Annotated in this window: 53 protein-coding genes, 1 pseudogene and 1 other annotated feature (1 of these 55 running past the window's edge); of the genes and pseudogenes, 12 read left to right on the forward strand and 42 right to left on the reverse strand. The window is 42.0% G+C overall.

Annotation, left to right across the window (positions count from 1 at the left end):
• The first annotated feature begins 185 nt into the window (after positions 1-185).
• The gene (locus G6554_RS11910) at positions 186-512 is read left to right on the forward strand and encodes a DUF485 domain-containing protein (protein WP_166242071.1); all 327 of its coding nucleotides are present in this window, start codon (positions 186-188) and stop codon (positions 510-512) included.
• The gene (locus G6554_RS11915) at positions 512-2053 is read left to right on the forward strand and encodes a solute symporter family protein (RefSeq protein WP_166242073.1); all 1542 of its coding nucleotides are present in this window, start codon (positions 512-514) and stop codon (positions 2051-2053) included. The genes G6554_RS11910 and G6554_RS11915 overlap by 1 nt, the downstream gene beginning before the upstream one ends.
• A 231-nt stretch (positions 2054-2284) precedes the next feature.
• On the opposite strand, the gene G6554_RS11920 is transcribed toward G6554_RS11915, so the two are convergent.
• Positions 2285-3634 carry a DEAD/DEAH box helicase gene (locus tag G6554_RS11920; RefSeq protein ID WP_166242075.1) on the reverse strand — a complete coding sequence of 450 codons (1350 nt, stop codon included), beginning with the start codon at positions 3632-3634 and terminating at the stop codon, positions 2285-2287.
• 170 nt (positions 3635-3804) lie between these two features.
• On the opposite strand from G6554_RS11920, the gene G6554_RS11925 reads away from it, so the two are divergent.
• Positions 3805-4380, forward strand: coding sequence for an RBBP9/YdeN family alpha/beta hydrolase (locus G6554_RS11925; RefSeq protein ID WP_166242077.1), 576 nt, complete (start codon positions 3805-3807; stop codon positions 4378-4380).
• Between the two features lie 64 nt (positions 4381-4444).
• Here G6554_RS11925 and G6554_RS11930 read toward each other — a convergent pair whose 3' ends face one another.
• From G6554_RS11930 to G6554_RS11950, 5 genes are read right to left on the reverse strand one after another with little or no spacing between them, the layout of a single operon-like run.
• Positions 4445-4897: an OsmC family protein gene (locus G6554_RS11930; protein ID WP_166242079.1), complete on the reverse strand. Its 453-nt coding sequence runs from the start codon at positions 4895-4897 to the stop codon at positions 4445-4447.
• Positions 4898-4911: 14 nt separating this feature from the next.
• Entirely contained in the window at positions 4912-6081 is a 1170-nt protein-coding gene (locus G6554_RS11935; RefSeq protein WP_166242081.1) for a cobalamin-independent methionine synthase II family protein, read from the reverse strand.
• Positions 6082-6099: 18 nt separating this feature from the next.
• Positions 6100-6813 (reverse strand): sulfurtransferase TusA family protein, encoded by a 714-nt coding sequence (locus G6554_RS11940; RefSeq protein WP_166242083.1) that lies wholly within the window; start codon positions 6811-6813, stop codon positions 6100-6102.
• Positions 6814-6828: 15 nt separating this feature from the next.
• The gene (locus G6554_RS11945; protein ID WP_166242085.1) at positions 6829-7191 is read right to left on the reverse strand and encodes a DsrE family protein; all 363 of its coding nucleotides are present in this window, start codon (positions 7189-7191) and stop codon (positions 6829-6831) included.
• Positions 7192-7235: 44 nt separating this feature from the next.
• Positions 7236-7469 carry a sulfurtransferase TusA family protein gene (locus G6554_RS11950; RefSeq protein WP_166242087.1) on the reverse strand — a complete coding sequence of 78 codons (234 nt, stop codon included), beginning with the start codon at positions 7467-7469 and terminating at the stop codon, positions 7236-7238.
• A 151-nt stretch (positions 7470-7620) separates the two neighbouring features.
• Here G6554_RS11950 and G6554_RS11955 point away from each other — a divergent pair, with 151 nt between their 5' ends.
• Positions 7621-8505 carry a selenium metabolism-associated LysR family transcriptional regulator gene (locus G6554_RS11955; RefSeq protein ID WP_166242089.1) on the forward strand — a complete coding sequence of 295 codons (885 nt, stop codon included), beginning with the start codon at positions 7621-7623 and terminating at the stop codon, positions 8503-8505.
• A gap of 85 nt (positions 8506-8590) precedes the next feature.
• Here the strand turns inward: G6554_RS11955 and G6554_RS11960 are convergent, their stop codons facing one another.
• The 3 genes from G6554_RS11960 to G6554_RS11970 are packed head-to-tail and all read right to left on the reverse strand — an operon-like array spanning position 8591 to position 10328.
• On the reverse strand, positions 8591-9727 hold the full coding sequence (locus G6554_RS11960) for a zinc-dependent alcohol dehydrogenase (RefSeq protein WP_166242091.1): 1137 nt from the start codon (positions 9725-9727) through the stop codon (positions 8591-8593).
• 17 nt (positions 9728-9744) lie between these two features.
• A complete protein-coding gene (locus G6554_RS11965) occupies positions 9745-10104 on the reverse strand; it encodes a spore coat protein (protein ID WP_166242092.1) in 360 nt (119 codons plus the stop codon).
• A gap of 14 nt (positions 10105-10118) precedes the next feature.
• Positions 10119-10328 (reverse strand): spore coat protein, encoded by a 210-nt coding sequence (locus G6554_RS11970; RefSeq protein WP_166242094.1) that lies wholly within the window; start codon positions 10326-10328, stop codon positions 10119-10121.
• Between the two features lie 131 nt (positions 10329-10459).
• Between G6554_RS11970 and G6554_RS11975 the strand changes: the two genes are divergently transcribed.
• Positions 10460-10666: a hypothetical protein gene (locus tag G6554_RS11975; RefSeq protein ID WP_166242097.1), complete on the forward strand. Its 207-nt coding sequence runs from the start codon at positions 10460-10462 to the stop codon at positions 10664-10666.
• The gene (locus G6554_RS11980) at positions 10663-10965 is read left to right on the forward strand and encodes a spore coat protein (protein WP_166242099.1); all 303 of its coding nucleotides are present in this window, start codon (positions 10663-10665) and stop codon (positions 10963-10965) included. The genes G6554_RS11975 and G6554_RS11980 overlap by 4 nt, the downstream gene beginning before the upstream one ends.
• Before the next feature lie 27 nt (positions 10966-10992).
• On the opposite strand, the gene G6554_RS11985 is transcribed toward G6554_RS11980, so the two are convergent.
• The 10 genes from G6554_RS11985 to G6554_RS12030 all read right to left on the reverse strand — a co-directional run bounded on the left by G6554_RS11985 (position 10993) and on the right by G6554_RS12030 (position 22770).
• Entirely contained in the window at positions 10993-12477 is a 1485-nt protein-coding gene (locus G6554_RS11985) for an AMP-binding protein (RefSeq protein ID WP_166242101.1), read from the reverse strand.
• A gap of 154 nt (positions 12478-12631) precedes the next feature.
• On the reverse strand, positions 12632-13522 hold the full coding sequence (gene phaZ, locus G6554_RS11990; protein WP_166242103.1) for an intracellular short-chain-length polyhydroxyalkanoate depolymerase: 891 nt from the start codon (positions 13520-13522) through the stop codon (positions 12632-12634).
• Positions 13515-14537, reverse strand: coding sequence for a 3-oxoacyl-ACP synthase (locus G6554_RS11995; RefSeq protein ID WP_166242206.1), 1023 nt, complete (start codon positions 14535-14537; stop codon positions 13515-13517). The genes phaZ and G6554_RS11995 overlap by 8 nt, the downstream gene beginning before the upstream one ends.
• A gap of 17 nt (positions 14538-14554) precedes the next feature.
• Positions 14555-14734, reverse strand: a complete 180-nt coding sequence (locus G6554_RS12000) for a hypothetical protein (RefSeq protein WP_166242105.1) — start codon at positions 14732-14734, stop codon at positions 14555-14557.
• A gap of 13 nt (positions 14735-14747) precedes the next feature.
• Positions 14748-15746, reverse strand: coding sequence for a branched-chain amino acid ABC transporter permease (locus tag G6554_RS12005; RefSeq protein ID WP_166242107.1), 999 nt, complete (start codon positions 15744-15746; stop codon positions 14748-14750).
• Between the two features lie 4 nt (positions 15747-15750).
• Positions 15751-16611 carry a branched-chain amino acid ABC transporter permease gene (locus G6554_RS12010; protein WP_166242109.1) on the reverse strand — a complete coding sequence of 287 codons (861 nt, stop codon included), beginning with the start codon at positions 16609-16611 and terminating at the stop codon, positions 15751-15753.
• Positions 16612-16629: 18 nt separating this feature from the next.
• Entirely contained in the window at positions 16630-17337 is a 708-nt protein-coding gene (locus tag G6554_RS12015) for an ABC transporter ATP-binding protein (RefSeq protein WP_166242111.1), read from the reverse strand.
• Positions 17315-18088 carry an ABC transporter ATP-binding protein gene (locus tag G6554_RS12020; protein WP_166242113.1) on the reverse strand — a complete coding sequence of 258 codons (774 nt, stop codon included), beginning with the start codon at positions 18086-18088 and terminating at the stop codon, positions 17315-17317. The genes G6554_RS12015 and G6554_RS12020 overlap by 23 nt, the downstream gene beginning before the upstream one ends.
• A gap of 83 nt (positions 18089-18171) precedes the next feature.
• On the reverse strand, positions 18172-19368 hold the full coding sequence (locus G6554_RS12025; RefSeq protein ID WP_166242208.1) for a substrate-binding domain-containing protein: 1197 nt from the start codon (positions 19366-19368) through the stop codon (positions 18172-18174).
• A 168-nt stretch (positions 19369-19536) separates the two neighbouring features.
• On the reverse strand, positions 19537-22770 hold the full coding sequence (locus G6554_RS12030) for a winged helix-turn-helix domain-containing protein (protein ID WP_166242115.1): 3234 nt from the start codon (positions 22768-22770) through the stop codon (positions 19537-19539).
• 142 nt (positions 22771-22912) lie between these two features.
• On the opposite strand from G6554_RS12030, the gene G6554_RS12035 reads away from it, so the two are divergent.
• Entirely contained in the window at positions 22913-25438 is a 2526-nt protein-coding gene (locus tag G6554_RS12035; RefSeq protein WP_166242117.1) for an EAL domain-containing protein, read from the forward strand.
• A gap of 24 nt (positions 25439-25462) precedes the next feature.
• Here the strand turns inward: G6554_RS12035 and thrB are convergent, their stop codons facing one another.
• From thrB to G6554_RS12050, 3 genes are read right to left on the reverse strand one after another with little or no spacing between them, the layout of a single operon-like run.
• On the reverse strand, positions 25463-26380 hold the full coding sequence (thrB, locus tag G6554_RS12040; RefSeq protein ID WP_166242119.1) for a homoserine kinase: 918 nt from the start codon (positions 26378-26380) through the stop codon (positions 25463-25465).
• The gene (gene thrC, locus G6554_RS12045; protein ID WP_166242210.1) at positions 26377-27438 is read right to left on the reverse strand and encodes a threonine synthase; all 1062 of its coding nucleotides are present in this window, start codon (positions 27436-27438) and stop codon (positions 26377-26379) included. The genes thrB and thrC overlap by 4 nt, the downstream gene beginning before the upstream one ends.
• Positions 27438-28730, reverse strand: coding sequence for a homoserine dehydrogenase (locus tag G6554_RS12050; protein WP_166242121.1), 1293 nt, complete (start codon positions 28728-28730; stop codon positions 27438-27440). Before G6554_RS12050 ends, thrC begins: the two co-directional genes overlap by 1 nt.
• A 279-nt stretch (positions 28731-29009) precedes the next feature.
• Positions 29010-29222 (forward strand) — a binding site (T-box leader).
• Between the two features lie 169 nt (positions 29223-29391).
• On the opposite strand from G6554_RS12050, the gene serA reads away from it, so the two are divergent.
• Positions 29392-31035 (forward strand): phosphoglycerate dehydrogenase, encoded by a 1644-nt coding sequence (gene serA, locus G6554_RS12055; protein ID WP_166242123.1) that lies wholly within the window; start codon positions 29392-29394, stop codon positions 31033-31035.
• A gap of 108 nt (positions 31036-31143) precedes the next feature.
• Here the strand turns inward: serA and G6554_RS12060 are convergent, their stop codons facing one another.
• The 14 genes and pseudogenes from G6554_RS12060 to G6554_RS12125 all read right to left on the reverse strand — a co-directional run bounded on the left by G6554_RS12060 (position 31144) and on the right by G6554_RS12125 (position 48742).
• Positions 31144-32268 carry an HAD family hydrolase gene (locus G6554_RS12060; protein ID WP_166242125.1) on the reverse strand — a complete coding sequence of 375 codons (1125 nt, stop codon included), beginning with the start codon at positions 32266-32268 and terminating at the stop codon, positions 31144-31146.
• A 135-nt stretch (positions 32269-32403) separates the two neighbouring features.
• Positions 32404-32712 carry a DUF3870 domain-containing protein gene (locus G6554_RS12065; RefSeq protein WP_166242212.1) on the reverse strand — a complete coding sequence of 103 codons (309 nt, stop codon included), beginning with the start codon at positions 32710-32712 and terminating at the stop codon, positions 32404-32406.
• 19 nt (positions 32713-32731) lie between these two features.
• A complete protein-coding gene (locus G6554_RS12070; protein WP_166242127.1) occupies positions 32732-33940 on the reverse strand; it encodes an acyl-CoA dehydrogenase family protein in 1209 nt (402 codons plus the stop codon).
• Between the two features lie 13 nt (positions 33941-33953).
• Positions 33954-35135 carry a CoA transferase gene (locus tag G6554_RS12075; protein WP_166242129.1) on the reverse strand — a complete coding sequence of 394 codons (1182 nt, stop codon included), beginning with the start codon at positions 35133-35135 and terminating at the stop codon, positions 33954-33956.
• Between the two features lie 358 nt (positions 35136-35493).
• Entirely contained in the window at positions 35494-36915 is a 1422-nt protein-coding gene (locus G6554_RS12080) for an NAD-dependent succinate-semialdehyde dehydrogenase (protein WP_166242214.1), read from the reverse strand.
• Between the two features lie 38 nt (positions 36916-36953).
• A complete protein-coding gene (gabT, locus tag G6554_RS12085) occupies positions 36954-38324 on the reverse strand; it encodes a 4-aminobutyrate--2-oxoglutarate transaminase (RefSeq protein WP_166242131.1) in 1371 nt (456 codons plus the stop codon).
• A gap of 52 nt (positions 38325-38376) precedes the next feature.
• The gene (locus G6554_RS12090; protein WP_166242133.1) at positions 38377-39738 is read right to left on the reverse strand and encodes a putrescine aminotransferase; all 1362 of its coding nucleotides are present in this window, start codon (positions 39736-39738) and stop codon (positions 38377-38379) included.
• Positions 39739-39758: 20 nt separating this feature from the next.
• Positions 39759-41231 carry an aldehyde dehydrogenase family protein gene (locus G6554_RS12095; protein WP_166242217.1) on the reverse strand — a complete coding sequence of 491 codons (1473 nt, stop codon included), beginning with the start codon at positions 41229-41231 and terminating at the stop codon, positions 39759-39761.
• 184 nt (positions 41232-41415) lie between these two features.
• Positions 41416-43539, reverse strand: coding sequence for a sigma 54-interacting transcriptional regulator (locus G6554_RS12100; protein ID WP_166242135.1), 2124 nt, complete (start codon positions 43537-43539; stop codon positions 41416-41418).
• A 105-nt stretch (positions 43540-43644) separates the two neighbouring features.
• Positions 43645-43893, reverse strand: coding sequence for a biotin/lipoyl attachment domain-containing protein (locus tag G6554_RS12105; RefSeq protein ID WP_166242137.1), 249 nt, complete (start codon positions 43891-43893; stop codon positions 43645-43647).
• Positions 43894-43908: 15 nt separating this feature from the next.
• On the reverse strand, positions 43909-44199 hold the full coding sequence (locus G6554_RS12110; protein ID WP_166242139.1) for an SAV0927 family protein: 291 nt from the start codon (positions 44197-44199) through the stop codon (positions 43909-43911).
• A gap of 21 nt (positions 44200-44220) precedes the next feature.
• Positions 44221-45504 carry a Glu/Leu/Phe/Val family dehydrogenase gene (locus G6554_RS12115; protein ID WP_166242141.1) on the reverse strand — a complete coding sequence of 428 codons (1284 nt, stop codon included), beginning with the start codon at positions 45502-45504 and terminating at the stop codon, positions 44221-44223.
• A gap of 223 nt (positions 45505-45727) precedes the next feature.
• On the reverse strand, positions 45728-47080 hold the full coding sequence (locus G6554_RS12120) for an APC family permease (protein WP_166242144.1): 1353 nt from the start codon (positions 47078-47080) through the stop codon (positions 45728-45730).
• 315 nt (positions 47081-47395) lie between these two features.
• Positions 47396-48742 (reverse strand): annotated as a pseudogene (locus G6554_RS12125) (APC family permease).
• Between the two features lie 291 nt (positions 48743-49033).
• Here G6554_RS12125 and speB point away from each other — a divergent pair.
• Positions 49034-49993, forward strand: a complete 960-nt coding sequence (speB, locus tag G6554_RS12130; RefSeq protein ID WP_166242146.1) for an agmatinase — start codon at positions 49034-49036, stop codon at positions 49991-49993.
• Between the two features lie 88 nt (positions 49994-50081).
• Here the strand turns inward: speB and G6554_RS12135 are convergent, their stop codons facing one another.
• Positions 50082-50684, reverse strand: coding sequence for a cell wall hydrolase (locus G6554_RS12135; protein ID WP_166242147.1), 603 nt, complete (start codon positions 50682-50684; stop codon positions 50082-50084).
• Positions 50685-51038: 354 nt separating this feature from the next.
• On the opposite strand from G6554_RS12135, the gene G6554_RS12140 reads away from it, so the two are divergent.
• A complete protein-coding gene (locus G6554_RS12140) occupies positions 51039-51485 on the forward strand; it encodes a Dps family protein (RefSeq protein WP_166242148.1) in 447 nt (148 codons plus the stop codon).
• Between the two features lie 77 nt (positions 51486-51562).
• Here the strand turns inward: G6554_RS12140 and G6554_RS12145 are convergent, their stop codons facing one another.
• Both G6554_RS12145 and G6554_RS12150 read right to left on the reverse strand, forming a co-directional pair.
• Positions 51563-53248, reverse strand: a complete 1686-nt coding sequence (locus tag G6554_RS12145) for an ABC1 kinase family protein (protein ID WP_166242150.1) — start codon at positions 53246-53248, stop codon at positions 51563-51565.
• 79 nt (positions 53249-53327) lie between these two features.
• The gene (locus tag G6554_RS12150; protein ID WP_207627599.1) at positions 53328-53600 is read right to left on the reverse strand and encodes an AbrB/MazE/SpoVT family DNA-binding domain-containing protein; all 273 of its coding nucleotides are present in this window, start codon (positions 53598-53600) and stop codon (positions 53328-53330) included.
• A 199-nt stretch (positions 53601-53799) separates the two neighbouring features.
• Between G6554_RS12150 and G6554_RS12155 the strand changes: the two genes are divergently transcribed.
• Positions 53800-53892: a YjcZ family sporulation protein gene (locus tag G6554_RS12155; RefSeq protein WP_166242152.1), complete on the forward strand. Its 93-nt coding sequence runs from the start codon at positions 53800-53802 to the stop codon at positions 53890-53892.
• 84 nt (positions 53893-53976) lie between these two features.
• On the opposite strand, the gene G6554_RS12160 is transcribed toward G6554_RS12155, so the two are convergent.
• The 3 genes from G6554_RS12160 to G6554_RS12170 all read right to left on the reverse strand — a co-directional run bounded on the left by G6554_RS12160 (position 53977) and on the right by G6554_RS12170 (position 56774).
• The gene (locus G6554_RS12160; protein WP_166242154.1) at positions 53977-55554 is read right to left on the reverse strand and encodes an acetolactate synthase large subunit; all 1578 of its coding nucleotides are present in this window, start codon (positions 55552-55554) and stop codon (positions 53977-53979) included.
• Between the two features lie 85 nt (positions 55555-55639).
• Entirely contained in the window at positions 55640-56065 is a 426-nt protein-coding gene (locus G6554_RS12165; protein WP_166242156.1) for a disulfide oxidoreductase, read from the reverse strand.
• 1 nt (position 56066) lies between these two features.
• Positions 56067-56774 (reverse strand): DsbA family protein, encoded by a 708-nt coding sequence (locus G6554_RS12170; RefSeq protein ID WP_166242158.1) that lies wholly within the window; start codon positions 56772-56774, stop codon positions 56067-56069.
• A 198-nt stretch (positions 56775-56972) separates the two neighbouring features.
• Here G6554_RS12170 and G6554_RS12175 point away from each other — a divergent pair, with 198 nt between their 5' ends.
• Positions 56973-57671, forward strand: partial view of a lactonase family protein gene (locus G6554_RS12175; RefSeq protein WP_166242160.1) — the 5' portion only. The gene runs 363 nt beyond the window's last position; the window shows 699 of its 1062 coding nt (coding positions 1-699); it begins with the start codon at positions 56973-56975; its stop codon lies off the right edge, out of view.

A 57671-nucleotide genomic window follows, 5' to 3' on the forward strand; every position in this document is an offset into this window, starting at 1 on the left:
AATTAAAAACGTAATTAAAGATTAAAAATTTAGAAAAATCTGTATTTAGAAGGGAGGAGATAGAGTAATTTGTTTATCCTTTTAGCCGCAACCTAGTTTTTCCTCATCTTATGGCCAATCACTTTTATCTTTTCTTTTTGCCTCATGTTGAAACAATGTTTTTATTATGAGAGGGGGCGCTTCCGTTGGAGGCACAAAAATCCAAAGATTATTCTGAAAGCGATTACAGTTCTATTGCTCAATCATCATCGTTTCAAGCACTACTCTCCGAAAAGAAAAAATTTATTATCCCAATCACTATTTTCTTTTTTTGCTTTTATTTTGCACTACCTATTTTAACTTCTTATTCAACCGTCCTAAATCATAAGTTTATTGGCAGTATAACATGGGCATGGGTTTTTGCATTCTTACAATTCGTAATGACATGGGGCTTGTGCATGCTTTACTCAAAGAAAGCGGCAAAATTTGATGATTTAGCCAATAATGTTATCCAAAAAGGAGTGAGTAACTAATGAACACTCCAGCTTTTATTATGTTTCTTGGGATCGTGTTTGTAACGTTAATCATTACATATTACGCCTCTAAGAAAACGAAAAATGCTAGTGAATTTTATACGGCTGGCGGCGGACTGACAGGCTGGCAAAACGGAATGGCAATCGCCGGCGATTACATGTCTGCAGCTTCATTCCTAGGAATTGCTGGTGCAGTCGCCTTAACTGGTTTTGATGGTTTTTTCTATAGTATTGGTTTCCTTGTTGCATACCTTGTTGTTCTTTATTTAGTGGCCGAGCCACTCCGGAACTTAGGAAAATATACTTTTGCTGATATGATTGCAGCCCGTTTCGATTCCAAAAAGATCCGCGGGTTTGCAGCGATGAATACGGTAACCATCTCGATCTTCTATATGATTGCACAGCTAGTCGGGGCCGGTGCACTAATTAAATTATTATTAGGCTTATCCTACACTACTTCCGTATTAATCGTTGGCGTCTTAATGACTGTATACGTTATTTTTGGCGGTATGCATGCTACAAGCTGGGTGCAAATCATTAAAGCAATCCTTTTAATGGGGGGGACATTCATCATTTCGATGATTGTATTTGCTAAGTTTAATTGGAGCATAACCGATATGTTTGCCCAAATGAAAACGGCAACACCTTTGAAGGAATCGTTCTTAAATCCAGGTGTTAAATACAAAATCGGTCTTGATACGATTTCATTAAACATGGGATTAGTCCTTGGGACAGCGGGATTACCACACATCCTTGTGCGCTTCTTTACTGTAAAGGACGCGAAAACAGCTCGTTCTTCTGTTGTTTACGCGACATGGATTATCGGAATCTTTTATGTGATGACTATTTTCCTTGGTTTTGGTGCAGCGGCTTTTGTTGGCAATTCCGAAATTGTTGCGGCTAACCCTGCTGGAAATATGGCAGCTCCACTTCTAGCAAAAGCAATCGGCGGTAATATGCTATTCGCCTTTATCTCTGCTGTAGCTTTCGCGACCATTCTAGCAGTTGTAGCAGGCCTTGTTCTGACAGCGGCATCTGCCTTTGCCCATGATTTCTATAACGAGATCCTTCGAAAAGGAAAAGCAACGGAAAAGCAGCAAGTTAGCATGGCGCGCTGGGCCGCAATTGGGGTTTCCGTCATTTCTATTATTCTTGCATTAGGAGCGCAGACACTCAATGTCGCCTTCCTGGTATCACTTGCCTTTGCAGTTGCTGCAAGCGCTAACTTACCAGTTATCATTTACACCATCTATTGGAAACGATTCAATACGACCGGTGCTGTCTGGGCAATGGTAGTTGGACTAATCTCTGCAATCGGATTGGTTGTAATTAGCCCCAACGTTTTCAGCCCTGAAGTTGGAAAAGCTATTTTTGTCGGTAACCCAATCTTCCCTTATACAACACCAGGAATCTTATCTATCCCGCTTGGTTTCTTAGCAGGATACCTGGGAACCATTTTCTCTAGTCAAAAAGCTGATGTGAAAAAGTTTGAAGAAGTGTTAGTTAAATCAAATACGGGAATTGGTATAAATAATCATTAATCAGCAAAATGGGACTTAGGAAAGCGAAAGCGCCCTGGTCAGCGGCGTATGGCCTGGAGCGCCCCAACTGAGATAAAGGAAACACGGAGAGCGTAGCGATCCGATGTTGACTTATCGTAGGGCGGAGCGCGAAGGACACTAGCCGCTAGGGCGCTAGAGCTGGACAATTCTCAAAGTCAAAAATTTTATATTATTGTATCTTTTGAAAATAACTTCAGTCCCATTTTTAATCTATTTTTTTCTACCTGTAGCAGATCTTGATGTATTTCTACCTGACCTAGAAGTAGAGGTTTGATTGCCAGATTGTCTACCTTGCTGAAAGTTCCCTTTTCGATCATCCCTACGATCTGTATTGCTCCGGTTTCGATCATTTCTACCCTGCTTTTCTCTTCCTTGGCTACGTTTTTCATTTTGACCTTGTGGACGAACCCTCCTGTCATCTCTAGAGGTTTCTTTCTCCTTATTTGGATCCACCAGATTTTGCTTTTGAATCGTAAGCTTAAGGTCTTTTTCAATTACCTCGAGTGCTGACTTATCCTTCGCTGCGTATAATGTAATCGCTAAGCCAGTCATCCCTGCCCTGCCGGTACGTCCAATGCGATGGATATAACTTTCAGAATCCTCCGGAATGTCATAGTTAAACACATGTGTGACCCCTTCAACATCTAGTCCCCTTGCCGCCACATCGGTTGCAACCAGTAACTGGATCTCTGCATCCCTAAAACGCTTCATTACTTGTTCCCTTTTCGCCTGTGACAGATCACCATGCAATTCATCACTGGGAAATCCGTGGGCTTTCAGGGCATCATAGAGTTTACTCACTCTTCGTTTCGTTCGACAAAAGATGACTGCCAAAAAAGGCCGATGGGTCTCGATGAGGTCGATTAGCGTTCCTTGTTTTGCTCTGTCTGTTGTATAAATCGCTATCTGCTTTACATTATCGGCCGGTCCTTGCGTTTTTTCGATTTGAATATATTCTGGATCACGCATATGCTTTGCAGCTAATTTCCGAATTTCCGGCGGCATCGTGGCCGAGAACAGCATCGTTTGCCGTGTTACCGGCGTTTCCCGAATAATATCCTCGACTTCGCCTAGAAACCCAATGTGCAGCATTTGATCCGCTTCATCTAAGACAAGGAAAGAAATTTCTGATAATCGGACAGTTTCTCTTCTTATATGATCTAACAGCCTTCCTGGTGTCCCGACGACAATTTGCGGGTTTCGCTTTAATTTCTTCAACTGTTTATCAACATCTTGCCCGCCGTAAGCAGCTAGGACAGCTACTCCCGGTATATCCACAAGCAATTTTTCAATTTCAGCCGTTATTTGCAGGGCTAATTCTCTTGTCGGCGTGACAATGAGCGCCTGAATATATGCTGCTTCCTTATCAATTTTTTCAAGAATCGGCAGGATAAAAGCAAATGTTTTTCCTGTACCGGTTTGCGCTTGGGCTATAATATCGTTCCCATTCATCACAAATGGAATTGCCTGCTCCTGGATGGGTGTCGGTTTTGCGACACCGTAGCCGCGTAATTGATTAACCACGGTTTCCGAAATACCTAATGATAAAAAATCTGACAAAAAAACCCCTACTTTCTAAATTACCTATCCACTTATATTGATGGTTTATCGTTTTAAATGCAAATGTATATTTCACCCATTGGTTGCCTTGTTTGTAAAAAGAGGTTATAATCATTAATACCAAGTTATTCAATCGGAATAGTTAATTAAGAATCTAAAGGAGGGATTTTATGATAGAACAAAGTTTTCTTATCATTCATGGATTAGGCGGTAGCGGATCTGATCACTGGCAAACCTGGTTGGCAAAGGAACTAACGAAAAGAAACTATCATGTTTGTTACCCCACCTTCTCAAGATTCAATGCACCTAATAAAAAAGTTTGGTTAGAGGAATTGCATGAGGCGATTAAAACCCTTCCAGCAAAACATCAGCTTACGGTGATTACCCATAGTCTCGGCTGTTTTCTATGGCTTCATTATGCAGCAGGTCAACGTAATCGAATTGCTAATCAAGTAATCCTTGTTGCCCCGCCATCTCCAAATGTGATACTTTCGGAGGCGAAAACTTTTTATCCGGTTCCTTTGAAAAAAAGTAATCTATCAGGAGCTGCTAAGGAGACGCTGTTTATCCATTCAACTAATGATCCTTACTGCAGCATGGTGGATACAACAGGCTATTTAAACTTAGGCTTTCCTTCAATTGTATTACCTAATTCCGGGCATATTAATATAGATTCCGGTCATGGGAAATGGCCACGGATTTTGGATTTAAGTCTAGGTTCCGATAAGGTTGTTTATTCTATTTAGAGGAATGTCCAGTGGAAATTAAATAAAAAAGGAGTGATTATTTAACAATCACTCCTTTTCACTATTAAGCCATTACCGCTGCTTTCACCCATTGATTTTCAACAGGTATTCCCGCATCTTTTAATGTTCTAAAGACAGGGCATCTTAGGTCAACAGATTCTTGCAATTCATTAATTCGTTCTTGCGTCTCAGAGGTTTCAACTACCGCTTTCACTTTGACTTCCTGGAAATAAGGTTTTACGGTAAGGTCTCCCATGAGTCCTGCCAAATCTAAGCTGCCTTCAACATTAAAAGAGATTCCTTGAAGATCAAACTTCATTTCCTGCGCAATTAGTTGCGCCATCACGTTTTCACAAGCAATTAATGAGGATAGAAATGTTGAAAGCGGATCGATCGCCGAGTCCTTACCACCAAATGATACCGGTTCATCAATAGCAATGCCGTGCTTGCCGGCAACCGCATCGAGGCGCATTCCGTTTCCTTTGCCCTCTACTTTAAAGTCCATCAATTGTCCCATTATCTTTTCTCCTCCTATTCGAAAATCATTTCCCTAAGCTTCTTTCCTGCCTCTGCCATAACCTTTAATTTTTCAAAAGCAATCTTGTTACTATTCATCGGCCGTTGCGCAAATGTACCAAAGCCACAATCCGGGTTTAAAAAGATTTTTTCATCCGGCAGGTACTTTCTTACTTCTTGAACTCGCTCGATGATGGTTTCCACATTTTCAATTGTTTCCGTCCGAGGATTGACAATACCAAATCCCAGCTCTTTCCCGCCGAAATCACAGATAACGTCTAATTCTCCGGCACGCGGGGTCGCATATTCAAGAATCAGCTGATCGACATTTACATGGGCGAGATAGGGAATTAACGGATCATATGGTCCACGAAGAAGGACCTGTTCCTGGGTGCTCCAATTGCCGCGGCAAATATGAACACCCACTCTTGAGCCTCTGCCTAACATACCGGCGGTTACCTGATTCATTAGATCGAGAGCAAACGCAATTTCCTCTTCTGCATCGGCTTTAGCTGTCAAGGCGCCGCACATAAAGGTCCGGTTGGCATTTTTTTGTGTAAACACAAGCTCTGTCAACACAGGCTCATCGAATTGAATAAAATCAGCCCCGGCTGCAATTAACGCTTCCACCTCTTCGCGTAACACGTTAATAATATCGACAGATAGATCCTCTTTTGTCGGATATGCATCTTTCGAAAGCCCTTCTACCCACATCGCTCTTGTTAACAAGTAAGGACCGGGAAGCATGACCTTAATCGCTTTGTCTGTATGTTTTTTCAAAAATAAATAGTCATTTACGGCAAGCGGTTTTTTGCGGCTGATTTTTCCGGCCGCTGCTGGATTAGACATAGAAAAGGCCGGTACGTCTAATGTGCCAAGTATTTCCTCAAAGCTTGCTTTATCCTCGACATATTCAAGCAACTCCGACACCGTCAGCATCTGTACATTGTGTAAGTGTTCTGCTACAAATGAGATAAAATTATCACGCCGCTGCTCACCGTCTGAGACGATATCAATTCCCGCTTCTTCCTGCCATTTCAAGCATTGTAACACTGCCTGATCTGCAATGTTTTGAAACTCTTCTTCACTTATTCTTCCGGCCCGTTTATCGCGCATCGCCCTTTTTACTTCGTTCGACCTTGGCCAGCTGCCAATAACGGTGGTCGGAAATTTCGGTACATTCATATCGTTGATAACCCCCTGTTAAAATACAATCGAAAGCTTAATTTCAATAGCAACTGCTTGTTTAAGGGTTTGATAGATGGGTGAACGGGCAAGCGTATTTTTCCATAAATCCTCGAGCAGCGGTTCAGATTCCGGTGATGACACATAAAAGGTTCCGGTAATATGACTTAGTTTGGGGCAGCCCTCATCTTCTAGTTCCATATGATAAAGAACATTTTCCAGTCCACCCTTTAAGCTCAACTCTACATGATCAATCACCATATTACGCTTGGAGGCTTGAGCTTTGTATCCCACTGTCAAACAAGAAGCAAGCGAGCCCAGTAAATAGTCGATAGCGCTAGGTGCATTCACCTTTGGACTGAAATCTGCCGGCTGTCCTGCACTAAAAGTGTGGTTTCTAGAATGGATCTTTGCGGAGAGATCATTTTCCCCCCGAACCCGGACACTCCATTGATAGCCCTTCGCTGCCTCCAGATCCTGCGCTAACTCCGTTTGTTCAGCGCCTTTGCGAATAAAGTATCTTATTGTATTGTCACCAGGTTCCGAACCCAGAAATCCATGATCCACCATTCGGCACCATGCCGGAAGGTCCTCAGCTACTGTTCTTTCTCTGCTTCGAACTTCAAGGATCTGTCCATTTTCCAAGGGGTCCATTGCCTTTTTGATGATCAGCAATAACCCGGACCCGCAATCTAAATCTCCGCCATCACAGACTGCATGTGGTGTTTCCATGCTTCTCACCTATGTTTAATAGGTAATTGAAGCTGCACCTTGGCTCAGGAACTCTACTAATTTTGCTCCACCCACAATCGTTGCACCTTCAATTAAATTTTCTTCTTCTAATCCACGCTTTTTAAAGCATGGGCTGCATACCCAAAGGGTTCCGCCTGCTTCCACAAACTGATCCATTAACTGTTTTAACGGAGCAAACCCTTCTTCATGAATGTCATCAGCATACCCTTTCGAGGCAAGGTAAGCGCCTTCAACATTTAAAAATACAACGGTTTCCTGTCCTGATGCGACCGCAGCATTAGCAACCACAAACCCAACGGTTGCTTTATCAGAATCATTTTTTGCGCTTGTTAAACTTACTAAGAATTTTCCAGCCATTTTTTATTCCTCCGTTTTTTTTGTTTTTATGTAAAAGGTTTTGTTTAACCTTTTTCAATAAAGTAGTGGCTTGTCTTGCCGAAATCTTTCCGTTCAAGAAGAGTATGTTTTTGCATTCGGCACCATGCCGGGAGATCCTCTCTTGCACCGGGGTCATAGGAAATGACTTCAATGACTTGACCGCTTTCCATTTTCTTGAAAGATAGAAATAGGTTCATAATCAATTCTCCACAGCCAGTCGGTCCGGCATCATATAGTAAATCCGGTTCGTATGCCATTATCTCCTCTCCCTTCTGTACAAAGTCACAAACAATTCATACACATAAGTCAATTTCATTATAGAAAAGTGATAAGCTAAGAGAAATACAATTTATCTATTTCACCAATGGCTATTAATCGATTATATAAATACATAAGGAGAAGATTCCTATGGATTTGCACCAATTATATGTTTTTACAAAGGTGGTAGAGCATAAAAGCTTTTCTAAAGCGGCGGATGATATTTTTCTAAGTCAATCCACGGTTAGTTCCCATATACAGGGCTTGGAGAAAACGCTGGGGCTTAGACTATTTGACCGTGTCGGCAGGGAAAGCATTCTTACACAAAATGGAGAACGGTTATATGGCTGGTCACGTAAACTTTTACTCCTTAAGGACCAAGCATTGCTCGATATAAAACAGGGGACGATGGAGCTTCGGGGAATGATTCGAATTGCCGCCAGTTCGGTACCTGGCCAGTTTATGATTCCAAAGATGGTTAAACAATATAGAGAAAAATATCCTGAGGTTATCTTTCATATCAACCAGTCCTCTTCAAAAAATGTGGCCGAAAAGGTGCTCAATGGTTCTGTAGATTTTGGAATATTAGGTGAGAAATACGAAGATGATAAACTTCATTATATTCCCTTATTAAAAGAGAAATTAGTACTTATTACCTCAAATCAAGTGGAATTACCAGATACCGTCAACATCGAGGACATCGTACACTACCCGTTTGTAATGCGAAGTTCCGACTCAGGAACAAATGCAATTCTAGAAAAATTTTTGAAAAGGAGTAAAATTTCTAAGGAACAATTAAATATTGTTGCATATATAGAGGATGGTCAGAGCTTGATTCAGTTCGTTATACAGGATTTCGGTTTTTCGATTATTTCTGAAATAGCCGCTAGAGGTTATGCCGGCAAAAACATGCTTAAAATGTATGATATTAACGGATTCAGCGAGGAAAGGTATTTCTATCTAGTTTATAATAGGAATAAAACACAATCGCTTCTTTCAAAGTTATTTATTGATAGTGCTAGTGATTTAATTTAGCTGATGGCAGTACTTTTTACGCCTGCTTTTTTATAAGCGACCGTTTCTGCTTTTTTCCACAGGTTCGGTCGCTTATTATTGAGATTCATGGTTTTAGAATAACTTTAATGCAATCTTCCATTTTCGTATCAAATACCTCATATCCATGTTTCGCCTGATCCAGCGGTAATACATGGGTAATGATATCACCTGGGTCGATTTTCCCCTCATTAATCATGTTATAAAGAAATGGCATATAGGGGATAACCGGTGCCTGCCCTGTCTTAATATCGACATTGCGGTTGAAGATATCGCCTAATGGAAAGGCATTGTATCTGCCACCATACACCCCTGTTAGTTGAATGGTTCCGCCCTTCCTGACAGCTTGGCTGGCAATGACGATCGCGCCCATTGCTCCGCCATGTAGTTTCATTCCTGATGCCAGAAACTCAAGCGGTGTCATTTTCCCATCCATCCCCACCGCATCGATGACAATATCGGCACCGCCACTCGTGATTTCCAACAAATAATCGCCAACATTTTCGTGATCCTCAAAATTTACTATTTCCACTTTATTTGTTCGTTTTGCGTGCTGCAGGCGGTAATTGATATAATCTACGGCAATCACTCGTTTGGCACCCTTCAGCCAGGCAAACTTTTGAGCCATTAATCCCACCGGACCGCAGCCCAAGATGATAACCGTATCCCCGGGTTTAACCCCCGCATGATCCACACTCCAATAGGATGTTGGAACTACATCGGCAAGCAGTGCCAATTTTTCATCCACTACTTCACAGTTTTCCGGAATCTTAAACGGAGTAAAGTTCCCGAATGGCACCAGCATGTATTCGGCCTGTCCGCCGGCATAGCCGCCGGTTGTTTCCGAATAACCGAAAAAACCTGCGCCCTGCCCATGGGGATTGCCATTATCGCATTGACTTGTAAGATCGTGTGTACAATACCAACAGTGACCACAGGCTACGTTAAAGGGAATAATCACCCGGTCGCCTTTTTTTAAATTGGTTACTTCGGGGCCAACCTCCTCCACAATTCCCATCGGTTCGTGGCCAATGACATAATCGGTGGGCAGATTCGGAATCATGGCATGGATTAAATGGAGATCAGAACCGCATATGGCTGAAGTTGTGATTTTAACAATAATATCATCTGCATTTTTTATTTCAGGATCCTTCACTTCTTTGACTTGAACATTTTTTATCCCTTGGTATGTAACAGCCTTCATTTCTGCTTCTCCTCCTTTTATTTATATGGTGTTGCGAACATACCAAGGCGGTCAGTATCATTTGGAAACAGATTTAACTGGGCAATTTGGATTGCCGTTTCCGCTGCTTTCAAATCAACCGGAAATTGTTCCTTGATACTGTGGGGGTTGAGCCAGCCTTTTTTGATCATTAAGTCAGAGATTTCCGTATGTAAATCGATGGCAGCTTCCAATTGTCGATGCAATGCCCTTCTAAGATCAGGATGAGCGGTCTCGGTTATCGCAAAACCATAATTGCGAATGCCTGTTTTTACCGCCAACAAAAAGTCCATCGCAAAAGCTGAATCGGCTAAGTTCGGCATTCCTTCCGCATTCCTTGGATCTAAATAGTCCTCCATCTTTTTCACCTCACTTATTGTAGTAGTTGGCTTTGTTTGTAAAAACTAATCAACTCATTTATATCTTGAATAGATTGCTGCACATCTTTTTCCATCAATGCTTTTAATTCATTATCAAAACAAATGCCCTGCATTAATTTGGATTTAAGCAGGCAAACGGTTTTAAAATTTATCAGTTCATGTGTTTCCATTGTCTCATGTATGGCCAATCCTTCTTTTTCCATTAGTGCAACCCTCCCGGATTCGTACAACATGTATTTTCCCCAGATGGTCCATCCTTTTATGCAAATGAATAATCAGTATCCGTCTAAGAAATTATAAAGGTAGGAAGTACGCTTAAGCGGGGGTAAATGGAATGACGAAATATTTGGGGCTTCATGAAACGATAGATCTTCATGAATTGTTATCGTTTAAAAATCTATGTTTAACTAAAGCGACGATGATGAGCGGGTTAGCTCAGGATGAAGAGTTAAAAGCCATTCTATCGGCAGATGTCACCACTGGTATCCAACATATTCAGCAGTTGCAACAGTTTTTGACTGAACGGAGGGAAGCCGAATGAATCAACTCCTTCAAAACCTAATGGGCATGGGCGGGATGACCGATCAAGTGATTGCAACAGACTTTCTCATTTCTGCTAAAGCAGGGGTCCGAAATTATGCTGTCGCCATTACAGAAACGGCTACACCCGAATTGAAGGCGGCCTTAAGAGCGCAATTAAATGATGCGATTGCCACTCACGAGAAAATCACCGCCTATATGATGGCTAAGGGGTACTATCACCCTCATAATTTAGGTGAACAATTGAAGGTTGACCTTAAGGTGTCAGACACTGCATTGAATCTTGCTGAAAAAAGCTAAAAAGGAGGACGTCACCGTTCCTCCCTTCTAGCTTTGAATCTTCATTTCTTTTAATTTCTCTTTATCTATTTTACCAACATGGGTCTTTGGCAATTCCTCTAAGCGAATGAATTGTTTTGGAATTTTATAGCGGCCTAGTTTTGACTGACAATAGGTTCGTAATTCCTCATCTTGGATGCTGTAGGTATGCTTAAAGGTTATGAATGCGGCAACCACTTCACCCCATTTCTCATCTGGAAGCCCTAGAACAGCCGCTTCATCAATTGCAGGGTGGGTGGCAAGCCATTGCTCTATTTCAAGTGGATAGACATTCTCACCGCCCGTAATAATCATCTCTTTTTTTCGGCCGACAATGTAATAAAAGCCCTGTTCATCCCTTTTCGCTAAATCCCCTGTATGAATCCAGCCATCCTTAACCGTTTCCTTTGTTTCCTGTTCTTGATTCCAATAAAACGAAAAGGCATGCTTCCCTTTTATTAAAAGCTCCCCGACCTCATTGGGCTCCGTTTCACAGCCATCTGTTTTTACTAATTTAATTGTATTAAACAGCATCGGTTTGCCGACAGATCCACGGTTAATTTGTGCATCCACAGGACTAATATAAAAATTATTTGGCCCCGCTTCTGTCAGCCCATATCCCTCTTTAAAGGCTAGCCCCTTTTTTTGAAAAGCCTCATAAATTTGCATAGGGCATGGTGCTGCTCCTGATAAAAAAATTTTCATACAAGGAAAGTCGCTATTCTGAAATTCAGCTGTTTGAATCAGCGAATGATACATGGTGGGGACCAGGAGAATCGTGGTACAGTTAAACCGATTCAAGGTTTCCACTGCTTCTTTTCCTACAAATGACTTGCCTATGACGACTGTCCCGCCCATCATGAGAAGCGGAATGCTTAAGGCATTTAATCCGCCAGTATGAAACATAGGCATATAATTTACCGTCACATCGTCTTCTGCCAACCCCCAGCTTAGGATAGTGTTCATGGCATTCCAGAGAATGGATTGATGGCTTAATACCACACCCTTTGGTTTCCCTGTAGTCCCGCCAGTATAAATCATCGCCAGCGGGTCAGTTTCTAAGATTTCCTCGCTAATTACGTAAGAGACCTGCGCTTCGTAATTGCTGGCTTCCTCTATTAAAAACGTACTTAAGTTATTTAACTGTTGGCATATAGTTTCGAACTCCTGATGAATAACAATTACTATCGGTGTACAATCTGCCAATATCTCGTTTATTTCATGCAGTGATAACCGCCAATTAAGTGGAACGAAAATGGCGCCAATTTTTCCGCAGGCAAACATGAAGTCAAAATAGCTAATATCGTTTGGTGATAATAGGGCAACTCGATCACCTTTTTTTACCCCCCGGGTATAAAGCCAGCTTGCGGTCGAATTTGCCCGCTTATTCAATTGTTCAAATGTCCAAGCCTTACTTGTCTTTTCATCTATAACCGCATTCTTATGTGGCGATAATCGTGCCCGATTTTCCAGCCAATCCAGTTCCCACCTCACCGACCAATCGCTCCTTCTCTACTAGATGGAACTATCTTACTCATTTTTAGTTGCAGGGAAGTTACAGAGGACGATTTTGGTAAAACGGTTGCTTTTATCATAAATATTTTAGTTTTCCATCAAGTTTTAATCGAAAGATGCCCTATTTTTACACTTACTCCTCCAAAAATTGTGCCATCACCTTCAATAATTGCGGGAGATCATCCACTAACGGTGAATGTCCACAATCTTTTAATTCGATATAAACAGCTCTATCTCCTAAGTCCTCCACAAGTTCTTGCGTCATCGCTTTTGCAATCACCATATCGCGATCCCCTTGCAGTACAAGCACAGGAACATCTATTAAATCAACTTTCCCGTTGCCTTCAACGAGGCCGTTATGATGATGGCTAATATTGAAGATATTATTTGCGTGATGAACCTCAGCCAAATTTCTTTGTGTTCTCATGTCTTGAACATACTCATCATAAAGTTCAGCAGCCGGTTGATTATGGGTATAGATAACCGCATTCCAGATCAGTTTTAGTAATGCCGCATTATTCGTATCATAAGCAGTCTGTACAGGGATCGTCCGTATCAAATCCTGTTTAATCTCTTCATGCAGAGAAAATCGCCGCGGCACATCTGTTTCCTTTATTTTCCCATCGAATGGATAACCTCGCGTCGATTCTGATGCTAATAAAACCAATTTATTACAATAGCCCGGGTAATCAGCGACAAATTGCATGGCAACGGCACCGCCCGTTGACCAGCCTACTACCGCGAAATCCCTCAAGTCAATCTCGTCAACAAATTGCTTCACATCATCTGAAAAATCTTTAATCGACATGACTAGATTGTTATAGCTAGAACCGCCAAAACCGCGCAAATCTACCGCATAAAGCTTATACTTTGCATCCATGTTATCAAGGACGAGATCCCAATGTTTTGAAGATGTCATATTCCCATGGATGAATAATACTTTTACCTCGCCGCCTTCCCTCTCCCTGTAAGCCAATGTTTCTCCATTCGGCAGAAGCACCTCTTTCATAGAAATCTTACCCATTTCTATCACCCTTCCCCCATTTAATAGTGGTTGCACCCCACGCGTAGCCAATTCCGGCACTAACTAATACAACAATATCGCCATCCTTTATTTTCCCTGCCTGCAAGCCAAGTTCCAGGGATAAAATCTGATCGATTTGTCCGATATGCCCATAGTCTTCTAGATAGATAGATTGCTCATCGGTCAAGCCAAGTTTTTTTAAAACATATTCATGGGCCGATTTTTTCATGTGAAGAATCGCCAGATAGGAAAGATCTGCTTCTCGGTAGCCACTTTTTCGTAAAGAGTCACGAATAACCTTTAAAAAATGGTTCATCGATTTTTGTTCTAAACGTTGTTTCATCCCTTCTGGGTCAAGGACATCAAGTTTATTGAGGCGTAGATCAATCGCCTCTTTTGTTATTGGATTTTTCGTTCCACCGCTAACAACCACTACATCCTCAGAAAAAGAACCGTCGGTAATAAGGTCTGATTCTAATAGTAGATTTTCGTTATGCCCCTTTCGTAAAAGAATCGCTCCGCCCCCGGCCCCAAGATTGAACATGAACCGGGTTCTCGGATTCTCGTAATCAATGTAATCCACATTACGATACCCGCCTGCGAGCAAGACGGTGCCTATAGAAGGGTCCGCCATCATCAAACTTTTCGCCACTTTCAAAGCCATGATAGTCGTCCCGCATCTTAACGCCACATCAAATGCCCAAGCATTTAGCGCCCCCACTTCTTCCTGCAGCTTAATCCCAGCCGTCCAAAGTGGGTACTCCTTATGTTCCTCGCCAATATATATCACAAGGTCAATCTCCATTGGATCTAAGCCAGCCTTTGCAATGGCTTGTTTGGCGGCGATAATCCCCATTTCACACGTATGGTCGCCAGACCCTGGGATATATTTTTTCTTGATTCCCATTTTCTCTTCGACCACCTGGGCAGGGAGACCTGCTCGTTCCGCAATCTCTTTTCCGCTCATAAATTCCTCCGGAAGATATGTTCCGGTGCTTACTATTCCAATTTGCATCCCCATCACCTTTTCACCTATGCTTCCTCAGCCATTTCCTCCATATATACCATTGCTTCCGCCATCGACCCAAATAAGGTTTCCTGTTGCTTCTGTACATGGGTAACCTTTATTCGCCATTGTTTTCTGCCAGTTTCCTTCTCAACGGCCGCTAATTGAACCCGAACGACGAAGGACGCAATTTGATTAGGCTCCACGCATTTCCACCTTCTATCCCACCACTTTTTCTTCCTTTTTTACCGTCTGCTGTTTTTTCCGTTTCCAGGAAAGTGTGCTTAAAGTTCCGACAATACCTTTTGGGAAAAACATCACGACCAAAATATAAATAATGCCAAAGAAAATAATCCAGCGCTCAAAAATCCAATGCTCCTTCGCCAGTTCGGTCAACCAATGATGGGCAAACTCAATTAAACCTGCTCCAATCATGGCGCCGACCAATGTACCCACACCACCAATAATCGTCATTAATAAAGCATCCAAGGTGATATCCATTGCAAACACACTTGTATTCACAAATCGAAGCGAAATCGCATACAAAATTCCAGCGATACCTGCTAATACACCGGAAACCACACTTGCAGCAATTTTATAATGTAGGACATGGAACCCTAATGATTCTGTTCGTTGTTCATTTTCCCTAACCGCTTGAAGGACCCGGCCAAGCGGGGAATTGGTAAACCGTTTTAAGATGAGAAATACCACAAGCATAACGATTAAACTAAGCAAATAAAAATTAGTTCGGTCGATAAACTGTTCCGGGACGCGAAAGGTAAAGCCATCATTTCCATAGGTCATCGTCCGCCATTTCTCCGCCAGGACAAGAAAAAGTCCTGATAACGATAGGGTTAACATCGCATAGAAATGACTTTTTAAACGAAGGGTGAGCAGCCCAACAAGGAAGCTAACGAAGGCGGTTAGCACAATTGTCACCAGCACGGCTAGAAGGAAATACCCTAGCGTTGGTTCAAACCGTTTCATAAAAATCCCCATCGTATAGGCCCCAATGCCAAAAAACATGGCGTGACCAAAGGAAACGATTCCAGTAAATCCTAGCAATAAGTCATAACTCATCGCAAAGATCGAAAAAACAAACACCTGTGTTAATAAAATGAGTAAGTTTCTTGATTCATAGATAAACGGCAAAAGGAGCAGAAAAGCAGCAATGACTAAAATGATAGCCGTCATTCTATTTCCTTGAATCCATCGCATCTTCTCACCCCCTCGCTCCAAATAAGCCCTGCGGTCGAATAATTAACACGATCGCCATTAGGAGCATATTAACGGCCAATGATAAATCTGGAACATAATAAGCCATAAATGAGCCTGAAAGCCCAACCAGAATCGCCGCCAGTACCGAACCTTTGAAATTTCCCATTCCCCCAATGACAACGACAATAAAGGCTAAGATGGCGAATTCCATCCCCATACCGGCATGAATAACACCGGAATACGGTCCAAGCAGCACCCCGCCTAGCGCCGCCATCCCGGCACCAATCATAAAAACAAACATAAACACCCTTTGAATATTGATTCCAAGTGCTTGCACCATTTCTTTATTCATGACACCGGCTCGGACAACAAGGCCAATCTTTGTTTTTTTAAGCAAAAATTGCACCCCTGCAAAAATGAGAAACCCGACTACTATGATAAATACCCGGTACTTGATAATAATAACGCCGCCTAGCTCCCAACTTCCCTTTAAATAATCCGGAGGCGATGCCGTGATTTGATTGGGTCCCCAAATAACCTTCAGCATTTCGGATAAAACAAGCATCAGACCAAGTGTGATTAAGATTTGCTGCACATGATTTCCATATACCGGTTTAATAATCCATCTTTCAGTGATAATTCCGAGCAGAAATCCGGTCAAGATTGCGCCAATAATCCCGATGATAAAGCTATTTGTCTGCGAATAAACCCAAAGGCCGCTGTACGCTCCCCAGGCGAATAATCCACCGTGAGCAAAATTCAGTACATCCATCAAACCGAAAATAAGCGTTAAACCGGCCGCCAATAAAAAAATTAGCATCCCTGTCGCCAGACCATTTAAGGTTAAATTTATGATCAAATCCACTTAGCCGCCCCTCCTTCCTTACGCAATTCCTAAATATTTCCGTTTCATTTTTTCATCTTCTTTTAATTGCTTCATGGTTCCATGACTGACCGTTCTGCCATCATCAATGATGTAAAAACAATCACCAATCGTACTCGCCATCATGAAGTTTTGCTCCACTAACACGATGGTGGTTTGATCTTTCATTTGTATAATCGATTCCATTACCTTCTCGACGACGATTGGGGCCAAGCCTTTACTTGGCTCATCAATTAATAGCAATTCATTTTCGTTTACATAGGCCCTTGCGATGGAAAGCATTTGTTTTTGTCCGCCGCTTAACAGGCCGCCCGGTTTTTTCCAGAACGTTTTCAAGTCAGGGAACAAATGTAAGATTGAATCCATCCGTTTAGCGGTTTCCTCATCATCTTTTTGAATGGCTACTCTCATATTTTCCTCAACGGTTAGTCCGGCAAAAATCCCCTGATCTTCGGGAACATATCCAATGCCCTTTTTCGCAATCGCATAGGTTGGAAGAGACTGAATCGATTCCCCCTTAAATGTAACACTTCCTTTCGTGGCAGGATTTAGCCCCATTATCGTTCGTAATGTTGTTGTTTTTCCGGCTCCATTTCTTCCAAGAAGAACCGTTACTTCCCCTTTTTTCACCTCAATGGAAACACCTTGGAGAATGTGGTATTGACCGATATGGGTTTCTATATGATCAAGTTTCAACAGGTCGTTCATCCATTTGACCTCCTAAGTAGGCAGACTGCACGGTTTCATTGTTCATAATCTCTTCCGGGGTTCCATCAGCCAATAGCCTTCCATTAAAGAGGACCATCACCGAATCCGATAAATCGAGGATCATATCCATCTTGTGCTCAATCAGGATTATCGTCCGGTTCCCTTGTTCCTTTATTCGCTTAATCACTTCTAAAATGGCCGGAACTTCCTCTAATGACATTCCTGCTGTTGGTTCATCTAGTAAAAGAACTTCCGTCTCTAGCGCCAGCAGCATCGCAATTTCCAGCTTCCGTTTTTCGCCATGGGCAAGATTGCTTGCCAATGATTCCTTTTTATCGTTTAACAGGACAAGCTTGAGCCAGTCTAATGCCTTTTTTTCAAATGCACGATATTTTTTATAATGAAACAACATCTGGTAACGAATTCCCGCCTGCGATTGGACGGCTAATCTTACATTCTCCAACACGGTTAAATTAGGAAATACATTGGTAATTTGAAAGGAACGGCCAATCCCTTCTCTTGTGCGGATTGTCGGCGAATATTTCGTGATATCCTTGCCGCGATAAAAGATTTTCCCTTTAGTCGGCATTAATTGACCGCTTAGAAGATTGAAAAAGGTTGTTTTCCCGGCACCATTCGGTCCAATAATGGACTTAAAGTGTTTCTCAGGGACAGAAATGCTGACACCATCCACGGCAGTATGGCCGCCAAAGATAATGGATAAATCAGTTGTTTCAATAAGCACAGACATACGCTTCACCGCCTTAAATAATAAGGAAGAGGGTGACCGTGTTGCAGTTGGTCTAACCCCCGTCATTTTTCTTAATATGAATCTTACTTATTTCTGATTGGCGGAGCTGTCTCCTCAGGAGTCAGTTCCCTGATTAGTACTGGTACCGGGTATGAGACACCGTCTTTCTTCTCTAATTTAATTGCATACAAAGTTTGCAGGGCTTGGTGATCCTCCGCCCGGTAGGTCATTTTTCCTTTCGGTGTTTCAAAGCTCATGCCTTCCATCGTTTTGATTAATGTATCAGCATCCGCCTCACCATTTGTTTTCTTCAATGCTTCTACTATGGAAATGGCTGCACTCATCCCGCCTGGTGTAAACAAATCAGGAACATCACCGTTAAAGCGTTTCTTGTGTTCTGCTACTAGCCAGTCATTCATTTTATTTTTTGGCAGGTCATGATAATAAACGGTGAAGCCTTCCATGCCAATCAACGGCTCCATTGTCGATAATGCGGCAATATCCGGTGCCCCTGTAGAAATCTTGATTCCTTTATCCTGTACCTTCATGTCAGCAATTTGCTTCCATGGGGAGTTGGCCCCTGCCCAAACAACAAAGAGATAATCAGGTTTTGCATCGATGATTTTTTGAATATTAGAGGTAAAGTCTGTTGCAGCAGGATCTGCATATTCTTCCTTAACAATATCAGCGCCCAATTTTTCTGCTGCTTCTTTAAAGGCCGCCACACCGTCACGACCAAAGGAGTAGTCCGGTGCTAGGGTTGCAATCTTTACGCCCTTTTTGGCAATCGCTGCTGCACCAGCAACCGCATCCTGTGAGGAGTTACGCGCAGAATGGAACATATACTTATTAAACTCTGAACCTGTAATACTATCAGCAGCCGCTGGTTCAACAACCATAATCTTTTGATATTCCTCTGCCAGCGGCAACACCGCTAACGTGTCTGCCGAGCTGGACGATCCTACTAGGAAATCAACCTTATCCTCTTCTAATAACTTCGTGGCTTTTTGCACGGCGACCTCTGGCTTTGTTTCTGTATCTTCGACAATGAATTCAATCTTTCTTCCAGCCACCTCCATTTTTCCTTCTGTTGCATAATCAAGCCCGAGCTCAAATCCTCTTAATGTTTGTTTTCCATAAGACTCGAGTGCGCCCGTTTTAGAGGCAAGTACCCCGATTTTAATTGGAGCTTTATTTTCTGTTTTCCCACCACCATCGTCCTTCGGCTCTGATGTTGACTTGTCAGAACTGCAAGCACTGGCAAAAATCATTAAAAACATAAGTAACCCAACTAATGCCCATTTTCCGCGATACCCCTTCACAGCTTTTCCCCCTTAAAATGTTTACTTCAAAACTTGCAAGCATTGATTTAAGAATAGGCGCAGGAAGTTACAGAGGAGTTACAAAAAAGAAATGCACAAGGCTTGAATAAAAAAACAGCCCTACCGTTAAGGCTGTTCAATCGATTTAAAAATACTTTCTGATTCAATGATCATATTGTACATATGCCTTGTCGGCTCTAATGGGGTAACGCCCAATTCAACCTCCAAAACTTCAGTGCATTTTTGGTACCATTTCATCGCATGGGGGCGGTTATTTTTTCGATAATAGCAATACATTAATAAGCGATAGGCTTCTTCCCATGTGCGGTCACGTTCGAGGATTTTTTCACACCAATAGATTGCCGCGTCGTAATTTTCACGGCGAACCCTTAATTGCGCTATTTTTTCGGCACCGCGTAAAAAATAAACAAGCAGACTCTCTCTTTTACTTATACACCAATCATCATAGCGACGGTCTGGCAAATAGTCGCCTTGATATAGAGTCAGTCCGCTCTCAAGGGAATAAATAACCTTTTCTTCATCGGTTTCATTCAGACCCGCTTGAATTAAAGCCTGAAAATGAGATGTATCTACTTCAATCACGGCATTTGGATTTAACCCGTAAAACATCCCGTCGCGAATGATAAAGAAAGGATTCGCTCTTGCTTTCCGTGTTGGTTCTAAGACATGCTGTAGGCTATTTAAGGCAACCTTGAAATCACGATCAGCACTCTTTTTATCTTGATTTGGCCAAAGAATTTGCATGATTTCGTCCTTGGTCATCGGCTCACTTACAGTGATGAATAACTGAAATAATTCTTTTGCCTTTTCTCTCTGCCATTCCTTTTCCGCCGCCTCTTTCTCACCAAGCCATAGTCGGAATTGGCCAAGAGTCTGCACACGAATGGAATACCCGGGATGGGAGTCCAATGTGTTGATCCCTAAATCCTGTAAGACTTTTCTAACAAACGACTTCTGAATATTCATGCTTATGCACTCAAGTAACAACGGCACAAACACTTGGAGATCCCTTGGGCCGAATACAGATCTGTGATATAAAAAGAACTCATAGTCTTGATTTTGTAATAGGGTTAAACATTCACCCATTGTTTCTTTAAAATCTTCAGGTCTTTTCCTCCAATAATAAAGATAGGAAAACCAAAATTTACTAAGCATTTGTCCAAAGGAATCCCCACATTGCTGAAAGGAAGAATCTGCTTTTTCCAAGTAACGAAGTGCCATTGGCAGCTGTTCATTATATATGCAGGTAATCCCCATGCAAAGAGTAATGCAAGCTGACAGCCAAACATCTTGTACCTTTTCTGTTTCCTGCAATGCCTTTTTGCCAACATCCAAGGCCCGCTCCAGTTCTCCCCGTGTTCCGTATAAAATACAAAGTCCCATTAAGGGCTCGGCCTTCCCTCTGTTGACACCGAGCTGGCCCATGATTTCTAAGGCTGTTTGGTAGCAATTTTCGGCTAAATGGGATTCATATTTATTTAAAATTTGCACGGCATGACCCATGCGAATCCAGCCGCATGCTTCAACGAACGGAGCTTTAAGACTTATTCCTTGTTGAATTCCCTGTTGGGCGAGTTCCTTGGCTTTTTCTCCCTCGCCGGTAAAGGCTTCAATTAAGGAAAGCAATAGATCCGTTTCGCGATGGGCTTGCGGTAGTAAGTAACCAATTGTACCTTTCACCTTTTCTTTATAGAGGACTTTCTTTGCCTCCTCGAATCGGCCGGTTCTTAGATACAATCTTGCTTCTAAATTCCCATCGAAATTAGCTGCCTTTGTTTTTTCAATCCACCTCTCAGCCTCAGATGCTTTCCCTAAGTTTAAAAGATTCTCAGATAGTAATTGATAGAGTTTCCCCTTTTCTTCATCAAAACCACTAAGTTTTTCTCGATGATGAATCGCTTCGTATAAAAGACGTTCGGCATGGTGCGGCTGAATGGTGTCTAAAAAAATCTTCGCCTTTCCTTCAAGGGCCATACTCATCCCAAGATTATCGTGCTTTTGTTTCGCACCAAAAAGAGACCTTTCATAACACACTTCAGCCTCTTGGTATTGAGAACGGTAGCGGTGGATTTCCGCTTTTAAATACCAAAGAAGATAGTACGCTTCCAACTCCACTTGAGGAAGAATCGATAATTGATCGTATAGGCTTTCCAATTTGCCGCTCTCAAGCATTTGTAAGCCGTTCTCTTGTAAAATGGAGGCAATCGCTTTATGGTGATGAATCCTTTTATAATGATAAAGCGCTTCTTCCCATAGCCGTCTTTTTTCATAAAAACGGGCGCATCTCTCATTAAGTGCAGCATACTGACCAGGATTATTTTTTTGAAACATATTTTCGAGAAACTCTCTAAATAAGGCGTGATAACGATAATGGTTCAAACCAACCTTTTGGATGAATAAATTCCGGTCCTTCAATTGCTCAAGCATGACCGCAGCTCCTTGCAGCCCGATAACTTCATGACAGATTTCCTCCTCTATTTCTTCGAATATCGAAGTTTGCTCAAGGAACTGCTGGATAATTGGCGGCTGTTTCGAAAACACTTCCATCACTAAATACTGAAAAAAGTCGTGCAGCGAGTGTGAGGAATGTTCAAAAAGCTCGGAAATATCCCTTTTTAAAGGAATCTGCTGGGCAATCATGCATATCGCGATGACCCAGCCCTCTGTCATTTCAAAAATCGTATGCAATTGTTGGAACTCCATTTCTAAACCATATAGATCCGTTAAAAGGAGTTCCATTTCTTCAATCGTAAGCACTAAGTCTTCTCTTGTTATTTCTAATAATTGTCCGCAGGCTTTCATTTTCGTCAACTGTTTCCACCCTGGGCGGCTGCGGCTGGAAATGACCATATGTAAATTAGAGGGGATATGTTCTAGTAATTTTTCCATCCAGCTATTGATGGTATAGGAGTGTTCAATTTGATGAAAGTCATCCAAAATGAGTGTAATGGGCGAATCAGCTGCAAGGATTTCATTCATAAAAAGAGAAGAAAGAATGCTAAGTTCTTCTTCCTTAATGTAGCGGTCCATTGTATCGATAAAAGCAGCTAATTCCATCCCAAAATCCGGTATAACTCTACGAATAGATTGAACGATGTAGGTGAGAAAGGGCAGGATGTCATCATCCATAGAGGAAAGGGAATACCAGCAGCCTGGAATTTTTTCATCCGTCATAAATAAAGCAAGTGCCGTACTTTTTCCAAACCCGGCTCCGGAATGGATAATGGTCAAAGGATAGTCATTCATCTCTTTCATTTTCTGTGTAAGCTTTGCCCTTCTGATAAAATCATCCTTTACCACGGGAATCCGTAGTTTAGTTTGAATGAGTGGCAGCTTCAATTCATATCCCTCCTCCTCATTTTCATAATATTTACACTATTTTATCATACTCCAAATAATAAATTGGCTTTTTTCTATGTAATAAAATAAATTTACTTGAAAAAAATAGATAGAAAGGAATGCAAATTGGGGTGCTGCGTCATTGTCGATTAAAAGAAAGATTCCGTTGCTTTTTAGTCTTTTAGTTTTTCTCATTTTATTAACCAATAATGCCTTTCATTATTTTCGTTCGAAAAATCAACTGCTTGAATATAACGAAATCGTCATCAAAATGATTGTTAAAGAGGTTTCTTTTCAAGTCAAAAATACGAAAAGCAGCAGCTTATATGTAGAAGACATTCTTGGCAAAGACTTGCGAACGGCTTCATTAGCCATAAAAAATGTGCTTCCGGCACGATATCAAGATATCACCAACGAGCAGCTGGTTTCTTTAGCAAAGGAAACCGGTGTTTCCCATATTACCTTATTGGCAAAAACAAGTAATGACATTGTCGGCGTAAGGTCCTCCGACCCTCATGAAATCGGCATGTCCACTAAAGGCTGGGGCTATTGGTATGATGCTTATCTTCAGCTTTTTTCCTTAAAGCCCGTTTCCGTTGGAAAGGGAATTACCTTGCCAAATTACTGGTCCGGTCCGATTGAGGTCGCTTCATCTAATCCGAAACACATTGATAAATGGGGCTATTACTTTGATGGGACAACGAATTATATTATCAACCCGTATTTTCGTGACAAAATAACTGATTATGAAAAACGATTCGGGCCTTGGAAAATCATCAAGGACTTTACAAAGGAAGAAGGCATATTGGAGGTAACTGTATTTAATCCGAAAAACTTTGGCAAAAAGGAGGAAGTTGTCCATTTAAACGGCAATAAATATATTCGCATTTCGGCACTGCCTATTTGGTACGGAGAGTATAAATATCAAAACTACACAACTGATGCGAATCTAGTCAAAAAGGCAATTACAGAGAAAAAAGTTCAAGTCTATAAAGGGAATCTTAATGGCAAATTGGTCAGGAAAACCTTCGTCCCTATTTTTTCAAAAAATGATCAGCCATTCGTCATTGGCCTTGTTTATAATTATGGATTAATTCATGCGGAACTGGTTCACGAGTTAAAAGTACATATTTTGTTATCCATCGCGATTATGATTATCGTGTTAATTGTTAGCTTTCTATTTTCAAGGTCGATCACCCAGCCAATCGGCTATATCGTTGAGCATGTAAATGAAATTGCGCAAGGGAACTTTGGAAAAAAATTAAAGTTAAAACGTAAAGATGAATTAGGACTGCTCACCGAAAACGTAAATGCCATGTCAAATCATTTGCACGGTTATCTGGAGGATTTAAATCAAAGTAAAGAGCTTATCGAATACCAGGCCTACCATGATCCATTAACAGGTCTGTTAAACAGACGCTATTTCCAAGAAAGGCTAAAACGAATCATTGATCATGCGGATGAAACAGGGGAAACCGTGTCAGTTCTATTCATTGATTTGGATCGCTTTAAACAGGTAAACGATTCGTTTGGGCATAACAATGGGGATGAAATCCTAAAAATTGCGTCAGGGAGGATTAAGGATTGTCTTCCGGTGGATGATAACACGATCATCACAAGGCAGGGCGGCGATGAATTTATTATTTTACTCAAGAATCTTGCGATCGATGAAACAAAGGCTGCAGCAGAAAAGGTTGTCAATCATTTAAAAAAATCCTACTCATTAAATGGCAAGGAAATTTATCTCAGTGCTAGCTGCGGCATCAGCATCTACCCAGAGCATACAAAAAACATGGATACCCTCATCATTTATGCGGACTTAGCTATGTATTCTGCGAAAAAGACCGGTGGTAATAAAGTAACCATTTATTCTGAGAAATTAAGTCAATCAAACATTGAAAGACCACGTTTAGAAGCGCATTTAAGGAAAGCAATTGATAATAAAAAAATTGAAGTATTCTATCAACCGAAAATCAATGTTGATACAGGAACCTTATTTGGCGCAGAGGCCTTGGTAAGATGGACAGATGATGTCTTTGGCGTCGTCTCACCAGATGTGTTTATTCCCATTGCAGAAGATACGGGGTTAATCCAGCCCTTATGGGAACTAGTAATGAACATGGCCTGTCGGCAGGTTAGCATATGGAATGCAACCCTTCCACAGCCTTTATCGATATCCATTAACTTCTCGGCACGTCAATTTCAGGAACCATTACAGATGGTCAAACGTGTTAAAGAAATTCTAACTGAAAGTCAGTTACCACCGAATAATTTAGAAATAGAGATTACCGAGAGCATTCTCTTAACGAATTCAAGCGAAATCATCCAAGCACTCAAATCACTAAAAGCGATGGGAATTGCTGTTTCTATTGACGATTTCGGAACAGGATACTCTTCCTTAAGCTATTTAAAAGATTTACCGATTAACACTTTGAAAATCGATAAATCCTTTATCCAGAATATAAATGAGAATCATGAAAACGCCGAGATTGCAGAAGCGATCATTAATCTTGCTCGCAGCCTCCATCTCGATGTCATCGCAGAAGGTGTCGAAGAAGAATATCAAAAGGATTTCCTTCTATCGAAAAATTGTGTTCAAATGCAAGGGTATTTGTTTAGCAAACCGTTAAGCATCGTGGATTTTGAGGAATTTATAGCCAAAAAATAAACGGGGCAGCCGCTGCTGTCCCGTTTATTTCACAAATTCCTCTACTTCCTTTACACAGCTGCCGAAATAATCGATTGACAACCTTTTTACAGTCATGCTGGGAAATTCCTGACCTAAGGCATACGCCAGCTCCTGCCCTTTTCCTTTTTCACTAAAGCAAATGACAGTTGGCCCGGCACCGCTCAATGCTACTCCGAATGCCCCGTTGGACTTTGCACATGACTCAATCTCTTGATAAAAATGAATCAGCGCTTGTCGATAGGGCTGATGGAAACGGTCTTGTCCCATCATTTTTCCGGCAAGATTCCAATTTTGACTTACTAGAGCAGCAATCAAAAGGTTGGCAGTGGAAGAAGCCTGAACAGCCTCTTGCCGTGAATAGGCGGCAGGTAAAACATCGCGCGATTCCTTCGTCAATAAGATTTCCTTCGGTATCACCGTCACCATTTCGACAGGGAGGTCAGTAATGGAAAGCATATCTACGTCATGTTGATCATACCTTCCGATGACAAGTCCTCCAAATAGAGAAGCACCCACATTATCCGGATGCCCTTCCCACTTTGTAGCAAGCAGAAGCTTTTCGTTCTTCGTTAAACGTAAGCCGCCAACCGCATCCGCAAGCTCAATGCCGGCAACAATCGCCGCCGCACTTGAGCCAAGACCTCGCGCTAAGGGAATCTCACTCTCTATTTTTATTTTACAAGGAGGTAACTCTATTCCATAATTAGCGGCGGTCTTAATGGCAACTTGGCAGATAAAATGGCTCTCATCGGTTGGGAGATCCTTCAATTCCTCACATGAAGAATAGCATTCCCACTGGTCGTTCTTCTCGATTTCTAATGTTAGATATAAATTTAATGCTAGACCGATTGAATCAAAGCCAGGCCCAAGGTTTGCTGTACTCGAAGGTACTTTAATCACAAAGCGATCATGTAAAGTCATCCGCGGACAACTCCTCGAATATGTTCAGCAACAGCTTTTTCATCGTTTGGTAATGGAACTGGTGTGACAAGACTGCTATTGATAGCTGTGTCAGGGTCCTTTAAACCATTACCTGTCAGCACAGCGACAATTCTTGTCCCTTTGCTGATTTTTCCATTTTGGATACTCTTATACACGCCGGCAATGGATGCGCAGGATGCAGGTTCAGCAAATACACCTTCAGCGGCTGCTAATTTTTTATAAGCGGTAATAATTTCTTCATCGCTTACTTCATCAAATTGGCCATGGGATTCTTCGACGGCATTCACTGCAAGATCCCAGCTTGCAGGATTACCAATTCGAATGGCTGTTGCTATGGTTTCCGGATTTTCAAAGACGCGATTATGGACAAGTGCTGCCGCACCCGCTGCTTCAAAGCCAAACATTCGTGGCAGTCCCGTCTCCTTCTTCTTGTTGTATTCTTTAAACCCTTTCCAATATGCACTGATATTTCCGGCATTTCCAACCGGAATTGCTAAAATTTCAGGTGCAGCCCCAAGCTGGTCACACACTTCAAATGCGGCTGTTTTTTGTCCCTCAAGCCGATAAGGATTGACTGAATTTACAAGCGCTATCGGTTCTACCTTACTAATATTTCGCACCATTTTTAACGCTTCGTCGAAATTTCCCTCAATTGAGATAATTTCTGCTCCATACATCATTGCTTGCGCCAGTTTTCCCAGCGCAATTTTTCCTTCTGGGATGACAACGATACAATTAATCCCGGCCCGTGCCGCATATGCTGCCGCTGCCGCTGATGTATTTCCTGTGGATGCACAGATAACGGTTTTACTGCCTTCCTCTACTGCCTTGGCAACAGCCATAACCATACCTCTGTCTTTGAAAGAACCGGTTGGGTTAGCCCCTTCAACTTTTACATAAAGCTCAACGCCCCATTCCTGGGATAGCCTTTCAAGTTTGATTAACGGTGTATTTCCCTCATTTAGCGTAAGCTTAGGTGTTTGTTCGTTAATTGGTAAATATTCTTTATATGCTTCTAATAATCCCGGCCATCTCATCATGCTTTCCTCACCACTCTATATGCACTTTTTACTTCCTTAACTGCGCTTAAATCGTATAATTCCAGTAAAATCTTATCATAATTAGTTTCTGAAGCTTTGTGTGTAACTAAGACAATTTCTGATGTCTCATTTTTCTTAATTGGCAACTGCAGAATTTTTTCAAAACTTACCCCATTTCTAGCAAAAATTGCGGTAATATCGGCAAACACACCCACTTCATCCTGGACATGAATCCTGAGGAAGTATTTGGAGAACTTTTCTTCATTATCCTTTAACCGCTTTGGATATTGCGGTGTAACAGCACTGCGGCCATTTACGCCAAGTCGTAAATTTTTAATGACTCCAACAAGGTCCGATACGACTGCTGTTGCGGTTGGCATGCTTCCTGCACCAGGACCGTAAAACATCGTTTCGCCGACGGCTTCTCCGTACACATAAACCGCATTGTATTCATTTTGCACAGAGGCAAGTGGGTGATTGTTTGATAGGAATGTAGGTGCGACACTGACCTCGACCTTTTCACCCTCACGCCCGGCATAGCCGATTAATTTCATCGTATAGCCTAATTGTTTACCGTAGCTTAAGTCTTCTTCGGTAATGCTGGAAATACCGCTGACCTTTACATCGTCCAGATCAATATGCATTGAAAACCCTAATGTAGCGAGAATGGTCATTTTTCGTGCTGCATCAAGTCCTTCAACATCAGCAGTTGGATCTGCTTCTGCAAAGCCGAGCTCCTGCGCTTCTTTAAGGACCTCTTCATATGAACGTCCTTCATCACTCATTTTTGTTAAAATATAATTGGTTGTTCCATTCACAATTCCCATCATTTGTGTAATCCGGTCTGACGCAAGGCCGTCAACAAGACCTCTTAAGACTGGAATACCGCCAGCCACACTTGCTTCGTAAAAGAGGTCACAGCCATGTTCTGTGGCGACTGTTAAGAGCTCGGAACCATGGAGGGCCATCAAATCTTTATTGGCTGTTACCACATGCTTGCCTTGGCGAAGAGCGGTAATCAAATAGTCTTTTGTATCATCCACCCCGCCCATAACCTCAATAACGACATCAATTTCCTGGTCTAAAAGGATATCATCAGGGTTGGAAGTTAACGTCTTTGAATCTACTTCAACCGGTCTATTCTTATGTAGGTCCTGGACAAGGATCTTTTTAACAACAACCGGACACCCCACTTGATGGATTAATTTATCTTGGTGATTTTCAATAATTTTTACTACGCCCGAACCAACTGTGCCTAATCCTAATAACCCTATCGAGATTGCTTTCATACAGATCCCCTCCTGTAATTGTCCACTTGTGGCGCACAAATGTTTTTCTATTGTAGACATTATATGATTCTCTTTATTTTTTTACAATAGATTTGTTTGATTGTTTTCCAGTGAAACCGTTTCCTTACGCGCCATAATAGGCTTGCTTTTTTTTCCTAAAATTTTTCAAAAAAAAATGAAAAATATTTTCTGCTTTAGCCCTTTACAATCTTGAAGAAAAGGTTGTAGAATAATCCCTATATTCATCTTAATTAGAAATTTCAATTAATTATACACTATTAAATAGTAATGATGAAGACGGTAGTAAGAAAAAGCCACAGAGAGCCGGTGGTAGGTGCGAACCGGTGCTAATTCTTATTTAACCTAGCCCTTCTGAACTGGCAGCTGAACTATTAGTAGGCATGCCCGGTGTAAAGCCGTTACATTTAAGAGGCTGCTCTTATTTTTCAAGCAGCAAAAGAGGGTGGCACCACGTTCATTCACGTCCCTCATAACAGGCATTTTCTTGTCTGTTATGAGGGACGTTTTCTATTTTTGAAGAAAGGAGAAATGTTTCTGATAGATTCATTGGGTATTGCCCAACGTTTTACTCGCATAGAAGTAGTATTACATGAAAATGAATGGTATCGCTTTGTAAATAGCTGAGGAGGTTGGAAAAAGCATGTATAAAGTTCTTGTAACAGATGGTATTAGCAGCACTGGTTTGGTGAGTCTTATGGAGCATCCCCATTTTATCGTAGATCGGCAGCCTACATTGCCGACCGAAGAGTTGAAAAACATTATTGGCGATTACGATGCTTTAATTGTGAGAAGCCAAACAAAGGTAACCGAAGAACTGCTCTTGGCTGCAGACCGTCTTCGGGTCATTGCCCGCGCAGGTGTTGGAGTCGATAACATCGATGTCAATGCTGCGACCCGAAAAGGGATCATTGTCATTAACGCTCCGGGGGCAAATACAATTGCTGCAACAGAGCATACATTAGCGATGATGTTGTCATTAGCGCGGAAAATTCCTCAAGCACATCAAAAGACCGCTGGCGGTGAATGGGATCGCAACTCCTTTAAAGGGGTGGAATTGTATAAAAAAACGCTTGGCGTTATCGGTATGGGTAAAATTGGAACAGAAGTGGCAAAACGGGCAAAAAGCTTTGGTATGAACATCCTGGGATTTGATCCTTATTTAACAGAAGAGCGCGCAAAGAAACTCGGGATGACGAAGGCAAGCCTCGATTTAATTGCCCAGGAATCCGATTTTATCACGATTCATACGCCTCTGACGAATGATACGAGAGGGTTAATCAACGACGACTATTTAAGCAAAACGAAAAAAGGTGTTCGCTTTGTAAACTGCGCCCGTGGCGGTGTAATAGACGAGAAAGCTTTAGTTAGAGCCATTAAGTCCGGGCATGTTGCAGGTGCTGCCCTTGATGTATTCGAAAAAGAACCGGTTGCCGATCCAGAATTGCTGCAAAATCCTAATATCATTGTCACGCCGCATCTTGGCGCTTCCACTGTAGAAGCACAGGAAAAGGTTGCCCAAGAGGTGAGCGCTGAAATTATCGAGATATTTGAAACACAGTCGATTCAAAATGCCGTCAACATGCCGCAAATGTCTGGAGAAACGCAAGCGAAGCTACAGCCCTATTTACTGCTGGGCGATCAGATGGGGCAGCTTGTGATTCAATTATTAAATAAGCAAGCTCCTGCAAAAATTGAAATCAATTATTACGGTGATTTAATTGATGAGGATACCGAGTTACTGACTCGTACTCTCTTAAAAGGCATCCTATCCTACCATTTAAGTGATTCTGTCAATCTCATAAACGCACTTCACCTTTTGAAGGAGCAGGGTGTTTCCTATAATGTAGTGAAAAATGCTAACAATAAAGGCTTTGCGAATTTTATGGAGCTTTCAGTTTCCAACGGATTGGAGACTGCGCGAATTGGCGCAACCGTCTTAAACGGCTATGGTGCAAGGATTTTGAAAATAAACGAATACCGAATAGATGTAAAACCTGAAAAATACCTTTTATATATCAAACACCGCGACGTACCGGGGATGATCGGTAAAGTGGGCTCACTACTCGGGAACTATGGAATCAATATTGGTACGATGCAGGTTGGACGAACAGAGGTCGGCGGGGAAGCTATCATGGTGTTAACCCTCGATAAAGCCTTGGGCGCAGAAGTTATTCAGGATTTAATCTTGATTGAAGGATTAGATGAAGCGCAATTACTGGAGTTGACGAATGTGGATTCGTTTGAGCCGGGGCGTGTAGAGCCGGAGAAAGTGGAAAGTATCTAGTTTTGTTTTAGTAAATGAAAGAGGGCTTGCGCAATTTAGTGGCGCAGCCCCTTTTTTCGCTCATTTTTATATGATTGATGTTAGTTTTTTTGATTCGTTCATTGGAGGTTAAAGAATACTCTTTAGCTCTAAAACTGAATCAAGTATATAATCTGCCTCATGCTGTTCAAATTCACTTCGTGCGGCTTTTCCGGATAGCCCTGTTAAGACCGCCGCAAACTGACAGCCTAATTGTCTCGCAGCGAGGAGGTCTGCTAACGAGTCCCCAACCACAAGTACCTCTCCACCGTTTTCTATTGGCAGCGCCGTTTCTAAGCATTCTCGTATAGACGTGTCTCTACCTCTAATCCCCATTACGTATGTATACGGATGCGGTTTCGATAAAGATCTCCATTCTGGAAGCTCCTTTTCCGCTGTCAGCACGTCATCCGCCGTCACAATTCGATTCTCATCAAAATGCTTTAACCATTCCAAATGCTTAAAAGGTTGAATCGTTTCTAAAGCTGGCCGGCCTGTTCCGATTCCGATCGTGAATCCCGACTTGGTAAGATATTGAAACAAGTTTGATATGTCATCCTGGGGTGCTAAGGTTGTTTCATTTTCCAGGAACCCCTTTTTGCCGGTTTGCACAGATGGTCTTCCGGTGGAAGCAAGGACATGTTCATCACCCACATACCATTCCTGGGAAACATGCTCGCAAATCGCCCAAAGTACTCCTTTATTGAAAATAGTCGTATCCACCCCAAGCTTTTCCTTCGCCAGCACATTCAAGTAACTAAGCAAATCCTGCCTCATAGCATCAGATCGCGCAAAATCTTCCAAAAACAAACCAAAATCTAGTTCAACATGATAATTACTTAACACCCTGCCAATCTCCAGCAACGTTTCACGATCCAATGGTGCCTGACACCATTTGGTAATATTTTCAAATTCATTTTCTTTGATTTGTGACAATAGGTGGATGAGTTGGTGGCTGAATGATAAATAGATCATGTCCCAGTTGGCGTTCAGACCACGGGATTTCATAAATTTGAGGACTTTGTCGTCCTGAAAAATTTCTTCTCTTATTGTTTGAATTTCCGCTTCACTATAGTTTGTTCTAAATTTCCCAGGTGCCAATGCTAAGTAACTGCAACTGTACAGCATCTCCCAAACCGTTAAAGCAGAGGCATCAAAATAATGCTCTTCGCTTAATAAGACTCCATCAACGTCAAACAAAATAGTTTTAATCAACTCTCCAACCCTTCTTTCCATAACTCTTTTATACTTTATCGTAACACAGCAACACTAAGAATTTGAAGTATATATTTTGTTTGACATTCATAAAAAAGCCTTGCACGTTGGATATTTCCAACTGCAAGGCTTTTTTCAGTGTTCTTGATTTTCATATTGCCCGTATAAATCATTAACGGCAGCAATTAGCGCATTTACTGCCTTTCCGCGGTAGCCTTCCCTTAGTGCAGCGATAATATCGTCTATCCCGTCCAGCAAACTGTGCCCTTTTAAAATTTGCTGAACGTAGGCTCGACCATGATCGGTAGCCAGCGTACAGGAGGATTCAATGATAACCCCGTATTTTTTATCCACTTCAACAGTAATGGTAAGTAAATCATACACACTTTGGGCAGCCATCCCCTGCGGCAAACGGGAGTGGCCTGCGAGGAAATAGGTTTTCAATCCTGACATGTGCGCACACCTATCCTTTTATTAAGCTTTCTTCAAACGGCCATGCAGGAAGCATTTTCCGTAACGGTTTATCCTCGCGGTATCCGAGTGCGTATTCCCCCTGCATAATCGTATGAATTTCTCTTGTGCCCTCATAAATAACTGGGGCCTTAGCATTTCGTAAATACCGCTCGACCGGGAATTCATTTGAGAACCCGTAAGCACCATGAATTTGGACAGCATCGTTGGCTGCCTCATAGGCAGCATCACAAGAAACCCATTTTGCCAACGATGTTTCCTGTGTATTGCGCTTGCCGTTATTTTTTAACCAGCCGGCTTTAAAAACGAGTAATCGGGAAATCTCAAGGTTTGCCGACATTTTCGCAATCATTTGCTGAACGAGCTGGTGCCTGCCGATTTCTTTACCAAAAGTTTTCCGTTCTTCACAATATTTAACACTTGCTTCAAGCGAGGCCATAATCGTACCGCAAGCGCCTGCCGCTACCGTGAAACGGCCATTATCCAGGGCAGACATCGCAATTTTAAAGCCCTCCCCAACATATCCTAACAAGTTTTCTGCGGGCACTCTGACATTATCAAAAAAGATCTCACCCGTATTTCCGGCGCGGATACCAAGCTTCCCCTTAATCGCCTTTGAGGAGAACCCGGCAAATGTGCGTTCGACAATAAAGCAGGAAATACCATGGTGACCTGCCTTCGGGTCTGTTTTGGCAAAAATCAAGAAATGATCAGCCACATCACAGAGAGAAATCCATGTTTTCGATCCATTTAAAATATAGTAGTTCCCGTCCTTTACCACCGTCGTCTCCATTGCCGCTACATCCGATCCGGCATTCGGTTCCGTAAGTCCAAAGGCACCTACCTTTTCACCCTTAGCTTGCGGAACAAGATATTTTTGCTTCTGCTCCTCTGTTCCCCACTGCAATAGCGTCATACTGTTTAATCCGGTATGAACAGAGACAGCGGTGCGGAAAGCGGTGTCTCCTCGTTCGAGCTCCTCGCAGACTATCGCAAGTGTGTTGTAATCCATCCCAACGCCGCCATACTCCTCAGGGATGCATACCCCCATGAGCTGTAGCTCCGCTAAACGTTCTAGAATATTGGTTGCAAAATGCCCTTTCTCATCCCACTCCTTAATATAGGGCATAATTTCACGGTCAACGAAGGCTCTGACTACCTTTCTTACACTCTTTTGTTCTTCTGATTGTGAAAAATTCATTTCTTGTTCCCCCTCAAATAATAGTTTGTTGTTTCATTTGGATAATTTCCTGCTTCGAGTAGCCATGTTTTAGTAAAACCTCTTCGGTGTGTTCCCCGTGCATGGGCGGATGTTTATCGATCGTGACCGGAGAGTTTGAAAATTTTAACGGTGAACCGACAAGCTTTAAATCCTGAATCACAGGATGCTTTACATTGACAATCATTTCCCTTGCATGTGCCTGCTCGGAATCCAACGCTTCTTTCACATTGTTAATGGGGCCATTAGGGATTCCCGCCTCATCGAGCAATTGTTTCCATTCTGTTCTTGATTTCGTTATTATTTTGGCTGCAATTATTTTTTCAATTTCAGCTTTAAAGTGCAGCCTGGCAGAGTTCTTTTCATATTGTAAAAGTGATGGTTCATCAAGGAGAATAGCAAGTTTTTGATATTGCCGGTCATTTCCTACCGCGATGATAAAATCACCATCGCTTGCAGCAAACACCTGGTATGGGACAATATTCGGGTGGGCATTCCCAAGCCGCTCCGGGATATTGCCGGAGCATAAATAATTACTGGCAACATTCACTAGAGCAGCCAGTTGCGAATCAAATAAAGAGATGTCCACTTCTTGCCCCTCACCCGTTCTATTGCGATGCTGGATAGCTCCCAAAATACCGATACATGTAAATAGTCCGGTAAGTACATCTGCGATCGCAACTCCAACCTTTGCAGGCTGTCCCTCTTTTTCACCGGTAATGCTCATTAAACCCGACATGGCCTGAATAATATAATCATAGCCTGGTAGGTGGGAGTAAGGTCCCTCAGTGGATCCAAAGCCACTAATCGATGCTAAAATAATTCCCTCGTTTTCTCTTTTCATTTCCTGGTAGCCAATGCCCAACCTTTCAAGTGTTCCCGGCTTAAAATTTTGTACGACGACATCGGCATCCTTTATAAGTTTTCGAAATATCCCCTTACCTTGCTGTGATTTCAAATTTAGGGTGATCCCCTGTTTATTTCGGTTGGCACATAGGTAATAGGCGCTCTCTCCTTCCACAAATGGCGGCCCCCAGCCACGTGTTTCATCCCCGGAATCGACGCTTTCAATTTTTATGACCTCTGCCCCCATATCTCCTAAAATCATCGTGCAATAGGGTCCAGCTAGTACGCGTGATAAATCAATTACCTTTATTCCATGGAGCGGCCCTGTCACTTGAGCACCCCCCTTTCTCATATGGATTCTATGAAAATATCGATTATCCTTCGTCATGATTGGAAAAAAGCCAGCAGAAACTATCAATGACAAATATGGCATTGATGGTTTCACTGGCTTTTATTCGTGGTTTCTCCTCTGGATGGAGGATGAAGCGAATTAGGCAGCTACTTTTTTAAACATGCTATTTTTTACCGCAGAAAGATTTGAGTGATCCCGCCAATTTTCCCGATTATTCCGCCGAAATCCGAATTAATTCCGCGGATATTTGGATTAATTCCGCCAACTTTGGTCATAATCCCGCCGAATTCACAATTAATCCCGCCAAGTTCACATTTGTTCGGTTCAGAGCTCCTATTTACATATCCAACCCAATGGATATATACTTTACTTCTAAAAACTCTTCGATTCCATAATGTCCGCCTTCACGGCCAAGACCGCTCTCTTTATAGCCGCCGAATGGAGCCTGAACGACTGACGGCAGGGCATCATTTAAGCCAATAATTCCGTACTCCAGCTGTTCGGTGATTCTGAAAGAGCGGCTTAAATTGTCCGTATAGACATAGGCCGCCAAGCCGTAACAGGAATTATTGGCCCGTTCGATGGCTTCCTCTTCCGTTTTGAAGGTTGAAATTGGTGCGAGCGGACCAAAGATTTCATCCTTCATGCATTCCATCTCATCGTGAATATCGGTCAAAATAGTCGGGGCATAGAAGTAGCCATTTTCAGCTGCCGGTTTAAGTCCGCTATATGTGACCTTTCCACCCTTCTTCAGCGCATCCTTGACAAGTCCGTCAACTTTTTTATAAGCTGCTTTATCGATTAACGGTCCGATATCCGTACCTTCCTCAAGACCGTTACCCACCTTTAGCTTTTCTAATTCCGCTTGAAAAAGCTTAATGAATTCATCGGCAACACTTTCCTGCACATACACACGATTCGTACAAATACACGTCTGACCAGCATTACGGAACTTCGATTGGACAAGTCCGACAGCCGCTTTTGCTAAGTTTGCATCATCCATCACAATAAACGGAGCATTTCCGCCAAGCTCCAATGATACCTTTTTAACATTTTCAGCAGCGCCACGCATTAACGTTTTGCCGACCTCCGTTGAACCTGTAAACGTTATTTTCGTCACGCGGGAATCCTTCAGCCAAACCTCGCCAATTTCAGAGGAACGTCCGGTAATTACATTAATAACCCCAGCAGGAATCCCCGCCTCATGGGCAAGTTCAACCATTTTTAATGCCGTCAGCGGTGTTTGGTTCGCCGGTTTTACGACGGACGTACAACCGGCTGCAAGTGCCGGAGCTATTTTTCTCGTAATCATCGCTGCCGGAAAATTCCACGGGGTAATCGCCGCAATGACACCCACAGGTTCCTTCCGAACTAATATTCTTTTATTCGGATGGGAAGCTGGAATGGTTTCCCCGTAAACCCGTTTCCCTTCCTCAGCATACCAAGAGATAAATCCGTTTGCGTACTGAACCTCACCAAGTGCCTCTTTTAATGGTTTTCCTTGCTCAATCGTCATGATCCGAGCAATTTCATGCTTATTTTCTTCTATTAAAAAATACCATTTCATCAAAAGATGATAGCGCTCTTCCGCCGTCTTTTTCGACCAGAGTTTGAAGGCTTTATGGGCAGCATCGACTGCCTGCTTGGCTTCATAGGCACCACCCGTTGGCACGGCACCAATCACTTCTTTTGTCGCTGGATTGACGATTTCTGTAAGGACCTCATAATCACTGCCAACCCATTCGCCATTTAGATACATCGGATAGATTTGATAATTTTGCTTGATGACATCCATTTTTATTCCCCCCCAACCGATAATGCCGGATCTTGTAAATAAACGGCTTCCATTGCTTCCTCAAGAATTTCCAATCCTTCCTCAAGCTGGTCATCTGTGATGGTTAATGGCATCAGGAGACGGATGACATTGCTGTATATCCCGGCGCTTAATAACATGAGACCACGTTCGCATGCTGCCTTTACAATTTTTCCAACCGCTTCTTTATCAGGGGTTTTCGATTGTCTGTCCTTGACGATTTCCATCGCGCACATTGCCCCAAGGCCCCGCACATCGCCAATGCCCTCAAAACGGTCTGCAAGAAGCTGCATTTTTTCAAGTACTCGCTCGCCGATCTTTTCAGCTCGTTCATTTAGGTTTTCACTTTCAATGATATCTAAAACCGTGATCGCCGCTCGGCAGCCAAGTGGGCTTCCGGAATAGGTTCCGCCAATTTCACCAACCGCTGCCGCATTCATAATTTCCGCTCGACCAATGACGCCGCTAATGGGGACACCAGCCCCCATTGATTTGGAAATGGTCAGTAAATCAGGGACCACATCAAAGTGATCAATGGCAAAATGCTTCCCTGTCCGAGCAAAGCCCGTTTGGATTTCATCGGCGACGAAGAGAATTCCATAGTGTGTGCAGATTTCTCTTACACGCTTAACAAAGGCTTTGTCAGGTACGATAAATCCGCCTTCTCCTTGAACAGGTTCCATCACGACTGCTGCAATTGTCTCAGGTGCAACTTCCGCAAGAAGGAATTGTTCGAATTGCTCGATGATCATTTCGCTGTATTGCTGCTCACTCATTCCATCTGGGCGACGATACACATACGGATATGGCGCCTTGTATACCTCCGGAGCGAATGGTCCGAAGCCAAATTTATACGGCTTGACTTTACTTGTCATGGTCATAGTCATGAGCGTTCTGCCATGGAATCCCCTTGTAAATGAGACAATCCCTTGGCGGCCCGTGTATTTTCTTGCCATTTTTACGGCGTTTTCAACCGCTTCCGCACCACTGTTAAAAAAAGCAGCCTGCTTATCGAAGTCACCAGGGGCAAGCCCACAAAGCCTCTCAGCTAAAGTAATATATGATTCATACATCATCACATTAAAGCCTGTGTGGATAAACTGGCTTGCCTGTTCTTGGAGAGCTCGAACCACTCTTGGATGGGAGTGACCAACGTTTAACGTTCCAATAGCACCAGCAAAATCAAGATAATGATTACCATCCACATCTTCGACCACTGCTCCCTGCGCTTTTTTTACAAAAGATTGGCAGTTATTGCTGATTCCTTTTGGGACAAATTTATTTCTACGCTCCACTATTTCCCTCGATTTTGGTCCGGGTATCTCTGTTTGGAGCTTTACATACTTCTTTTCCACTTCCGTGCCCCCCCCTTATTTAAAATAACTCTTTTTATCATTTAAAATATAACTATGCGTTCACATGCCCCAATACATCTTTAAAAGTGCTGACAACCTTATCCACCTCTTCATACGAAATCGTCAGCGCTGGTTCGATACGGATGGTTTTCGAGTTGATCAATGTACCTGCCACTAAGACACCATGGTCAAACATTCCTTTTGATACGTCATAGCCAATTTCATCCTCGTGGAATTCGATACCAATCATCAAGCCCTGACCGCGGATTTCTTGAACTTTATCTTCATGTCCTTTTGAAGCCTTCTTCAATTCTTCTAGGAAATACGCGCCCACTTCCCCGGCTCTTTCCGGTAGATTCTCTTCTAATAAAACACCAATCGTGGCAATTGCCGCGGCACATGCCAGTGGATTCCCACCAAAAGTTGTCGTATGCATAAATGGATTCGGGAACCAGCTCTTAAATACGTCTTCACGGGCGACAATGGCCCCCGCAGGCATCACTCCGCCGCCAAACGCCTTCGCAAGACAGATAATATCCGGTACCACATCATATAATTCAGCAGCGAACATTTTCCCCGTTCGTCCCATGCCTGTCTGAACCTCATCGAAAATTAACAAGGAGCCGTATTGGTCGCAAAGCTCGCGCACTTGTTTTAGATACCCCTCTGGTGGCAGGATGATTCCGCCTTCCCCTTGAATCGGTTCTAAAATAACGGCTGCCACATCTTCACCAACTGTTGCACATACCTCAAACGTTTTCCGCATCATGTCGATATCGCCAAATGGCACATGGCGGAACCCTGGGATTAATGGCAGGAATGGTTTACGGAACATTCCTTTTGCCGTTCCGGACAAAGATCCTAAGCTTTTTCCATGAAAGGCACGAGTAGTCGAAATAAATGTAGTCCTCTCACTGTACATTTTCGCCAGTTTAAGAGCTGCCTCAACACTTTCCGTTCCGCTGTTTGTAAAAAAAGCATACTTCAAATCGCCAGGTGTGATGTCGGCAAGTATTTTTGCCAGCATCGCCCGGAGCGGATCAAGCAAGTCTTGGCTATGAAGTGCCTGACGTTTTAACTGATCGGTTACCGCTTTAACGACCTTTGGATTGCGGTGTCCGACATTATAAATTCCGAAACCACCAAGACAGTCAATATACTCTTTTCCATTTACATCCTTAAAACAGGAACCATTATCCGACCATTCGACTACCGCAAACTGGCCGCCTTCTGTAACGGTTTTGCGATATTCCAAGAATCCCGGATTTACATGTTCGCGGAAACCATCTACCGTTTCCTTCGTTATCCATGCCGCTTCCGTTTCGTTAATTTCCTCTTTTTCTATTAAATCTAGCACCTTATTAATATATTCACTTACTTGTTGATTTTGCCTATTATTTATATCGATACTCATTTTCTCATCCTCCAAATATATTAGTTTGAAAACCAGCCAACTGGTTCGACTTGCAAATTAATGTTTATCTGTTTAATTTCCTGGAATTCATCAAGGCCAAATGTTCCTAGGCTGCGGCCAATCCCGCTTTGTTTATAGCCACCCCATGGTGCTTCGTTATAAGTAGGATGATAGGAATTCACCCAAGTAATCCCGGCGCGCAGTTTTTTAACTACCCGAAGCCCTTTGGCACCATCTTTTGTAAAAACGGCACCGGCCAGTCCATAAACAGTCCCATTTGCTAGCTTCAGAGCTTCTGCCTCATCCTTAAACTTCTGGATGACGACAACCGGTCCAAAGATTTCCTCTTGTACAATTTTCATCTCTTGCTTCACATTAACGAAGACGGTTGGTTCAACAAAGTAGCCCTTTTCTAACCCATCTCGAACGATTCGATTTCCGCCGCAAGCAAGCGTCGCGCCTTCCTGTTTGCCAAGCTCAATATAATGAAGGACTTTTTCCAAATGCTGTTCGCTGACAAGCGGCCCCATCTCCGTGGATGAATCTTGACCAGGCCCTACCTGAATTTTCTTCGCCCGTTCAACAAACCGTTCAACAAATTGATCGTAAATGCATTCTTCAACAAGAATTCTTGACCCTGCTGAACATACTTGACCCGAACCGGCGTAGATTCCAAATAATGCATAATCAACAGCTGTTTCAAAATCGGCATCAGCAAAAATAATATTGGGTGATTTGCCGCCTAATTCGAGCGAGACCTTTTTCATCGTATCAGCAGCCGTTTTCATGATATGCTTACCTGTCTTCGTTCCCCCGGTAAATGAAACCATATCGACTTCTGGATGGGAAGCGATTTCATTTCCGACCACAGGACCGGCACCCATCACCATATTGGCGACGCCTTTTGGTAAACCAACCTCTTCAAAAATTTCAAACAGCTTTTTCGGTGTAATAGGTGTTACTTCTGATGGTTTATACACAATCGTATTCCCTGCTGCAAGTGCCGGGGCGATTTTCCAAACACTCATTAACAGCGGATAGTTCCAAGGAACAATTAACCCGCAAACGCCGACGGGCTCGCGGACGACCATGGCCTGCATGGGATCGGCAACATGGTAGGTCTGGCCATCAGGGGCTGTAATCAGTCCTGCATAATAGCGGAAGCATGCCGCTGCATCCGCCACATCAAAGCCTGCTTCCCTTAATGGCTTCCCGTTATCCATCGTTTCAAGTTCAGTTAACTCGGCAGAATGTTCATCCATTTTGTCCGCAATTTTTAATAAATAGGACGCTCTTTCCTGAGCGGAAATACCAGACCAAACTCCTTCTTCAAACGCTTTACGTGCCGCAAAAATGGCTTCGCGGGCATCTGCGACCGTTCCTTCGGGGGCATAGGAAATCACTTCCCCATTTGCGGGATTTAGCACTGGGCGTGTTTGTTGATTTTCAGCATCTTTCCACTCACCATCAATAAACATCTTTAGGTTGACCACACGGTTTTTAACTTCGACCATTTTTATTCCTCCTTTGTTCACCCTCACTAATTTATATTGCAAGAAGCGTGCCAACACTTAATGCTAGCAACATAGCATCTTTTGAAAAAAAGCTATTCATTTTTGCATAACCTTATTTCCAATTGCATAAAAAAATGATCCAGATAAAAATCTGAATCATTTTTTATAATGTGGATAAGTTTTCAAGTTTAATATTTTTTTCCGCCAATATTTTTTGATATTTCCGGCTGACGGAGGACTGACTTATTCCAAGTGCTTTTGCCGCTTTCGTGGTCGTTTTGTATTGGTTCATTGCCATGATGATTAGCTGCTCTTCGACATGATCAATGGCGTCCTGAAGGGGAATCACACGTGTGATCACAGGTTTCATTTTTTTATGTTCATAGCCTAATGATAAAAATTGGCTGACGAACTCGGCATCAATGGCCGGATGGTCAGCAGTTACGACCAATCTTTCAATAATGTTTTGCAGTTCCCGTACGTTACCCGGCCATGGATAAAACTCGAGTACATTAATAGCATCCGGTGTTAGATGATAATTACGGTCGTATCTTTCATTCAACTGCTGAAGGAAATGGAAAGCCAAGAGAGAAATGTCCTCCGTCCGCTCCCTTAATGCCGGAATATGAATAGGAATGACATTCAGCCGATAATATAAATCCTCTCGGAATTTTCCTTCCTCCACCATTTTCGCTAAATTTTTATTTGTGGCTGCAATAATTTGCACATTTACCTTCATCGACGTTGTACTACCAACAGGAATAAACTCCTGTTCCTGCAGGACGCGCAGCAGTTTCACCTGCAAGTGGACAGGCATTTCGCCGATTTCATCAAGAAACAGAATACCACCATCGGCCTGTTTGAAATAACCGTCTTTTCCATTTTTATCAGCACCTGTGAAAGCACCCTTTGTATAGCCAAACAGTTCACTCTCAAGCAAATTCTCCGGAATAGCCCCGCAGTTTAATTTCAAAAATGGTTTTTGTGAACGCCTCCCTAATTGGTGAATCGCTTGGGCTATTACCTCTTTTCCGACCCCAGATTCCCCGTGAAGCAGGACAGTCGATGAAAAGTCGGCAATTTTCTTTACTTGGTTCATGATCTTTTCCATTTTGGGACTGCAATAAATTAATTTTTTCAAAAAGCGATCTTTACTTTTAAAATCATCTAATTCTTTCCGATATTGTTCCGATATTTTCCGCATTTCCTGCAGTTCGCTTTTCAGCCTTGTGGTTTCGGTAATGTCGCGAGAGGCAATAATAATCCGGTCAAGTTCATTGTTTTCATTAAAAACAGGATTACCGACAGCGAGAATTTTTCTGCCATTATGCGTTTCTTGGACAACGGAAACCTTTTTCTTTTTCTCGATGACGAGCCTTGTGACAGATGGAGTGAAGAGACCGCGGTCTTCCAATTCAAGAATGTTTTTTCCAATTAGCTCTTTTAAATCCACATTCCAAAAATCTTGAATGATGTTTTCGCTGAATCTGATCAATTCCCCTTTGGCATTCACCACAAGAATTTCATCATATATGCTTGAAAGAATGGCGTTTAAATCTTTATTCAAATCTTTAATATATTCTATTTCCATTGCCATTTCCTCAACCATCGGCAAATCTTGAACAACGATGATAATCCCGTCCACCTCGTTATCGTAGTTCAAGATCGGACTATAGTCGACGAGAACGCCCATTTCATTGGTGATTTCAAGATGGTTGAGCAACGTCTTTCCGGTTGCAAATACCTTGTTAATATGAGAGCTGCTAAAAATATTTTCAGCCGGTAGATTCAACACCTTCTCCGCATTCGATTTAATCATTTTTAAGCCGGCCTCATTGCAGTTAATAATGCGTTTTTCTTTATCTAAAATAAAAATCCCCATCGGAATGGAAGTCAGCATAATCTTAAGCAAGTCGACGCTTTTATTTTCCTGTTTAAATAGTTCTGCCAGCACATCTTCTCTTCGAATGTAACCCGAAGGATTACCATCATCCCCCTTAATAAGCGCAAAGGGTTCACCGATAATTTGAAACAAGACGGGCAAGGAAATATGACCGCTTAAATGACAGATACTTTCAAGCGGTTTGGCATGTTCAAGCAGGAGTTCTACCGATAAGGCCTCTTTTTCTAGTTTCCCTATGACTACATATGCATATAAGAGATTTTCTTTTTTTAAAAATAAAAAGGGTTCTTTAAGGTTACTTAAGGTTGCTTGAAATCGTTCATTACTTTCCTCAATTGCCACTGAAATAATCGGCTTCACTTTTTCTTTTGCCACGGAAAACATCGTACCTTCCCCCTTACAACCTGGTCACTCTAATACTACCACTTCGTTCAGAATTTTTAAAATAGTATTCCGCAAAAAGAAGATGTGAGGAGTGGCCCCCACATCTTAATCACTTCCGGTGACAAATAAATCTTCCTTAATATAGGCCAGGACCATTCCGGGAATAACATCATCACCCTCCTGAACTTCTAGTGATTCAACCTCCCCGCTAACACTTGTTTGAATTTGTTCCAGTTTGCCGTCCAGCGTTTTGATGGCAAACAATGACTCCCATTCATAAAATCTGGATTCACTCGTAACTGAGATCCTCTCAACCTGCCCGTAACACGGGCTAAGCACTACACCGAAATACATCGTGATCACCCCTTTTTAATATTGCTCCTGAAACGGACGAGTCTGTAAAACGGAGCGAAAAAACTCTTGAAATTCCGGGATATCCTCTATTTCAATTCCTAATCGTTCCGCCCAATGATCATCTGCATCCGTATCCTCTTGGCAAAGTAACACCATTTTCCCAGACTGTATCGATGTCACCATCGCTTTTCCGAAAAAATGATTGGAGTAGCCAATCGTTAAATCATAACGGTGGTTATTCGAAATAAGGCAGAAATAATGCAAGAGCTGATTTTCCTTTTCTTCCGTCAAGATTTCAAGCTTCATTCCTAGTTCCTCCTTAAAATTTTAATATCTTAACCATCCTCGCAACCTCGAAGCTTCAGCTAATTTTTGAATGCCTTCGATATAAGCGGCAATTTTCATATTGACCCCAAACTTCTTCGCGGTGTTATGGACATTTAAAAAGCTGGTAGTCATTTTTTCCTTAAGCCGTTCATCCACTACTTCTTCCGTCCAGTAATAACCTTGGTTGTTCTGGCACCATTCAAAATAGGAGACAATCACGCCGCCGGAGTTGGCAAGGATATCTGGGACAACAAGAATTTCACGTTCATCAAGAATGTTTAACGCATCCTTTGTTGTTGGCCCGTTAGCTGCTTCAATAACAATCTGGCAGGAAAGCCGGCTGGCGTTTTGTTTATTGATAACGCCTGAGATCGCTGCCGGAATAAGGACATCACATTCTTTTTCCAATAATTCTTGGTTGCTAATGGAGCTTTTAAAACGATTCGAAACAATGCCAAAGGAGTCCCTGCTTTCCAAGAGGTGGGGAATATCTAGGCCGTTTTCATCGTATAAACCGCCAAGCACATCACTAATTCCAATCACTTTTGCCCCTAAATCATACAAATACTCGGCCAAATAACTACCGACATTGCCAAAACCTTGAACGATGATGCGGGTGTCCTTTAGCTCCATTTTCTTCATTTCACATACCATTTGCAGTGTATAAAGGACGCCTTTTGATGTAGCCGTTTCCCTGCCCTTCGACCCGCCAAGTGCAATTGGTTTTCCTGTGATGAAACCCGGTGAATCAAATTCACGGATATGGTCATATTCATCAAGCATCCAGGCCATGATTTGCGAGTTTGTATACATATCGGGCGCCGGGATATCTTTTGTCGGGCCGACAAGCTGACTTACCGCTCTCACATAACCCCTGCTTAACCGTTCTAATTCATCTAAGCTCATATTTCGGGGGTCACAGACAATACCGCCTTTTGCACCGCCGTAAGGCAGATCGGTAATCCCGCACTTTAGGCTCATCCAGCCCGCCAATGCCTTTACCTCTTCAGCTGTGACATCCGGATGGAAGCGAATTCCGCCTTTTGTCGGCCCTGAGGCATCGTTATGCTGGGCACGGTAACCTTGAAAAATCTGCGTTTTTCCGTTATCCATCCTTATTGGGATACTTACCTCTAAAAACCTCATTGGCTTTTTCAAAAAGTCATACACCTGCGGGGGATAGTTTAGAATGGTAACAGCTTCCTTCAGCGTCTCCTGAAACTCAACAAGCGAATTATCCTTTTCCTTTTCTTTCGTATTCACGTTTAGCGATTCGACAGCCATTCTTAACACCTCATTTTGTATTGTTATTATTGCTAGTAGCAATTTCCGTGCCAACTGTTGAAATACTAATAGAGGCAGGTTTTTATGATGGAATTTATTAATAATGAATATCAGCGTTATGAAAAAATGATTGAACTATTCATTTCTGCATACAAACGATGTATTCCTGATTAAGTCATACAAAAAGCCAGGCGAGTAGCCTGGCTCAGGTAACTTTCTCTATCTATAGTGAAGAAGTTCTCTCCGCGTCATCAATATTTAAATCGGCAATTTTAATCGTAAAGAATCTGGTTTGGAAAATCATATAAACGACACCAATGACAATCCACACGATCCCCCCGATAAGAGCATCTGCTTGGAGGTTATACCACAAGATTCCTGTTAAGCCAGCACCAAGAATTGGCATTACAAGGTAGGAGAATATATCCTTTCCTGTTTTGTACCTTTTTAAGCGAAAAACGAAATGAGCGATAACGGATAGGTTAACAAATGTAAACGCAATTAGCGCGCCAAAATTAATAAACGATGAAATTAGCTCAAGGCTTGGTGCGATAGCAAGGAGGGATACTACCCCAACAAGGACGACATTAAAAACCGGTGTCCGAAATTTGGGGTGAACATAACCGAAAGTCTTCTTCGGAAGGACACCGTTCCGGCCCATCACGTACAAAAGCCGTGACACACTTGCATGGGAAGCAAGTCCCGAGGCCACTGTTGCGGCAAACGCACCAGATAGGAAAATCAGTTTAAAGAGGGTACCGCCGACAAACATGCCAATTTCCGGTAACGTATCATCAGTTACCTTAAAGCCCGAAATATCCGGAAATAAGGCTTGGGCAAAATAGCTGCATACGAAGAAGATCGCGCCGCCAATAAAGACTGTCAACATAATCGCCTTTGGCATTATTTTACTATCAATGGCTTCCTCCGCGTACATCGTAACAGCATCAAAACCAATAAACGAGAAACAAACCACTGTTGCCCCTGTTAAAATGGCGCCAAGATGTACGTTGGAATGGAAAATCGGTTCTGTTGTAAAAATCGTTCCTTGGCCCATCCCTTTAGAAAGCTGGAGGAAGGCAAGAACAATAAAAGCCGCAATTAAGACCACTTCAAAAATAACAAGCAGTGAATTTAAACTGGAGGTTTTCCCCATACTCCAGGCATTAATAGCCGTGACGACGGCGACATAACCGACGACCCAAATCCATGCCGGAACAGCTGGAAATACCGATACCATATAAATACGAATAATTAGAGCGTTTACCATCGGAAGTAAAATGTAATCCAGCAGCGCTGCCCAGCCGACAAGGAAGCCTAGATGAGGGCTCATCGTTTCCCTTGTATAGGTGTAGGCAGATCCTGCGCTCGGAAATACCTGTACCATTTTTCCATAACTAATCGCCGTGAACAACATCACGACTAATGCCGCCAGATACGCTAGCGGTACCACACCATTTGTTTCTTTAGACACGATCCCAAATGTATCAAACACAATCGTTGGTGTCATATACCCTAAACCCAGCATAACAATTGCCCAGAGTCCAAGTGAACGCTTAAGAGTAGTATTCTCCAATTTACTCAACTCTCCTTTAGTCACTATTTTCGTTTATCAGCTCCAATTGAAAGCACTTACATTTCATTGATTATTTATGAATGCTTCTATTTTTACAGGAATTCCCCCTCTTATCTTAAAGTAAAATCCAACTATTTTAAATAGTTGCAATTTTCATACCAATTTATATTTATTTCCTCGAAGCCCGTTATCACTACTTCTTAGTCAACCTTTTAAGAAGTTACTTTTATGAAAATATGCATAAGCTAACCAGAATTGCATAAACTCTCGATTCAAAAAAAGCAGCGGAATTTGATTCCCCTACTTTTTCAAAAACTATATTTGTGCTTCCTCCGCTTTAAACTGCGGCGGTGCTGCCCGAAATGCTTTTGTGAGGTAGAGCAAATAGGCAAAACCGATTCCAAACCATGTGAGTCCCATCATCAAGGAGCTAGTCTCGAGATTAATCCAAAGAATCCCAACCGTCCCTGCTCCAATCAGCGGCATGACGACATAATTGAAAAATCCTTTTGGAGTACGGTGCATTTTGTGACGAATGGCAAAATGACTAATGACGGACAAATTAACAAACGTAAAGGCCATTAATGCCCCAAAATTAATTAAGGAAGTGGCTGTCACTAAGTCAAAAAACCATGCGGATAAGGAGATCACGCCAACAATGGCTACATTGATAGCAGGGGTTCTCCATTTTGGATGGACATAACCGAACCATTTTTCCGGGAATACTTTGTCACGCCCCATTACATACAAGAGCCGCGATACACTTGCGTGGGAAGCAAGTCCAGAGGCAAGGGTGTTCACAAAAGTTGTACATAAGAAAATCGACTGAAACAGCTTGCCGCCGACATAAAGGGCAATTTCTGGCAGTGCTGCATCTGGTTCTTTAAACCTTGAAATATCAGGGAAAAATAGCTGAATAAAAAAGGATGTGCCGATAAAAATAATTCCGCCCCATAACGCTGTTAGCATAATCGCTTTCGGAATTGTTTTTTCCGGATTCGGTGTTTCTTCGGAAAGGGTCGTAACCGCATCAAAGCCAAGGAACGAAAAGCAAAGAATCGTTGCACCCGTAATGAGGATCGGGATGTTCATACCTTCAATAAAAAACGGCTGTAAACTAAAAACAGTACCTGTCCCTTCACCTGCGTGCAGTCCTTTAATCACAAGGATGATAAAGACAATCATGATGAGAACTTGAACTAGTACGAAGAATGTATTGAAATTTGCCAGGATATTTACACTTCTTAAGTTTAAAAAGGTAACAATTCCGACAAACACCAGTACCCAGATAAAATCCGGAACAGACGGAAACAAGGCATGTAATTATAATTTTGTTAATAACGCATTTACCATTGGTAAAAATAAATAATCCAGTAATGACGACCAGCCAACTAGAAAACCCAGGTGCCCGTTGATGGCTTTTTGTGTATACGTATAAGCTGACCCTGCCTGCGGAAACACCTTTACGAGTTTCCCATAGCTCGCAGCCGTAAAGAGCATCCCAATCAGTGCAATGATATATGCAGTTGGTACATGGCCTTTCGTTACTCCTGAAACAATTCCAAAGGTATCAAACACCACCATTGGAGTCATATAGGCTAACCCCATGATGACGACTTGCCATAACTTTAACGACCTTTTCAGCTTTACACCATTCTCCACTTATCATTCCTCCCTATTTTAAAACGCTTTCAAAAATGAATAACCCCTTTGTCCGTTCCCCTTGGTTTTTTAAAATACACGAATGTATTTTGCAAATTTCGTGCCAAATGGTTTCCAAGTAAAAATCTATACAGATGTGGTTTATTCCAGCGTTGAATTATTCAGCCGCGCATATTTTATTCTGAAATAAATAATGATGACCACTCACGCCTTGAGTCCATATATTTATTCTGCTGGCATAAAACTTGCATCATAATTTTTAAGAAAAAGACAAACAGGGGGAATGCTATCATGCACTATCCATTATCACCAGATGTAAAGCCGGAATTCTGCACAACAGGTACCTTTATGCGGTTACCATCAAGTAGAGAAAATGCAAAATTAGCGATTGTCGGGATGCCCTTCGATACTGCCGCATCATTCCGTGTTGGGGCTCGGTTTGCACCACAAGCGATTCGTCAGGCATCGATGACTTTATTCCCTTATCATCCCATTCACAAGGTATATCCTTTTGATGAATGCAACGCGATCGATATTGGCGATGTTTCAGTCATCCCGCATAATATCCACCGAAGCTATGAGGTCATCGAAAAAGCCATGCATGAACTGATGAAGCAGGGAATCGTTCCGATTGGTATTGGTGGTGACCATTCGGTAACATTGGCCAATCTCCGTGCGGCTGCAAAGGTCCATGGGCCTGTTGCCTTAATTCACTTTGATTCCCACACCGATACATGGGATACGTATTATGACGAAAAGTATTGGCACGGATCACCCTTCATCCGTGCATACGAGGAAAATTTACTGATTCCTGATAAGGTGTTCCAAGTGGGAATTCGCGGGACGCTCAACCATCCGGGGGATATCGATGCTAGTACCGATTTAGGCTACCACGTGATTACCACCCCGGAATTAAAGGAACGCGGCGCAGCAAGTGTGATCAAAGAGATGAAGGAAAAGATTGGGGATACTCCTTGCTTCCTTAGTTTTGATATTGATTTTGTCGATCCATCTTGTGCTCCTGGAACCGGGACACTTGAAGTCGGTGGGTTGAACAGCTTTGAAACCTTACAAATCATTCGTTCCTTATCGGATTTTCATTTTATCGGCTATGACTTAGTTGAGGTCCTGCCTCCATACGATCCCACCCAGATTACAACATTGCTTGCGGCAACCATCATCCATGATTTTGCCAGTCTTGCCGCATTAAAGATCAAGAAGGAAGCGCTCGCTTCAAATACAGCTCCATAACGACAAAAAAGCAGTGAAATTCCAGTTTTAGGAATTCACTGCTTTTGCTGTATAAAAGTTTCCCTTTTTGAAAAGATATAATGAATACTTATCTTGCAAAACGGTGGTTACCGATTGTGACGGTTACTTCACGGGAAGTGATCCACTGGCTGGAAGATGTTTTTGGATTATAGAAAAATAATGAGCCATTGCCTTGTCCTTTGAACGCTAACGCTTCATTCACTGCCTGCTTTGATGCTGCATCAGCTGGTTGATTGATCTGACCATTTTCTACTGGCGTAAATGCATAATGACCGTTGGCAATTTGATTGATAACTCCACTGATCGAATTCGGGAATTCAGAACTCGCAACTCGGTTTAAAATGACCGTTGCCACAGCAACTTTCCCCGCATATGGTTCGCCCACTGCCTCGGCATGAACGAGACGTGCCATTAAATCTTTTTCTGCTGCTGTAACAGTAGAATTTGGGATTACTAGATTTTGACCTGCATTAAGGGAACTGCTAGTTGCATGGTTTGCCTCCATTAAGCTATTTACAGGAATGCCAAAGTTGGTGGCAATTTTCCAATAGGTTTCACCCGGTTGCACTTTATGAGTTGTTGTTGCCGCTTCAGTTGTTCCATTTAAAGTAAATGCTGACAATGATAGAATCATTCCGGTTGCAATCACTAGTTTTTTAAGTTTATTCATTTTATGACCTCCAAAAGTTAGTGTGCCGTTTCTCTACTACTAAGGCTAACAGTTGTAACATTCTTATTCATCGTCCAATAATTGGTAATGCTCCTTCAACTAGAATGAACCCCGTCATCCATGCCTTTCACACCCAATTGGAATGATCAACCAATCTATTCTTTTTTCCTATTAATCCCTTGAGTGGATAGTTAAGGTTTCATTATTACATGGTGTTTCATGCTTGTAACATAGAATCGGCTCTCTTTCAGGAAATCTTCACCAAATTGACAACAAATTCGGTAAATTGATAGAGGATTCCTCTCCAAACTTTGGTAATAATAGTATGGAAGGAATATTTAAGGAGGCTTTTATATGGAAAATCAATTAGTCAGCGTCTTAAACAAGCAAATTGCCAACTGGTCTGTCTTGTATATCAAACTACATAACTACCATTGGTATGTGAAGGGCGGACAATTTTTCACCTTACATGCAAAATTTGAGGAATTTTACAACGAAGCTGGGTTGCATGTGGATGAATTAGCCGAACGCTTGCTGGCAATCAGCGGTAAACCTGTCGCCACAATGAAGGAATGCCTGGAAATTGCCTCTATCCAAGAATCAACGGGTCATGAATCTGCCGATGAGATGGTACTGTCTGTGATCAATGACTATTCGATCATAATTGGCGAATTAAAAGAAGGAATGAGTTTTGCCGGGGAACTAGATGATGAAACTACCGGCGATATGCTGCTTGCGATTCATTCTGGTCTTGAAAAACATGTTTGGATGCTGTCGGCATTCCTTGGTAAATCCTTATAAGCATCAAAAAAAGTCCAACAGCACATGGTTGGACTTTTTCTTGGAATAGCTATGAGCCATACGAAGTACGTATTGTTCTATTCTTTAGCTTTCATAAATGGTGGTCTAGGATGTGTCCTTCTCCTTCTTCTAACAGACGTTCTTGTCCCTGCCTGAAAAATAGTTAACAAGCCACCGCTGACCATTAATAGGATTCCGGCAAGCTGGTTATCGGCAAACATTTGCGAACCGGAGATCAATAAACCTGTTCCAAATACGGCTAGGACAATTTTCCTTGTTTGCAAGGCTTGATTGTTCAAAATATTTTTTTCAAAAGTCTTAGAAGGTTGAATTCGGAGCTCACCTGACTCTAGCTGATCAACAAAATGGAACAATTTTCGAGATGTGGGAATGACCTGTAAAAGCGTATTCTTAACTTGATCAAGCACATTCTCTTTTGCCGTGCTTGCATTGGCAGTATTACCGCTCATCAGATCTTCCACATATGGTTTTGTATTCGCAACAACATCGAAATTCTTATCTAATCCGTTACAAATGCTAAAAACAGTCATAATCGCCTTGCCTAAAAACGTAGTTCTTGACGGAATTTGGAAGGGTTGTTCATAAAGGAACTCTCGTAATTCCTCAAGAAACCCCTCATTATTCATCTTTTCAATGCTAAAACTACCTTCAGAAAAGCTGGAGAGAATAATTTTCACGTTCTTCACCAGCACGGTTTTGTCTGCATGCTTTCTTAAAAAGCCAAGTTCATCAAAGGCTTCAACAATCCCGCTGCCATCCTTCAAGTAGATAGACATGGCAAGCTTAACGATATTTTCCTTCATCACATTCGAAATCGTTCCGACCATTCCGAAATCAATGTAGGCAATCGTTCCGTCTTGTTTAACTAAAAGATTTCCGGGATGTGGATCAGCATGGAAAAAGCCATCCTCCATCAATTGTTTTAAATAGGACAAATAAAGGATGGAGGCTAGTTTCTTCTTATTAATGGAAGCTCCTTCTAATTTCTCAAGCTCGTTTATTTTAACACCTTCAATAAACTCCATCACAAGCACCTTGCTGGTCGTCAGTTCCCCATATACACGTGGTGTGGTGACACCGGGAAAATCACGGAAAGATTCTTGAAAGGACTCTAGATTCTTTGCCTCCTTAAGGTAATCCAATTCTTCCGTAATCACTTCTTCAAATTCTTGATAGACATTCTTTAGATCAACAAACTTGCCCATTTTAGTACGACGTGCAAAGGCAATTAGCACCTTTAATGTAGCCAAATCAAGTGAAACCGTTGCTTCGATTCCGGGACGCATGACCTTAATGGCAACTTCTTCTCCACTTTTCATGACTGCTTTATGGACCTGTCCTAACGATGCGGCGGCCACGGGTGATGGGACGAAGGTGGTAAAATGGTCACTAAGCCTTCCACCCAGTTCCGTTTCAATTCTGCTAATTGCAACAGCTGAATCAACTGGAGCCACTGAATCCTGCAGTTCTGACAAGGTATCGGTATATTCCTTTGGTAAAATATCGACCCTTGAACTGACAAATTGGCCTAGCTTGATGATTAGACCGCCCATCTCAACGGCAGCACCTACAAACTTTTTAGCTTGGGATCTGTAAACTTCCTTATACTTTTGATTGGCCTTTTCTTTATGGTAAAATTTCTTTGTTTTTCCCAGCCACCAAAATTGCATAAAGAACCCAACAAACATGAAAAATGTTTTGCGAAACCTTTTGTTGAACAGTAAGCGTATCATCTCACGCATTCTTGTCCTCCCCTTTCATGTAAAGTCCCACGGGACAAGCCTGCGTGGTATGTCCTTCTACCCCTCCATGGAGAATAATTTATTCCTTTTCTTCCTCTTCTGTCTCTGTTTTCTCAAAAATCTCTTGGGCTATTTTTTCGAATCTCTTTGACTTGTTAAAAAAGAAATTAGCAAACTTATTCATAATCTCTGATTTAACAAGAATCACGGTTCCCTTCCTGGCATCACCAAATACCACAAACTTTTCTCCTGCTTTCATTCCTAGTTCCTCTCTTGCTTCCGATGGGATGACCACCTGGCCTCTTTCTCCCATACTCGTGGTTCCAAAAATTTTTCCATGATTCATCATCATCACTCACCTCTCCTTTGTAGGATAAATCATACTATTCATACCAACAATACGTTTCACACAATGTACATATGACGATTTTATGGCAAAAAGGCGGCCAGAACTGGGATCCATACTTTTTTTATACAGGTATGCACTTGTCCATTTCAAACATCTTATCTCACGCATACATTGTAATTATTAAAAGGTGGAGGTGATAAATATGTCTGGAGGCGGATACGGCAACAACGGCTTTGCATTAATCGTTGTGTTGTTTATTCTTTTAATCATCATCGGTGCATCTTATATGTACTAATGATTCTTCCCAACTCAGAAAAGAGCGGTAAAACCTATTTGGTTTCACCGCTCTTTTTTTCATTTTAGAATTTTTCATCTAAGCTTATTGCATCATTGCTTCTATCAGCACAATTTCACTTTTCGCCTTCATTGCTTCTACCACCATTCCTTCAAACTCCGCCACGTTCGTTGCTCTCATTCCCCTTGCTCCAAAGCTTTCTGCTAAATGGACAAAATCCGGGTTAGTAAAGGTGACGCCATAACTATCGCCAAACTTTTTCTCCATCGTATCTACCTCTAGTTTCAGCATCGAATCATTTAATAGGATAATGACGAAGGATATCCCTAGTCTTTTAGCCGTTTCAAGTTCGGCAAAATTCATTAATGCGCCGCCATCGCCCGTAATACAGATAACTGTTTTTTTCGGTGCGGCTAATTTTGCCCCAATCGCCCCAGGGATGGAGATGCCCATGGAGGCAAAACCATTGGAAATAATCAGTTGTTTCGCATGCTTTGGTTGATAGGTTCTAGCAATCGCTACTTTATGTGAGCCTACATCTGAAACTAAGATGGTCTCATCCGTCTGGACTCTTTCAAGCACATGCAAGATTTCTTCAATTGTTAAGCCAGAATCCCCACTAGCCTTTTCTATAATAGAATAAGACTCTTCGATCCGATGCTTTAACCTTCCAGAGGGCTGCCAATGTTTGGGCTGTGTTGGAAGAAGTGGCAGCGTTTCCTTAAGATTCCCCACTAACTCAGCCTGTACTGGGTAATATTCGTCTACATCCGCTGCTGTCGCGGAAATATGAATAACCGGAACCTTTTTCCTATTCCATTCTGACGGAAGCTTTTCGATGATGTCAAAACCAATCACAATCAATAAATCCGCTTCTTCAAACCCTCGAAGGACGTAATCTTTCTCCATAAACCCAAAGGTATAAAAATTTTGCGGATGATCTTTTGGTAGAATCCCTTTCGCCATGAAGCTGGTTGCAACCGGTGAACCAAGCTGCTCCATAAATGCCAGAACTTCGATGACGGCATTTTGGCGGATGACCTCATTCCCAATCATGATAAATGGTTTTTGACTTTGATTCATCACTTGTGCTGCGGAATGGAGTGATTCAGCCGCTGGTACATTTTTTGGTAACTCGGTAATAGGTAAGGGTTTGGTTGTCACGTTTTCCATAGCGATATTTTCCGGTAATTCGATAACGACAGCTCCCGGTTTCTCTTCCAATGCCTTTCGAAAAGATTTTCTGATGATTTCCGGAATCGTGTTTGCTGCTTTTATTTGTATGGACCATTTTGTGACTGGTTTGTAAAGCTCTTGAATATCAATATACTGGTGAGAATCTTTATGTTGATCCTTCAGCGCTTTTTGACCTGTCAGGGCGATGACCGGTGAATGATCCAAATTTGCACTTGCAATACCTGTTACTAAATTTGTCGCCCCAGGACCAAGGGTTGCCAAACAAACTCCTGGTTTCCCCGATATTCTTCCATACACATCTGCGATGAATGCCGCCCCCTGCTCATGGCGAACAGGTATGTAGGTAATTTTTTCTGAAGCGGATAAAGAATCCCCTAGATCAATGACTTCCTTCCCAATAATGCCAAAAACATATTCGACACCTTCATTTTCTAAACAAGTTACCACTAGATCAGATGCTTTCATTTCTGCCTCCACATTACTATATTTACCTACCTCTATTCTTTGCCAAATTTTTATATTCATGAAAGGACTAAAAAAAAAGAAGAGACTATCCACGAATAGTCTCTTCTTCCTTTTGACCGCGAGCTAACACAATCATGCTCACCGTAATTATAATAAAGGCAATCAACGCCAGCATTGGTATTGTTATAAACCCAAGCCAATTAATGTAATCCTTCGAACAAGGAACCCCACTTGTACACATTTCAAACTGCTGCAGGTAGGGGATTTTTTGCAATAAAGTATGATACCCGGAAAGTAGTACACCAATAATAGACAATGGCAGTACATATTGATAAATTCTATTATCATTTCGGTAAACAGCTATACCTAAAATGATGGCCAATGGGTACATAAAAATTCGTTGATACCAACAAAGGGTACATGGGATAAAAAGCATCACTTCACTAAAATATAAACTTCCGAGTGTGGCGATGATCGCTGCAACCCAGGAGATAAGTAGAGATTTATTCATTCTATTCACCCTTTGCTGCTTTATCTACCATATCTTTCAAATCGTCCATGGTTTGTCCATCAAAATATTGGCCATTCACATAGATGGCTGGTGTCCCGGTTGCGCCTAGTTTTTTAGCTAAATCCATATCCTTGTTAAAAGATTCTTTTGATTTATCAGCGTTAAAGTGCTTTACTACCTTGTTTACATCATCCTCATCCGCCACTTCTTTTAACGTATCGGTTAAAAACTTTTCAGTAAAAAGGTCAATTTTTTCATATTTAGTGTCTTCCGGCTGCTTTTTATATATTAAATCATGAAATTCCCAAAATGGTTCATTTCCTAGCACCTGATAAACAGATTCCGCAAATTTAGCTGTTCTTGTGGAGTCAGTATTAATGAATGCATAATTCATAAAATAGAGCTTCGCCTTTCCTGTATCGACTAACTCCTTTTCGATTAGGGGGACCACATTTTCATTGAAGTTTTTACAGTTTGGACATTTATAATCGCCAAACTCAATAATCGAGACCGGTGCGGATTTGTCACCATGGAATGGCTGATTACTATAATCAATGTTTTTGTTAGAGTTTGCTTTTTCATCTGACTTTGAATGGTTGCCGATGAAAATAAATCCTAGTACGAAAGCTGCAATAATCCCAATCATCCAGAAAGCAAACTTGGATGAGGATTTCGGCTGGCTTTTAGTATTTTTTTTATTCTTTACCATAATCAAGCTCCTTTTGTTGACGTAAATAATAGCTGGACGAAGGTTTTATCCCAGATAATTTAACTATTACTTATCCCCCATAATAATGCAAATAAAAGACCTTTTCATCATGTAAAAATTCATATGAGTAGCATTTCAATGATAGTACGATATTATTAGTATAGGTATTATTTTAATCCATGCAAGGAGGCTCGGAAAATGACAAAGAAGAACAATAAGTACAGTGGTTATATTGGAACCTATACAAAAGGAGACAGTAAAGGGATCTATTCTTTTACACTTGATACAGAAGCGGCGAAAATACTGGATGTAAAGCTGGCGGCCGAATTAGAAAATCCTACATACGTAAATATCAGCAAGGATAATCGTTTTCTTTATGCTGTAAAAAAAGAAGGAGAAAATGGGGGAGTAGCTGCTTTTGCCATTCAGAAGTCAGGCGAGTTGACACCAATCAATTCCCAACTGGCAGGAGGTTCATCTCCTTGTCATGTAAGTGTAGACAGTCAATCAAACGTTTTATTCAGTGGAAATTATCATAAAGGCGAGGTCGCATCTTATTTACTTGATGCTGAAACTGGATCCATTTCACCTGCTGTTTCTGTGATTCAACATGAGGGTTCTGGTCCAGATCCACGACAGGAAAAACCGCATACCCATTATGCGGGACTTACACCTGATGAAAACTATCTTGCCGTTGTTGAATTGGGGATCGATGCCCTTATTACCTACTCCGTTGCGAGTGACGGGACACTTACAAGAGCAAATCTATTGCCTTTAAAAGGCGGCAGTGGACCCAGACATTTAGCTTTTCATCCTAATGGTAAATATGCCTACATTATGACTGAATTCAGTTCAGAAGTTGTTGTGTTAAGCTACTATCCGGAAGATGGCCATTTT

Source organism: Bacillus sp. MM2020_4, from assembly GCF_011250555.1.
GTDB lineage: Bacteria > Bacillota > Bacilli > Bacillales > Cytobacillaceae > Neobacillus.

What these genes read in the sequence shown, in the direction of transcription:
- G6554_RS11970 (WP_166242094.1), bottom strand. Translation starts at nt 10,328, where the DNA reads ATGGAAAAAGAAGGATTGGCCATACATGAGACAATGGAAACACATGAA.
- G6554_RS11950 (WP_166242087.1), bottom strand. Translation starts at nt 7,469, where the DNA reads ATGGCATACGAACCGGATTTACTATATGATGCCGGACCGACTGGCTGT.
- G6554_RS11925 (WP_166242077.1), top strand. Translation starts at nt 3,805, where the DNA reads ATGATAGAACAAAGTTTTCTTATCATTCATGGATTAGGCGGTAGCGGA.
- G6554_RS12090 (WP_166242133.1), bottom strand. Translation starts at nt 39,738, where the DNA reads ATGAGTATCGATATAAATAATAGGCAAAATCAACAAGTAAGTGAATAT.
- G6554_RS11975 (WP_166242097.1), top strand. Translation starts at nt 10,460, where the DNA reads ATGACGAAATATTTGGGGCTTCATGAAACGATAGATCTTCATGAATTG.
- G6554_RS12020 (WP_166242113.1), bottom strand. Translation starts at nt 18,088, where the DNA reads ATGTCTGTGCTTATTGAAACAACTGATTTATCCATTATCTTTGGCGGC.
- G6554_RS11915 (WP_166242073.1), top strand. Translation starts at nt 512, where the DNA reads ATGAACACTCCAGCTTTTATTATGTTTCTTGGGATCGTGTTTGTAACG.
- G6554_RS11980 (WP_166242099.1), top strand. Translation starts at nt 10,663, where the DNA reads ATGAATCAACTCCTTCAAAACCTAATGGGCATGGGCGGGATGACCGAT.
- G6554_RS12140 (WP_166242148.1), top strand. Translation starts at nt 51,039, where the DNA reads ATGGAAAATCAATTAGTCAGCGTCTTAAACAAGCAAATTGCCAACTGG.
- G6554_RS11930 (WP_166242079.1), bottom strand. Translation starts at nt 4,897, where the DNA reads ATGGGACAATTGATGGACTTTAAAGTAGAGGGCAAAGGAAACGGAATG.
- G6554_RS11995 (WP_166242206.1), bottom strand. Translation starts at nt 14,537, where the DNA reads ATGCAAATTGGAATAGTAAGCACCGGAACATATCTTCCGGAGGAATTT.
- G6554_RS11940 (WP_166242083.1), bottom strand. Translation starts at nt 6,813, where the DNA reads ATGGAAACACCACATGCAGTCTGTGATGGCGGAGATTTAGATTGCGGG.
- G6554_RS11960 (WP_166242091.1), bottom strand. Translation starts at nt 9,727, where the DNA reads ATGAAGGCTGTTACATACCAAGGGATAAAAAATGTTCAAGTCAAAGAA.
- G6554_RS12025 (WP_166242208.1), bottom strand. Translation starts at nt 19,368, where the DNA reads ATGTTTTTAATGATTTTTGCCAGTGCTTGCAGTTCTGACAAGTCAACA.
- G6554_RS12070 (WP_166242127.1), bottom strand. Translation starts at nt 33,940, where the DNA reads ATGAATTTTTCACAATCAGAAGAACAAAAGAGTGTAAGAAAGGTAGTC.
- G6554_RS12015 (WP_166242111.1), bottom strand. Translation starts at nt 17,337, where the DNA reads ATGAACGACCTGTTGAAACTTGATCATATAGAAACCCATATCGGTCAA.
- G6554_RS12105 (WP_166242137.1), bottom strand. Translation starts at nt 43,893, where the DNA reads ATGTATTTCGGTGTAGTGCTTAGCCCGTGTTACGGGCAGGTTGAGAGG.
- G6554_RS11965 (WP_166242092.1), bottom strand. Translation starts at nt 10,104, where the DNA reads ATGGAGGACTATTTAGATCCAAGGAATGCGGAAGGAATGCCGAACTTA.
- G6554_RS12145 (WP_166242150.1), bottom strand. Translation starts at nt 53,248, where the DNA reads ATGCGTGAGATGATACGCTTACTGTTCAACAAAAGGTTTCGCAAAACA.
- G6554_RS12170 (WP_166242158.1), bottom strand. Translation starts at nt 56,774, where the DNA reads ATGGTAAAGAATAAAAAAAATACTAAAAGCCAGCCGAAATCCTCATCC.
- G6554_RS12115 (WP_166242141.1), bottom strand. Translation starts at nt 45,504, where the DNA reads ATGGCTGTCGAATCGCTAAACGTGAATACGAAAGAAAAGGAAAAGGAT.
- G6554_RS12080 (WP_166242214.1), bottom strand. Translation starts at nt 36,915, where the DNA reads ATGTATCTAAATGGCGAATGGGTTGGCAGTGATTATGAGGTCCTTACA.
- G6554_RS11935 (WP_166242081.1), bottom strand. Translation starts at nt 6,081, where the DNA reads ATGAATGTACCGAAATTTCCGACCACCGTTATTGGCAGCTGGCCAAGG.
- G6554_RS12165 (WP_166242156.1), bottom strand. Translation starts at nt 56,065, where the DNA reads ATGAATAAATCTCTACTTATCTCCTGGGTTGCAGCGATCATCGCCACA.
- G6554_RS11955 (WP_166242089.1), top strand. Translation starts at nt 7,621, where the DNA reads ATGGATTTGCACCAATTATATGTTTTTACAAAGGTGGTAGAGCATAAA.
- thrB (WP_166242119.1), bottom strand. Translation starts at nt 26,380, where the DNA reads ATGACTTTACATGATCGCTTTGTGATTAAAGTACCTTCGAGTACAGCA.
- thrC (WP_166242210.1), bottom strand. Translation starts at nt 27,438, where the DNA reads ATGAGATGGCCGGGATTATTAGAAGCATATAAAGAATATTTACCAATT.
- speB (WP_166242146.1), top strand. Translation starts at nt 49,034, where the DNA reads ATGCACTATCCATTATCACCAGATGTAAAGCCGGAATTCTGCACAACA.
- G6554_RS12160 (WP_166242154.1), bottom strand. Translation starts at nt 55,554, where the DNA reads ATGAAAGCATCTGATCTAGTGGTAACTTGTTTAGAAAATGAAGGTGTC.
- G6554_RS12135 (WP_166242147.1), bottom strand. Translation starts at nt 50,684, where the DNA reads ATGAATAAACTTAAAAAACTAGTGATTGCAACCGGAATGATTCTATCA.
- G6554_RS12110 (WP_166242139.1), bottom strand. Translation starts at nt 44,199, where the DNA reads ATGAAGCTTGAAATCTTGACGGAAGAAAAGGAAAATCAGCTCTTGCAT.
- G6554_RS12155 (WP_166242152.1), top strand. Translation starts at nt 53,800, where the DNA reads ATGTCTGGAGGCGGATACGGCAACAACGGCTTTGCATTAATCGTTGTG.
- serA (WP_166242123.1), top strand. Translation starts at nt 29,392, where the DNA reads ATGTATAAAGTTCTTGTAACAGATGGTATTAGCAGCACTGGTTTGGTG.
- G6554_RS12150 (WP_207627599.1), bottom strand. Translation starts at nt 53,600, where the DNA reads ATGATGATGAATCATGGAAAAATTTTTGGAACCACGAGTATGGGAGAA.
- G6554_RS12050 (WP_166242121.1), bottom strand. Translation starts at nt 28,730, where the DNA reads ATGAAAGCAATCTCGATAGGGTTATTAGGATTAGGCACAGTTGGTTCG.
- G6554_RS11945 (WP_166242085.1), bottom strand. Translation starts at nt 7,191, where the DNA reads ATGGCTGGAAAATTCTTAGTAAGTTTAACAAGCGCAAAAAATGATTCT.
- G6554_RS12005 (WP_166242107.1), bottom strand. Translation starts at nt 15,746, where the DNA reads ATGCGATGGATTCAAGGAAATAGAATGACGGCTATCATTTTAGTCATT.
- phaZ (WP_166242103.1), bottom strand. Translation starts at nt 13,522, where the DNA reads ATGGGTAAGATTTCTATGAAAGAGGTGCTTCTGCCGAATGGAGAAACA.
- G6554_RS12100 (WP_166242135.1), bottom strand. Translation starts at nt 43,539, where the DNA reads ATGTTTTCCGTGGCAAAAGAAAAAGTGAAGCCGATTATTTCAGTGGCA.